The organism is Phycisphaerales bacterium, assembly GCA_020852515.1.
GTDB lineage: Bacteria > Planctomycetota > Phycisphaerae > Phycisphaerales > UBA5793 > UBA5793.
This window is the reverse complement of record JADZAS010000021.1, coordinates 1-57671: the sequence shown is the minus strand read 5'-3', so window position 1 is coordinate 57671 and position 57671 is coordinate 1. Positions and strand designations below refer to the sequence as shown.

Genomic DNA, 57671 nt, shown 5'->3' with positions numbered 1-57671 from the left:
CCGCCGATTCACCCACGACCAACGGCTTTGCCGCCGTGCTCTTCTATCTCGTTGCGTACGGGCTGACCAATCTCGGCGCGTTCTACGTCCTCGCCTGCCTGCAGCGGCGCGGCGAAGAGCTGGAAACCTTTGACGACCTCGAGGGCCTGTGGGATCGCCACGGCGGATACGCCACCATCATGGCGCTGTGCGCGCTCTCGCTCATGGGTTTGCCGCCGCTGATCGGCTTCTTTGCCAAACTGTTCCTGTTCACCTCGGCGATCCGCGCCGGCGAGTACACGCTGGTGGTGATCGCCGGCCTCAACAGCGCCGCCGCCGCGTGGTACTACCTCCGTCTCGCCGGCGTCGGCTGGGTGCACCGGCCCGGCAGCGCCGCAGCCGAGGTCGAACGCACGCCGGCGCCAGGCCGCCGCTTTGCGGCTGGGCTGTCCGCCGTCGCCGCCGTGGCTCTGGTCATTCTCACGGCGCGGCTCATCACCGCGGGCGACGCGGCCGTGCAACTGCGATCACCCGCCGCCGCGGTGGATCACGCTGCTGCGCCGGCCGCCGCCGAATCCGCCTCGCGCCACTGAGCCCCGGCTGCACCTCTCAACTCATAGGATTGGCCATGACGACCGAGCAGCGCCCGGTCATTCTCATCGTCGGACCGACCGCAGGCGGCAAGAGCGGCCTGGCGCTGTCACTCGCCCAGCGCCTGCCCGGCGGCGGCGAGATCATCAGCGCCGATTCGATGCAGGTCTATCGCGGCATGGACATCGGCACCGCCAAGCCAACCCGCGAAGAACAGCAACTCGTCCCCCACCACCTCATCGACGTCGTCGAGCCCGACGAGCCTTTTTCCGTTGACGACTGGCTCAAGGCGGCCGAGCGCTGCATCGCCGAGATTCGCGCCCGCGGCCGCTGGCCGATTGTCGTAGGCGGAACGAATCTTTACGTGAAGGCGTTTCTCGAAGGCCTCTTCGAAGGTCCGCCGCCCGATGACTCGCTGCGCGCCCAACTTGCCGGGTGGTCGCTCGCCGATCTGCACGCCGAGGTCGCGCGCGTCGATCCCGCCAGCGCCCAGCGCATCCACCGCAACGACCGCAAGCGCCTGACGCGGGCCCTGGAGGTGCATCGCGCCACCGGAAAGCCGCTGAGCCAGTGGCAGTCGCAGTGGAGCGGCAGGGCGCGTCGCGGCGACGTCACCCTGATCGGTCTCGACTGGCCCGTTGAAGCGATCAATCCGCGCATCAACGCCCGGGTGAAGGCCATGCTGGAGGCGGGCCTGGTCGATGAAGTGAAGGCCCTGCACGCCGCCAGCCGGCTCGGTTCGCAGGCGCGCGAAGCACTCGGTTACAAGCAGTTGCTGGCCGCTCTCGAGGGCAACGACAGCCTCGAAGCGGCGGTCGAGCAGATCAAGATCGAGACGCGGCGCTTCGCCCGCAAACAGCGGACATGGCTCAAGAGTTTCCGGCTCTACCCTGATTCTTGCTGGATTGCCTGCGCAGGCTTGCAGGCGCAAGACATTGCACACCAAGCCTTTAACTTCATCAGCACCCGGACCGGTGGCAATCCGCCGGCAGCGCACACTCCGGCTTGAGGCTATCACTCTCACCGCGATGGCGGCCCAGTTGCATTAAAGGTATGCCACTTGACCAGCCGACTGCCTTGGGGTACGAAATCCACCCAATCGCAGCCCTGCCTCAACCTGCCGCCGCGCCGGCCGGCAGCGGGGTACCCTCGGATCGACGGACAAAGACCACCAAGATGGCCAAAAAGACCAAGTCGAAATCTTCCTCCCGACGCAAAAACCCCGCCGCCGTGGACACGAAGGGCAAGCACCTGGTGATCGTCGAGTCACCCAGCAAGGCTCGCAACATCAACCAGTACCTCGGCCCCGACTACGTCGTCAAGGCGTCGGTCGGGCACGTGCGCGACCTGCCCAACAAGTCGCCCAAGGGAGTCAAGCAGCCGGTGCCCGGCGTCGATCTCGAGCACCGCTTCAAACCGACCTATGAGATTCTGCCCGGAAAGAAGACGACGATCAGCGAACTCAAGAAGGCCGCGCGCAACGCCGCCGACGTCTGGTTCGCCACCGACCTTGATCGCGAGGGCGAAGCCATCGCCTGGCACCTCGCGCAGGAGCTGGGCATCGAATCCCGCGATGCCAAACGCGTCGTCTTCAACGCTGTCACGCGCAGCGAGGTCAGACGCGCCTTTGAGAACCCGCATCCGATCGATGAAGATCGCGTCAACGCGCAGCAGGCGCGGCGCATCCTCGACCGCATCGTGGGCTACCAGGTCTCACCGCTGCTCTGGAAGAAGGTGGCTCGGGGCCTCAGTGCCGGACGCGTCCAGTCGGTCGCCGTGCGGCTCGTGGTCGAGCGCGAGCGGGAGATCCGCGCTTTCGTTCCCGATGAATACTGGAACCTGAGCGTCCGCCTCACCACCCAGCGCGCCAAGCTCTCGACGATCGCCCAGCAGTGGATGGCCTTCGCGGGCAAACTCGATGAGAAGGGCAATCCGCCCACAATCAAGGCGCAGAACGCCTGGCTGGCCAAACATGACGCATTCCGCGCCGACCTCTTCGAGATCGACGGCGTCAAGCCCGAGATCGGAAGCGCCGACGCCGCGCTGAAAATCGCCAGGCGCGCCGGCTTCACGCTCAGCGACCGCATCGAGAAGCGCGACGAGAAAGCCAAGGGCCCCGCCCAGCATCTCGTCGAGTTCGTCGGCGCGACCGACCCGAGCGACTTTGTCATCACCTCGATCGAGACGAAGCGCACCACCTCGCGCCCCGGCGCGCCGTTCATCACCTCGACGCTCCAGCAGGCGGCCTCGACCCGCCTGGGCTTCGGCGCGCAGCGCACCATGCGCATCGCCCAGCAGCTGTACGAAGGCGTCGATCTGCCGCGCCACGGCACCGTCGGCCTCATCACCTACATGCGAACCGACTCGACCCACCTGTCGAGCGAAGCGATCAACATGGCGCGGCAGTACATCGGCTCGACGTTTGGCGACAAGTACCTCCCCGATGCGCCCAACTCCTACAGCAGTTCGAACAAGGCCGCGCAGGAAGCCCACGAAGCCATCCGCCCCACCGACGTGAGCATCCACCCCGACGCCGTTGCCGGCGCGCTCAGCCCCGACCAGGCCAAACTCTACCGCGTGATCTGGGAGCGCTTCGTCTCCTGCCAGATGACGCCGGCCCAGTGGGATTCGACAGCCGTGCTCTCCAGCCCGGTGCGCGATCAGGGCCTCGTCTTCAAGTCCACCGGACGGGTGCTCGTCTTCGACGGCTTCCTCAAGGTCGCCGGCGTGCCCATCGCTTCCGACGAGCAGACGCTGCCGGCGATGAAGGAGCAGGACCATCTCGGCCCGTTCGATCTCAAGCCTCTGCAGAAGTTCACCAGTCCGCCGCCGCGCTACACCGAAGCATCGCTCGTCAAGACGCTCGAAGAAGAAGGCATTGGCCGGCCCTCCACCTACGCCGCGATCATCCAGACCATTCAGGATCGCAAGTACGTCGAGCAGCGCGAGCGCCGCTTCTTTGCCACCGACCTCGGCGAAGTCGTCACCGACAAACTCGTCGAGGCATTCCCCGACATTCTCAACCTCGGCTTTACGCGCGAGATGGAAGGCGAACTCGATCGCATCGAGTCGCGCGAAGTGGACTGGGTCGCGGTGCTCGACGAGTTTTACGGTCCGTTCAGCGTGCGGCTCGAAGAAGCGCACGAGACGCTCAAGCACGCCAAGGCCGAAATCGAACCCGCGCCCGACGACATCCGCTGCGAAAAGTGCGGCGCCACCACCGTCTACCGCTTCGGCAAGAACGGCCGCTTCCTCAGCTGCTCGCGCTATCCGGATTGCGATTACGCGTCGCCCATCGACACGGAGGGCCGGCCGCGCAAGATCGAGCCGGTCGATGTCGCCTGCCCCAAGTGCGGCGCGCCGATGAACAAGCGCACCGGGCGCTTCGGCGCCTTCCTGGGCTGCACGAGATACCCGGACTGCGACGGCATCCTGAAACTCGACAAGAAGGAGCGCCCCGTCGCGCCCCAGCCGCCGCCCTATGCGACTGATCTGCCGTGCCCCAAGTGCGGCGAGCCGCTGAACCTTCGCAGCGGCAAGCGCGGCCCGTGGCTGAGTTGCTCCGCGTTCCCCAAGTGCCGCGGCCGGGGCGCTTGGACGAAACTCGATGCCAAGGATCAGCAGCGTCTCGAGAAGGCGCTGGCGGCGCATGAGAAGGAACATCCGATTCCCGTGATTACCGACCTCAAGGGCCACCCGCTGACCGACGAGCGCGGCCAGCCGCTCGAGAAGCCGGCAGATCGCGGCGAAAGCGCCTCCGGCAACGTGTCTCACGACGCCGCATAACACCGGAAAAGGTACCTGGCACCTTTTCTTAGTTGGACTGGGCCGCTGGACGCCGGCCGACCGTTGCATTCCGGCAACATGGCGCTTCAGTCTGGCGCGCCGATGGCCGATCCGCCTCATGGACATGTTGCCGCAATGCGACACGCTGTCGGCTTCTGGGTGCATCATCCGCCTCTCGCGGGCGGGCGCCTCCATATCGGCCGGGCGCGACACCGGCGGCCCGGGTCGTGCCGCTCCGCCTGCCGGGGCGCCAACTCCAACTGGCCACCTGGCCGCGCTGTTGCGCGAACTGCACAGGACTTCGGCACCGATCACGGAATCTATTCGCCAGGGGGCGACTCGCCCGCCCCTCCGAAACGCCGCTTGAGGAAACCACAGGCCGCCATGACTGCATCCGATCCACCGCCGCGCATCCTCGTCGTGGACAACGACCCCATCGCGTGCGAAGGCCTGCGGGAAGTCCTGCGCACGCACGACTACGACACCGCAACCGCGCTGAACGCCGAGGAAGCCCTGGCCGCACTCGCCGACGCCGAGCGGCCTCAGGATGATCGCGCCGCCCGGCCATTTGGCCTCGTGATCACCGATCTCAATCTGCCCGGCACCGACGGCACCGAACTGCTCCGCCGCATTCGCAGCCGCCATCCCGACGTCGTCGTCATCGTGCTCACCGCCTACGGCACGATCGAGGCCGCCGTGAACGCCATCAAACTCGGCGCGTTCGACTACCTCACGCACCCACTCGTCGAAGAGGAACTGCTCGCGCTGCTCGACAAAGCGGTCCGGCACGGGGCGCTGCTCGCGCAGAACCATCACCTGCGCCGGCAACTCGATGACCGCTTCGCGCTGGACAACATCGTCGGCCGCGACCCGCGCATGCAGCGCATCTACGACCTCGTCGAGGCGGTCGCGCCGACCAAGACCAGCGTGCTGATGACCGGCGAATCCGGGACGGGCAAGAGCCTCATCGCCCGCGCCATCCACCAGCGCTCGCCGCTGCGCGACAAGCCCTTCATCGAAATCTCCTGCGGCTCGATCCCCGAAACGCTGCTCGAATCTGAACTCTTCGGCCACGTCAAAGGCGCCTTCACCGGCGCCCACGCCGACAAGATCGGCCGCTTCCTCGCCGCCGACGGCGGAACGATTTTCCTCGACGAAATCAACTCCGCTTCGCCGGGCATGCAACTCAAACTGCTCCGCGTCCTCCAGGAAAGGCGCTTCGAGCCCGTCGGCTCGACCAAGACGGTCGAAGTGAACGTGCGCGTCGTGCTCGCAAGCAACGAACCGCTTGAGCAGCTCGTGGCGCAGGGCCAGTTCCGCCAGGACCTGTATTACCGCATCAACGTCGTGAAGATCGAGCTGCCGCCGCTGCGCGACCGGCTCACCGACGTGCCCGTGCTCGCCGGCCACTTTCTCGAAAAGCAAAGCCGCGCTGCGGGGCGCGAGATCCTCGGCTTCACGCCCGACGCCATGGCGGCGCTGCAGCGCTTCTCCTACCCCGGCAACGTGCGCGAACTCGAGAACATCGTCGAGCGGGCCGTCGTGCTCTGCCGCGGGCCGAAAATAGGCGCCGAAGATCTTCCGCCGACCGTCGTCGAAAACCGCCCCGGCCAGATGGCGCTGCTCCACCACCGCCGGGGCGACGCCGATCCGATCCCCTGGGATGGCGAGACGCTGGCCGCAGCGCTCGAGGCGCAGGAGCGCCGCATCATCCTCGCCGCGCTCGACGCCAACAACTGGAACCGCAATCAGACTGCGGCCCAACTGGGCATCAATCGCACCACGCTCTACAAGAAGATCCGCGCCTTCCGCCTCGACGAGTACCCGCAGGCGGGATGAACCGATGCGACGAAAATAGGCCGGACTCATGATGAGTCCGGCCCTTGATCAGTCAGCCAATCTCGTCGGCTCTCAATACGTCCAGTCCACGCGATTGGTCTTGCGGCAACTGTCCAGTTCGAGCGCCTGGTAGCGCACCGTGCGACCCGCCGCACCATTGGGCGTGAAACCCACGAACGTCGCCACGCCGTTGTTGTTGGCGATCGCGCTGCCGGCCACGACCGGCTGGCGGAGGTCCAGCGACACGCCGTAGCAGTACGCCTCGATGTTCGTCGTGCCCGCCTGCAGGCTGTAGGTGAGATAGACGCGCTTGCCGGGCGTGCACGCGCTGATGGTGAACGTGTTGTTCTGGCCTGGCAGACCCGGCACGGGATTGGCCAGCTGCAGTTGGATCGGCGTCAGCAGAAACGCGCGGTTCTGGCCGTTCTTGTACGCCAGTCCGACGATCTGCCCGCTGTCGTTGATGTCCTGGGCGCGGCGCAGGTTCCAGCCGGAGTTGGGCGCGATGAAGTCATTCAGATTCTTGGGGCCCGTGGGCTGGTAGATCGTCGCGATGTCCCCGCCGCTGCGGCCGACGATCTGGTTCTTGTTGTTGATCGCATCGGCATAACTCGTCGTCTCGCCCGGCAACACGCCGAGGTTGTACATCTGGTTGTTCGTGTACACGAACGCCCGGGCCCGGTCCTGCGCGTTCTCCGAGTAGCCGACGATGCGACCGCCGTTGTTGATGTCGTTGGCCACGCTGATCCCGCCGAGCGTGCCGAGGTCCACCATCTGGTTGTTTTCGTAGCGGAACGCCCGCCGGCTGCTGACGCTGTTGTAGTCTGACCAGCCGACGATCACGCCGAAGTCATTGATGCCCTCCGCGGCCGTGTACGTGCCGCCGAAACTGCCGAGATCGACCATCTGGCTGTTCTGGTATCGGAACGGCCGGAAGAGCGCGTTCCCGGCGGTCCACGCGCCGCCGACGATGATGCCCGAGTTGTTCAGCGCGCGGCCGTCGCTTTCCGTCCCGCCGAGCGTGCCGAGGTTGTGCAGCGATCCGTCGTAGAAGAACGCGACGCGATTGCCGTTGGCCAGATCAGCCGCTCCGCATACGTGCCCCGAGTCGTTGATCTTGTCGGCGTATCCCTCCGAGCCGCCGAAGGTGCCCAGGTCGAGCACGACGCCTGCGGTCCACCGACCGGGCCGATAGTTCAGCGTGCTGCCGCATACCTGCCCGTTGTTGTTGATGCCGTATGCGTTGGTCATGTTCAGGTCCGTCACCGTGTACGCCTGGCCCATCGCAGCTGCGCAAAGCGCAGCGCCTCCGAGCATTCCCGCACACGTGCTCATAGCGCGCAATTTCATCCTGATCCCCTTTCAGCCGCCGGGCGGCAATCGATTGTTCAATACAGCGCCACTCTCGCCTCTGACGCGCTCGCCCGGACATCGGTCGATGGCTCGCGCAAGAAGTCGGAGCGTCATCAAAGTGAAGCGAGGCGGTCGAGTCAACAGGAGTTCGCGGTCCGAACCACAACTGAACGAACTAGCGCCCCGCCTGCGCAGGTGAGACAAACACGTGCGGCGCAATGAGTTCAACCGTCCGGTCGCCGACGCCGTTGACGCGCTGCAGATCATCGAGCGACGTGAACGGCCCATTCGCTTCGCGATCGGCCACGATGCGCTCGGCCATCGCCGGGCCGATGCGCGGCAGCGCCTGCAGTTGCGCAGCGCTGGCCGTATTGAGATCCAGCCGCATGTCGGGCGGCGCGATCTGCGGGTGGTCCGCGGCAAGCGTTGACACGTGAATCGGACGAGACGCCGCGAGCCAGGCCATGGCGCACGCCAGGATCAGCAGCACGCCAGCCGCCACCGCCCACTGGACGGGCATCGCGCCGTCGTCCTGCTCTGGTGTCACTGCTCATCCTCGGCGGGGACGCTGACGACCCAGTCGCGCTCGCTGGGCAGCGAGCAGCGCAAGATGCGCCGCCGCAGTTCGCGGTGCAGATCGCCCATCGCCGTCAGCGCCGGCTTGGGGCGGCCCATCGAGGAAATGAGCCCCGCGCCCGGCAGTTCCGCCGACTGGTGGTCGAAGAGTTCGTGGCACACCGCCGACTCGACGAACGGCTTGCTCAGCGCGATCGACATTGCCTTGCGCAGCCACTCCGCCTGCCGCACCGGCGTCCACGGCTCGCGGTAATACCCCGCTGCGTCAGGCTCTTCGCCCGCAGCCTCCGCATTCTTTTTCGCCTCGCCTTCCCCGGCCGCTTGCGCCTTCGCATTCCGCGCCGGCCGGTGGCTCGGCCCGCCCATTCCCGTCACCACCACCGGGAACTCGAGATAGAGCAGCGAGTCGAGGATCGAACTGATCTGCATGAAATCGCGCGTCGCCTGCCCGCGCTCGTGGTGGCCGAACTGCAGGTTGATGCCCACCATGTCGAGTTTGAATCCCGACTGCGCGATCATCTCCGCGTAGACGATCGGCGGCACCGAGCGCGGATGCCCCGAGAAGTACTCGCCGAAGGGCTCGGTCACCTCGACGAGCGTCCGCCCCTGCGGGTGCAGCGTCTTGACCAACCCCGTGGCCATGCGCGTCAGATCCATCAACTGGTCGTACGCCAAGGTGAAACTCTCGTTGATGTGCAGCGACGAGGCGATGTTCCAGATCGAGACCGACGAGCGGTAGCGCTTGACGATCGCCTCGATGTGCTCGTGCAGCAGGTCGTAGAGCGTGTCGTAGTCGTGCTCCCAGATGTAGAGCCACTCGGGCACGCTCAGGGCGCGAAAGTCGATGATCGGCCCGAGCATCACGGGGAACTTGCTCTTGCCCGCCCACTCGATCCACCGGTCGAACTTGCTCCAGTCGTATTCCCCCTCCTCCGGCTCGACCTCGCGCCAGCGGATCGGCGCCGAGATGAAATCAAAGTCGCGCGTGATGATCTCGGTGAGCGGTTCGGCGAACTGGCTCTGGTACGTCCGCACCCCCAGCGCCGGCGCCGGCTCGCCTCGGTTGGCGAATCGCTTGGCCAGCAGGATGTCCGCGTGCATGAAGGTCAGCTTCTCACCCGCGGCGATGGCCTGGATGAGCGCCTGCCGGGCGAGTTCCTGCGCCTTGGGAGGATCGGTCGATTCGAGACTCAGCGCCTGCGTGAACAGGTCGCGGGCCGCGGCCCACTGCCTGATGATCGGGTGATCCTCTTCAAGTTCGAAGAGCATCCAGTCTTCGAGTTTGACGATGAACATCTTGATGCGGTGCCGGGCGAGTTCGAGATAGAGGAGGTACGGCTCTTCGCGATCCGGCAGCAGGCAGGTCGGCAGCATGAGCCGGCCGTGCTCTCCGGCGTCGATGAGCAGCACGAGCGAGGCGGACTCGGGCGAGCGCTTGTCGCACTGGATCATGCCCTCGCGGAAGGTGACGTCGCCCTGCACGCCGATGTCGTTGGCGCCGATGAGGTGAGCCTGCTGCAAGGGAAAGTCGGCGGCGGGTTGTTGTCCGTCGTAAACGGAATACACAAGCATCCGGGAACGCTCCAGCCGTCTGGGATGGTCGCGGTGAGCCGGGCCGGGCCCGCGCGGACCCCAGCATCGGCCGGGCAGCCGATTGTAGCCGCGCAGGGGCGAGGGCTTGTGAGACCGATGCCGCTGCCGTGCGCAGGTCGGGACAAGGCTTTGCGCACGCCCGGCATTTGGGTGACGACCCCGGGTGACGAAATCGCCGCACACGCCTCGATCATCGGCGGCGATGCGCACCACCCCGGTAGAATGGTCATCGCTCATAGCCATCAAGAGGGAGACTCGCCGATGTGGAATGCGATGCATGGCGTGCTGCCGCTGGTTTGGTTGCTCACTGCCGTCACCGCCCCACCGCCGGCAGCGCCGCCGCCAGAGGCAACACTCTCGGTCGAACAGGCCCGCACGATCCTGTCGCGCGACCCGCGCGTCGCGGCGATGCTCGAGAAAGCGCCATACAAGTCAATCGACTACGCCATCGTGCCGGCTGAAGAAGCGGCGCCGAACTCGGATCGGATCGTGGTGAGCACCCGAGCGCACGACTATCACGCTCCGCGATCTGTCAATGTAATCAGCGTCAGATCCGCTTCCGAACTTGACGTCATGTCATTCCGTTTCGAGGCGTGCAGTTTCATCAGCTTCAGCCCGGTCCCTGAGCAGGACGAGGAGGGTAATCCGATCGATGAAGGTCGCAATCGCCTCGATCGCTATTGGTCTTCCACCGACTGGAAGGCGACGAGAGCGACACTGGCGGCTTTGGGAGATGGCGATCCCGACTCAATTGACAGTAAGGCAGCGTATCGTCAGGCTTTCTTATCGCTGCGCAAGATGAAAGATCGCGAACTGCTTGATCTGGCTCTGACCGCCGAATCGCAGTGCTGGACGAAGGCGAAAACAACTGATGAACTCGTCAGCATCGTCTTCGCGATGTACATTCGCGAAGGCTTTGAGGCAAAGGATAAAGAACTGCGCGGCACGATCATTCGCCTGAAGCATCCATCCGGCAGTGAAATCATCATGTTCCCCACCGACGTGGCGCCAGATGGCACCGGCGGATGCAATGTACGTCTGAACTGGCTTGACTTGGACGCACTTGGCATCGGAGTGCGCGACGGCGGGATAGGAATTCGATTCGAATGGGATGATGCGGAGGACAAGGTAGCCGACGAATCGGCTGTGTTCCTCGCGGGAATCCTGTTCGACCGAGAGATCGAGCGCGTCGGGCAGGCCGGTCAGGATCGGTAACCAGCCCGCCGACCGAAGCGCACGCTTGCGCGCACAGGGCCACAGCGCATCGCCCTCCCGTCGCATCGCGCACGGCGGCGCACCGGGGTCGGCGCGCTTTGTGCGCTGGTGCTCTCAAAACCGCATGAAAGCTCGTTCACACGCCCATCCGGCGCGCGGAATTCGACGAAAATCGTTCGAAATCGTCGGGCATTGGGCCGCGATCTGGCACGATAGGTCAAAGGCGCGCCTCCGCGCGCACGGGCGCGGTCACTTTTTCTCCCAGAGCGGCTCGCCGCGAGCGCGCATGGGTGCGCCCCGTGGTGCGATTCCGTGCGCGGCACGGCTTTTGCCACGCACTTTCTTCGCCGGCGCGGCGAGGCTGAACCGTTCGGGGCACGCCGTTTGCCTTGGCGGCGAGGCGCTGGGCCGCGCGGCCGATCGAGGCATACATTTCACCCATGACCAACGCACTCTACAAGACCGATCTCCCCCTGCCCAACCGCCGCCAGGGCAAGGTCCGCGACATCTACGAACTCCCCGCCGACTCCGCCGGCCGGCCGCGCCTGCTCATCGTCGCCACCGACCGCCTGAGCGCCTACGACGTCGTCATGCCCACGGCCTTTCCCGGCAAGGGCCGTCTGCTCACGTCCATCAGCATGAAGTGGTTCCGCTGGATCGAGAAGCAGGCTCCGCTGGGCATCAAGCATCACGTGCTCAGCACCGCCAGCTCTGACCTACCCGTCTCCGAGGCCGACCGCAAGGCGCTTGACGGCAGCATCATGGTCTGCCGTCGCAGCAAGGTCGTGCTGATCGAATGCGTCGCGCGGGGCTACATCACCGGCTCTGGTTGGAAAGAGTACAAGAAGGACGGCACCGTCTGCGGCATCAAATTGCCTGCGGGCCTCAGGCAGTGCGACAAACTGCCCGAGCCGATCTTTACCCCCGCCACCAAGGAAGACGTCGGCCACGATGAGAACATCACCTTCGAGCGCGCCTGCGAACTCGTCGGCGAAGGTCTCATGACCCGCCTGCGGAAGATCACGCTCGATCTCTACAAGCAGGCGCACGACTATGCGAAAGCGCGCGGCATCATCATCGCCGACACCAAGTTCGAGTTCGGCCACGCCATCGACGCCAAGGGCAACGTCACGGATGAACTGCTGCTCATCGACGAAGTGCTCACGCCCGACAGCAGCCGCTTCTGGCCGCTGGACAAGTACGAACCCGGCCGCGACCAGGAGAGTTTCGACAAGCAGTACGTGCGCAACCACCTCGAAACGCTGGTCGCTGCCGGGAAGTGGGACAAGACCCCGCCGGGGCCGGAGATTCCAGCAGACATCGTGCGCAACACCATCGCCAAGTATCAGGAAGCACACGACAAGTTGTTCAGCTGAGATCAGCCGCGAAGAGGCACACAAGGCGCAAGAAAGAATGCTCGGATTCAGGGTCTTTCATTCTGAGTCTTCTGTGCCTCTTTGCGGCGAAGCCTGATGTCACGACTTCCCTTCGATCCTGATCGCGTGCGCGGCGGCGAAGCTGCGGCGTCCAAGCGCGCCGTCGGCGAGGCGCCGCTCAGCGTTTCGCAGGTCACTGAACTCATTAACCAGGCGCTGGTCGACCACCTGCCGCGCAAGGTCAGCGTGGTGGGCGAGATCAGCAATCTCTCGCGCCGCGGGCACTGGTACTTCTCGCTCAAGGATGAGACGGCGGTGCTCAAGTGCGTCGCGTGGGCGAGCAAAGCGGGCAAGTTCGGCTTCGACGCCAAGGACGGCCTGTCGGTCGTCGCCAAAGGCGCCATCCAGCACTACGGCCCGCAGGGGCAGACGCAGCTGTATGTCGATTCGCTCGAGCCCATCGGGGCCGGGGCCCTTGAGCTCCGCTTTCGCGCGCTGTGCGAAGAGTTGCGGGCGCTTGGCTACTTTGATGTACAGCGCAAGAAGCCGGTGCCGATGTTCCCGCGCCGCGTGGCGATCATCACCTCGGCCAAAGGTGCTGCGCTGCAGGACTGTCTCGACACCATGCGCCGCCGCTGCACCGCCGTCGAGATTCTCGTCGTCGATGTCCGAGTGCAGGGCGCTCAGGCGGCGGGCGAGATCGCCCGCGCGATCCGGCATATCTCAAGACGCCATGCCCGGCTGCGCGTCGATGCCCTGCTGCTCACGCGCGGCGGCGGTCCGATCGAAGATCTCTGGGCGTTCAACGAGCGCATCGTCGCCGACGCGCTGCGGGCCTGCCCGATTGCGACGGTGGCGGCCATCGGGCATGAGACCGACACGACGATCGCCGAACTTGTTGCCGATCTGCGCTGCGCCACGCCCACGCAGGCGGCCATGCGCCTGGCGCCGGATCAGCGCGAACTGCTCGCGCAGATCGACCAGAACGAGCGGCGCCTGTCGCTGCATCTGCGCCATCGCTTGCGCTACGCGGCTCAGCAACTGCACGCGCTGCAGACGGCGCTGTGCACCGCCGGGCGCGAAGCGCTGCACGATCGCGCGAGGCGAGCGCAGCGACTGGCACTGCGCCTCGGGCCGCTGCGGCCGGATCGCGTCATCGTCGAGCGCGGCCGCCGGCTCGGCCTGGCGGCGCACCGGCTGCACGCCGCCGCCGCACACACCATCAGCCAACGGCGCCCGCAACCCACTTCGTTGGCGCAGGCGCTGAATCGCGCAGCGGCTGACTGCCTCGGCAGCGCGGGCAACCGCCTCGACCGCGCGCACGCCACACTGCGGAGCATCGACCCGCGCCGCGTGCTGGCGCGGGGGTACTCCATCACCCACAAGCCCGATGGAACCGTCGTGCGCACTGTGGCTGACGCCGGCCCCGGCCAGCGACTGCTCACCAACGTCTCGGACGGCACGATTGAAAGCGAAGTGACGGGTTCGGCGCTGCGCCCGCCCCGGCCGGCGGCCGGCTCTCCCGGACAGCCCCCGGCCGCCCCCGCTCGTCGGCGGTCGCGGCGTGGCGCGGCGCCACCGAACCAGATGGAACTGTTCGATCACCTCCGGTAGAGTCGATGCCATGTCCAAGCGCAAGAATGCCGCTTCCGAGCCGTCCGCAGCCGAGACGCTCAACTACGAGCAGGCGGTGACGGAACTCGAGCAGATCATCGACCAGATGGAATCGGGCGAGACGCCGCTCGAGCAGGCGCTGGCCGATTACGAGCGGGGCGTGGCGCTGCTCAAGCGCTGCCGCTCCATCATCAGCTGGGCCGAGCAGAAGATCGAGCACCTCAAGGCGATCGCCGACGAGACCGCCGCCTCCGCCGCCGAGACGGTCGATCAAGAGTGCCAGGACGAGGACGAGCCGAATCGATGAACGGCATCGACGCGTATCTCCGGCCGTTCTGGATGTACCAACTCGTTTACGTGCCGTTTGTGTTTGCGCTGGGCGCAATCGTCGGCAGCTTCCTCAACGTCGTGATCTTCCGCCTGCCGGCGCGGCAGAACATCATCTCGCCGCCGTCGCACTGCCCGGTGTGCAACGAGCGACTGCGCTGGTATGAGAACCTGCCAGTGGTCGGCTGGATCCGCCTGCGCGGACGCTGCGGCCACTGCGGCGCGCCCATCAGCATCCAGTACCCGCTCATCGAGGCGCTGTGCGGCACGGTCTTCACGCTCATCTTCGTGCTGGGGTACATGGTCCTGCCGACGGCGCCGTTCATCGGCGAACTGCTGCCGGCCTATCTCGGCCGCTTTCCCGGGCTCAGCGCGACCTGGCCCATCCCGCTGCTCTACTGCATTCTCTTTTCGGCGCTGCTGGCGATGACGATGATCGACCTGCGGACCTACACGATCCCCATCGAACTCACCTGGGCGGTCACGTTGCCGGCCCTGCTCGTGCACGCGATCATGCCCATCTGGCCGGGCGGATCGCTGCGGCTGCCGCTCTCTCAGATGCCCGCGGGCGCCGATGGCTTTGACCTGGGCGCGTGGACCATTCCGCTGGTGGGCCCGGCTGGCCTGGCGGCGGCGCTGGGCGGCGCTCTGGGCATCGTCATCTCGACGGCGCTCATCCGCCTCAACCAGTTGCGCTATTCCTTCCTCGACTTCGATCTCTACGTCAAGGAAAACGATGAAATCATCGACTACCCCCACCCGCGGCGCGAGCTGGAGTGGGAACTGGACTTTCTCGGCCCGATCGTGCTCGGCGTGCTGTTGGGGCTGAAGATCGGCTCGCACTGGGCGGGCGTCAGCCTGCCGCTGTGGGCGGGCTCGCTGGGCGGCTCGCTGATGGGTTATCTTGTCGGGGCCGGGCTCATCTGGCTCTTCCGGCTGGCGGGGACGGTGGCGTTCGGCAAGGAAGCCATGGGCCTGGGCGACGCCCACATGCTCGCCTGCGTGGGCGCGGTGCTGGGCTGGGTGGATCCAATCCTCGTGTTCTTCCTGGCCCCGTTCCTGGCCATCCTCGGCATGCTCATCGGCACGGCTCTGAGCCGCTGGCTCAAGGGCTTTGCGCGCTACATTCCCTATGGGCCGTGGATCGCGCTGGCGGCGGTGGTGGTCATCATCGGCGACCGGTGGATCGAGATTGTTCTGGAGGCGATTCTGAAGGTTCCCGTGAATCTCCCTTGATTTCCGTCCCGCCGGCGCGCCAGTGCTGGACTCGCCCGGTGAATTCGCTATTGATGATGCGCCTTTGTTGAACCTCGAGCCTGAATGACGATACTCAGACCGCACAAGAGACAGGAAAGGAACGGGTCGATGCGAAGCACTTTCAGGGTGATGGGAATGGCCGGGCTGCTCGCGCTGGCGATGGCTCTGACGGGCTGCAACAACAGCCTCAAGGAAGAGAACGCGCGGCTGCTGGATGAAAACGCCGGCTTGCGCGATCAGTTGGCGCAAACCGAAGATGCGCTCCAGTCCGCAGAGCGGCAACGCTCCGAGCTGGCCGGGGAAGCCAGCCGCTACCGCCAGCAGGTCCAGGACCTGCAGAACAAGCCCGCGGCCCAGCCGCAGCGCACCGGCTTCGAGGGCATCAGCGGCGTCTCCGGCGAGGCGCGGCCCGGCGAGATGGCAGCCGTCGTGGAGGGCGATCTCCTCTTTGACTCGGGCAAGGTCACGCTCAAGTCGTCGGCCAAGTCGTCGCTCGACCAGGTCGCCCGTGTGCTCAACAGCGAGTACGCCGGCCACACGATCCGCATCGCCGGCCACACCGACACCGACCCGATCAAGAAGAGCCAGTGGAAGACCAACGACCGCCTCGCCTGCGAGCGGGCCATGGCCGTCAAGGACTACCTCGTGAGCAAGGGCGTGGACAGCAAGCGGATGTACGTCGCCGGCTTCGGGCCCAACGAGCCCAAGGGCAACAAGGCCCAGTCCCGCCGGGTCGAGGTCGTCGTCCTGCTGCAGTAAGCCGCCGGCCCGCCACCGCCAGCCCGCCAGCCCGCCAGGAGCCGAGCCGGGCGAAGCCGCGAGCGAAAGCCAGGGCAGCAAAAACAAAGGCGGAGGCCCCCACGACGGCGCCTCCGCCCTTCTCTTGCGCCCGGCACAGGCCGGCGCTCAGAGTCTCGCCTCAATATACCCGATCTGCGGGGATTGTGGGAAGAAATCCCGGAATTGCGCGAGAATTTCGCGTCGGCAGAGCAGATTTCCCGCGTGCCGCCCGCCGGGCGAGCGTCGCCGGTCTTCGTCGTCGCCCTACGCCAGCGGGTCGGGGCGGTAGAGCCGGGTGTCCAGGGCCCACACCTTGTCGGTGAAATCCGAGTCGCCCTCCGTGACCACCCCCACCTCCGGCCGCGCGTTGTCGATGCCCATCTGCGTCTTGGCGTCGAGTTCATCGAGGCGCGAGACGAAAATCGCCTCGGGCGTCGAGGGCACCTTGGCCGCGCCGTACTCGGGGATGCCGTGGTGCGAGAGGATGATGTGGTGGAGAACGAGCAGCGCCGCGGGCGGCAGCTCCGGCCCGCCGCGCGCCTTGACCGCATCGGCCTTGCGCTGGAGCATGAGCGAGCCGAGCACGATGTGCCCGACGAGCTGCCCTTCGGTCGTGTACGTGAAGCCGTACTCGTACGACAGTTCCATGCACTTGGCCAGGTCGTGCAGGAACAGCCCGGCGATGACGAGGTCGCGATTGAGTTTGGGATACAGCGGCAGCATGCGATCCGCCAGCGTGCACAGCTGCAGCGTGTGCTCAAGCAGCCCGCCGAGATAGGCATGATGCATCGACACGGCCGCGGGCGAGGCGCGGAACGAATCCATCAGCTTCTCATCGGTGAGGTACTCGTTGATCAGGGCGCGGATGGCCGGGTGCTTGAGCGATTCGAGCAGCGCGAGCAGATCGTCGGTCATCTTCTCGACGTCTTTGGTCGTGGCCGGGAGAAGATTGGGCAGGTCTTCGGCAGCGACCTCGACGGGCCGGATGTCCATGACGATGAGTTGCCGCTCGCCCTGGTAGGGCTGGGTCTGGCCTTCGAGCCAGACAAAGCCGTTGGTGGGCAGGCACTTGAACTGCTGCTCGGTGATGTTCCACATGCGGGCGGCGATCTGGCCGCTCTTGTCGCGGATCAGGGCCTTGAGATACGGCTTGCCGGCCTTGGTCTGACCCAGCTGGGCGTTGTAGATGCAGTAGACGCCGTCGAGGTACTGCGAGTTCTCAAAGTCAGCGATGAACGTGTGCGTGGACATGCGGTCAGGCGGCCTTCCGATCGGGGATTCGTGGGTTTCATGGTAGGCGTGGGGTCATCCGCGCGAATGCGTCGAACGTTGACCACGAAGGACACGAAGAGCACGAAGAGCACGAAGAGCACGAAGGGGGATGATAAATGCACCGAGCCCCGACCGTCTGTGAGACCCTGAGTCGATCGAAGGGTGAGGGAGGGTCTGCGCCCCACGACTGCTGGAAACGCCCGCATGTGGAAACATGCAACGAGGGCCAACGCCCGGAAGGCGCAATCCGGCCAGCCGTTCCGCCAAGTCACGCGGCCCGGCGCTGCTCCGACGCACGCCCAAGTGTCAGGTCTGGACCTGAACCACCTGCTAGGCTTTCCGGATCCCATGCTTCACGCAATTCTCCGAGGCAAACTGGCGGAGCACATCCCCGAACCTCAGCGGCTCGAAGATGCGCTGACTTCGACTGTATTTGGAACGCTCCTGTTTGCGAACGCGCGAAGTATCCTTGCCCACTGGCTCAGCGAAGCCCGGACCGCGGCGGGCGAGGCGACTGACGCTCTCGATGCGCCCGCCGAACCCGCCGAGGCTTGGTTCTGGCCGCGCCTCAGGTGGTCCGAGCCCGACCTGATTCTGCGCATCGGGAATCACATCGTTGTGATTGAAGCGAAATATCGCAGTGGAAAGCACGATCACGCTGTGGCGGAAACGGACGCGACCGGCGAAGGCCCGCTCGCGCTGGCAGATCAACTCTGCCGGCAGGTGAGGAGCATTGAAGACCTGTGCAACGGCGGCTGGGCTTCCGAGGCAGGGCTGACACGGGCCGTACAGAACGCGCGTCTTCGGTTCCTCTACATTGTGGATGAGCGACGGTTGCGAAGGTGCATGCGGGAGTTCCGCGCCTCGGTCAAGCTTGCCCCGCCGCGCGCCGACCTGCGCATCCTGACATGGCAACGGCTTCACCGTCTGCTGCATTTGATCGAAGACCGCGGCAGCCATTGGGCTTGGCCGCTGCGGGATTACCTTGAATACGCCGGTCTCGATGCATACTGCGGCATTCACTCGATGAATCGAACGACCGCGACCGCATGCAGGCCATTGAAGCGATGGAGGCTCGGCGCGAGCGGGCAGAATGAACGCTGGGATGCTCTTAAAGGCTCGCGCCGTGCGACGGCTGTGAAAGGATGGCAGTTCGAGCCATCCCGACGATCGCTGGGTGTATTCATGAAGACGCCACTCGCCGAGCGGATGCGATCAATGAGCCAACTTACACAGTTCAGATTCAGAAAGAGTAGCGATGACTGATCTCACGCGCGAAGAGTTTGCGGTTGCTGTACACTCGACGATAAGCAGCGTACATCACCTGTACAAAGAAGTGGGCCGACTCTACGTGGCGCTTCGTGATGCGCTGCAGGCGGAGCCCGTGCCCTTTGTCGCCATCGGCGGGTTTCCAGCCAAAGTGTCGCGAGACGGATCGCGGACCATTGCCAGGAGTTTCTTCGGCCAACTCTTTGAGCCGAGCCTGATCGACGACCTCTCGCAGGAAGACGAGGAGATGGAAGATGACGAGGAGGAAGAGATCGACGAAGAGAGCACTCCCAAGAAGGGCGGCAAGACTCCGGTGCAGCTGAGCGGCCGACTGCTTGCCGTAAAATTGAAGTTGCACGACCCGAAGAGAGAGAAGTTCGAGCCCCATCTGCAGTATGCCGTGATTGGCGACTGGACGGTTGGGCCCAAGCACGATCCCATCCGGGCCGATGACTGGTTGGCTCGCTACATGCTTCGCAGGATCATCGCCGCCTTCGATCTTGATCGACCGGATCAGCCCACCGTAACGCGAGCGGTGGTCAAGAAGTCGCGCAGCAGGCAGAAGGCCGTGGATCGCCGCGTGAGTTTCCGCGTGCTCAAGAGCGGAGCGCCGGTTCCGCTGTTCGATCTTTCGTCGCTCGAAAGCATTGACCGTGTGGCGCAACGGATACAGGGGATCTGGTCCGGAGAGTAAGAGCGGAGGTCCCCCGCCATCACCATCCGCTGACGCGAGGATGTGCCGAGCGGCGTCGAAGGTCAGACGGCGAGCTGGCCAAATCACGCGGCCGGGCGCGGCTCCGACACACGCCTAACTGTCAGGTTCCACCTGACCGACGCGCTGACCTACCGGCTTCATGTTAGCCAATGGGAGGCAGCTCGGGTTCCATCGAGTGTGACAACGGGGGACCGAGGGTGGCGTGCTGAATATCGACCATCAGGAGTCGAGACTCACATGTCATGCACCGCTGTAATGCGCACCGATCCTCTTGAAGCAGCGATCGAAGCCGTCCGCAGAAGCGAGAGAGTTCTATTTCGTTTCCGGAAGCGAGTAGGTGCTTTTTCACCTTCTCCGAGAATTCGATCGTAGAAGTTGCCAGCGCATCAACATTCAGAATCGGGGTTTGTCGTCGGCCGTTGGTAGTCTGAGTGACCAGCGGAAGTCGGTTTCCCTCCCTTGCCAGCCCGGCGCTCTTGGCAAAATACTGATGAACGACTCCGTGTCGGAACACCAGAATCAAGAGTTCCGCAACCGCTTCATCCAGTTGCGGCTCAAACAGAGTTTCGCAGCGAGTGAAGATAAACTCAAGGTTCTTCCGAGCTTCGGTCTTAACGGCATCTGAATCAGGGCGGAGCAAGAACCCAAAGAGGTCCAGAACTGCGAAGGTGGCCAGTGCAAGCGCGACGGTACATCCCTGCAGTCCTTGTTCGTCCGGTCGAATCTCATCGCGCAACCGACGGATACACGGGATCGTATACACTTCGATGCTGTCTTTGAAGTAATCGTTCACCCATCGGCGTTGATTGTCGTGATTTGTTATGTGTTACTCCTCGCTCGATGTGCGGTCAGTCGCCAGCGTCGTCGTCCGCGCGTGTGAGAACTCGGCTAGCCCAACATGAGTTCCTGCACTAAAAAAAAGCAATCGCCACGAATGCAATCGCGCCTATGACCGCCAGTGGGAAACCCACGATGGCGTACGTTGCGCTCAGAGGCACCCGCCAATAGACATAGCCAGCGAATCCGGCGCACCCAAAGACAGCCAGAGGCGGTACCCACCACGGTAGCGCAAAAAAACCCGCGACGAACAGCAGCGCAATCAGAATCCAGGCACCGAATCCAGCGAGTTCATACGGTAATTCGAGGATGCCGAATGGCCTCAATCCAATGCTGCCCGAAGTCTTGTAGTAATCGTAGTTCGCAAGCGAGGCAAGGAACAGAGTGACGACGTAAACTTCAGATAGCATGTCGAGTTGGATCCGGCTAAGGCCTTCGGCCGATCTATGACGGCGAGTGACGATGGCGACGGTGACTACCGGCTATGCCGGTATCGAGGGTACCACATGCCCTATCGATTCTCGCGTGGGCGCAGCCGATGCCCCTTCGGGCGCGGTCGGCTTTGAATTCTGCCGCTTCGAATTCTTGTCGCGGTGCACGCGGCGACCGGCGCTTTCGGCCTGGTCGCCTTCGATCGTCTCTCGCTTGATCACTTCCTCGCGAAGCATTTTGGAGATCAGATCGGGTTCGATGTTGAGGCCGCTGATTCGGCGGATGCTGCGTTTGATCTCGCTGATGATCGCCGGCGAGTTGAGAAGAATCGCGGCGAGCATGAATCGGCTCGTCGCATCCTTCCGATCGCGGTACTCCGCCAGGGCACTCTTGCTCAGGCCTTCGCGGGTCAGGAGGTACAGCCGTTCAAGGTCGCTCGCGCTCTTGGCGCTCACGGCGGTGAGGTCGATGCGGGCGACTTCCTGCTTGTCGATCGGCTTGCGGAACAGAACGTGGTAGAGACACCACTCGACGCCGTTGGTCAGCACAACCCACTCGCATCCCTGGTTCGACGCGTAGTCGATGGCCTGCTTCACGTGCGCATCGCGCAGTTCCAGCCCGATGGCTTTGACTTCGAGCAGGAAGCACAGTTTGCCATCGACTTTCACCGCGAGGTCGCAGTAGGTGCCGCGCACGCAATGCTCGCTCGTAAGTTCGGCGTACTTGTCGTAGCCGAAGATGTCGCTGAGTATGTCCTTGACGATCGTGACCGTGTCGGCTTCGGATACGTCTCTTGCCTTCTGCTGCTGGAGGATCGCCTGGTACGGCTTGAGATGCTTTACGATGCGCTCGGTTACTCGCTTCGGGATTGCCACGGGCCGCCTCCAGTGATTGAGCACGCCTGATCCGGGGTTCACTCTATGACCGAGTCCTGTTCGGTCAAGGTCAGGTACGGCGAATGCCCGCGTTGGCCGCGAGGGCGACGAGCGCCCGCATCGGTGATGGGTTGGCGATGGTGGCGCGAGGCTCGCCGCGGAGTCACGGAAGGGCGCGATGCGGGCACCGACCAATGACAGCCTCCCTAGATGTGGCACATCACCACCAGGCGATCAGGGCAAATAGCGCGACAGCGAGGATTGGAAGCAGCCACGCTCCGACCGCGAATTTCCAGCGGCTGGATGAACTCATCCTCCGAATTCTTGCGGATCGGCGACACCAGACGATCACGACGAACGTGAAAGCAACTGCTCCAATGGCGAGCATGCTCGTGTCGCCCCAATCCCAGTAATCGTACATGAGCGACTCGATGATCGTGATGATCAGCGCGAAGCCGCAGAAGCCGGCGCCCGCGGCCAAGCCGACGAGGCCGGTGATGAACGCCGCCATGCGCGGCTCGGCGAGGGCGATCTGGAGTGTCAGTTCCTGGCCGCATTCGGGGCATTTGTCGCCGCGCAGGTTGTGGAGGTTGTAGCCGCACATCGGGCAGGCGTCGTCGCAGGCGGCGAGGTGTTGCTCGAGCAGCGTCGGGGAGGCGGATTCTTCAGCGGGGTCGGGCATGATTCTCGTTGCGATACGGCCGATGGGCTCAGCGGCGGCAGGGAACGGTATCGGCATAGGCCGAGCCTTGCGCGACCGCCACTGCTCCCGCGGAGTCCGCGGCCCGGCCCCATGAGCATAGTTGGTGCGGTATCATGTCGGAGCCTCGACCGACACGCGGCTGACTTGCACCGACGGGAGCGCGGCGATGATCATCCCCTACCAGGTTGATGTCCCGATGAGCCGGTGGCCGGTGGCGAACTTTGCCATCATCGGCGTCACGTCGCTCGTGTTCGTGCTCATGATGATTCAGGGCGAGGATGCGGCGGGGTGGGTCGGGCCGATGATCCTTGACGGCTGGTCGATCGGCGGGCTGCTGGGCCACGTGTTCGTGCACGCCGACTTGCTGCACCTCATCGGCAACATGCTCTTTCTCTGGGTGTTCGGCAACGCCATCTGCGCCAAGATCGGCAACCTGTGGTACCCGGCGGTGTACTTCACGCTCGGGATGCTCGCGGCCGCGACGCACAACATCATCGACGGCGCGCCGGCCGTGGGCGCCAGCGGCGCCATCAACGGCGTGGTCGGGATGTTTCTGATTCTCTACCCGCTCAACGGCATCTCGTGCTTCTGGCTCGGCGGGCTGTGGTGGGGCGCGGTGACCTTCTGCATCTCGTCATACTGGATGATCCTGCTCTGGTTCCTGTTCGACATCTGGGGCGCGACGGGAGAAGACACCGGCGTGGCGAATTGGGCGCACATCGGCGGGTTCGTCGCCGGCGCCGCGATCGCAGTGGGTATGCTGCTGGGCGGATTGATCGAGATGGATGCGAGGGAGAAGTCGCTCGTCGAGATCATCCGAGGGCAGTAGGCGGTGGCGGGCGGCGGTGGCTCTTGAGCAGGCGACGGGGCAGTCGCGGCCTGAGGCGGTTGAAGAACTTTCCGCCGACGTAAGCGAAAGCCTCATGAAGCTAGCGCATGGGCGGACCGATCTCGGCTAATGGAATACAGCATTCCGTTGTCCTCAAGGAGTTGAACCATGACGTTCGACCTGGTGGAGGTGGCGCGGGATCGGCTCGCCAAGGCGCGAACCGACCCGGGCCTGGCCCTTGCAGCGCTGCTCGAGGCGCTGAGCGAGATTTCAGGCCCTGCCGCGCCCGGCACGCCGGTGTCCGAGCGCGAGTTGGCGCGACTGCGCGGCGAAGTGCTGCGGGGGCTTTCGCAACTGCTTTATGTCGAGTACCGGCGCAATCTGGCGCTCTCGAAGGGCGATTCGGCGGAGCCGAACGCCGACGGGGCGCCGGCAGCTCGCTTCGGGGACGTGGCGGATGCGCAGGCGGCGTTCATTGACGTGTTCAATGAAGCGGCCCGCGGCGCTCTTCACGCCTGAGACGGCGGATCGCTCTCCGGGTGGTCGGCTGGCTGATGCGACTGGCCGGCCGCCGGGGGGGCGTCCGGCCCCTTGATGGTGACAGCGAGCCAGCGATGGTCGCCCTCCTGCACGCCCGTGAGCCAGTCGAAGTGGTCCTGGTCGAGCGCATCGACGGTGAGCGAGCGGTAGAGGGTTTCCGCCGTGCCGCGCTGGTGGAGGTGGATCTCGGCGTGGCCGCGCGATTGGAGCAACTCGCGCAGATGGGCCGCCTCGCGCGCATCGAGCAGGATCACCACCGCTCCGCCCGCGAACTCTTCATGGAGCGGGATCGATGGCATCGGGCGACCTCCGGTTGAGCGAGAAAGATGTCATCTTTATGAGTGCGCGGGCGGCCGGCGATAGGCAGAATGCTCACGTCATACTTTAATATTGACCTCGGCGATGAGGTTCGGCGCGCGGTCAGGCGAAGCCGTTGCTCGTGATAAGAGAGGCAAGCTGCGCAGGTGAGCGGGGCGCGCGTGGGCGGCAACTACCGCCGGCGCGGGGCCTTGGCGTAGAGGCGCCAGTCGGTGAGAGCCACGGCGGCTCGGACCTCGTCGTGCAGCACGCCCTCGGCGACGTTCATCTCGCGCTCGCTCACGCGCGGCACGGTCGCGAGCACGGGCAGACGGTTCATGCGGGCGAGCCAGTCGCGATTGGTCTGCATGGCGGGGTCGGGGTCATCAGGGTTGTAGAAGTTCATGACCAGGCCGGCGATGCGGCAGCCGGCGCGGCGGAGGGCCTCGACGGTGAGAGCCGTGTGGTTGAGCGTGCCAAGATCGGCGCGGCAGACGACGAGCACGGGGTAGTCGGCGCTGGCGATGAGATCGAGCACGGTGCGCTGGGGGTCGCCGGGATCGACGGGGACCATCACGCCGCCCACGCCTTCCATGAGTACGACGTCGCACCCGCGATCAATGGCGGCGAGGCTGCGGCGGACGGGCTGAAGATCGAGCGATCGGCCGCTGCGCTCCATGGCGACGGCGGGCGCAAGGGGCAGGCGCTCGAGAATGGGAGTGACCATGGGCAGGCCGCCGATCGCCGGGTCGAACTGTGAGAAGTAGGCCAGCGCCTGGGCGTCATCACTCACGAGGCCCTCGCGCTCGGTGCGGGCGCCGGTGGCAAAGGGTTTGCACACGCCCACGCGCAGGCCGAGGCGGACGAGAACATCGGCGATGGCGCAGGTGATGACGGTTTTGCCGACGTTGGTGTCGGTGGCGGTGATGAACAGGCCGGGCTTGGCGCGCGGCGGAAGGTCGAAGGAGTTGGCGAGGGGCTCGGGCATGGTAACTCAGCCGCGATGAGGCATGAAGACGGAAGTGAGGAGGAGATGGCCGCAAAGAGGCACAGAATACACAGAAACAGAACGGATGAATTCAATGGTTCGGAAATGTGAATTGGTATTCTTCTTTTGTGACTTTTGTGCCTCTTTGCGGCGAATCAGTTTTTCGCTTCGCGTAGTGTGCGCAGGACGTGGGGAAGTTCATCGGCGAGTTCGGCGGCGAGCAGGCCGGCGCTGCCGTGTTGGTGCGCCCAGCGCTGCCCGGCGAGGCTGTGCAGCGCCACGCCCCAGCAGGCGGCGTCGAAGAGGTCGAGCCCGCCCATCTGATTGGGATTTACCCGGCCGAGATGCGGCTTCCAGAACTGCGCGACGATCGACGCGATGGCGCCGGTGAGCACGTCGCCGGCGCCGGCGGTGGCGAGCGCGGCGTTGGGATGCGCGGCGGTCCAGGTGCGCTGGCCGTCGGTGATGATGGTCGCAGCGCCCTTGAGCACGACGACGCAGCCCAGGCGCCGGGCCATGTCGGCGGCGTCGCGGGCGGGATCGGCATCGTCGCCGCCGGCGCGCTCGATGCCCAAGGCTTGCGCGAGGCGGGCGAACTCGCCGGGGTGCGGCGTGATGATGAGCGGAGCGCGGAGGTCGGCGGTGAAGTCGCGCAGGGAGGCGAGGTTGTTAAGGCCGTCGGCGTCGAGGACGACGGGCACTTCATCCTGTGCGAGCAGCCAGATGAGCAGTTGCTGGCGATCGAATCCGACGCCCCAGCCGGGCCCGACGGCGAGGCAGGTTGTCTTCTCCAGTTCGGGCGCGAGCAGCGCCGCGGCGTCGCTCGAGCAGAGGCTGAGATCATCTTCGACGGGCAGCGCGATGCCCGTGGCGCTGGGCGCGATGATAATGGCGGGCGCGAGGACGGTGGCGGGCAGGGCGAGTTTGGCCAGGCCGCAACCGGTGCGCAGCGCGGCGATGGCGGTCAGCGCTGGCGCGCCGATCATGGTGTGCGTGCCGTCGTCGCAGCCGCCGACGATGAGAACCGTGCCAAAGGTGCCCTTGTGGCTCTGGTCGGGGCGCGGCGGCAGCGGCGGGAGTTGGGTGAGATCGATAGACATGCACAGCAAGTGTAGGAGTTTGGCCGGCCAGACTCGGGCGCGTTGCGGCTGATGCGAGCGCGCGGCGATCAGTATCCCAGGCTGACCACGTCGATCTTCAGGCGACCCATGATGGGCAGCAGCGAGGTCATGTCGGCAAGGAACTCGTCTTCGTTGGCGGCGGTGAAGCGCAGCGCGATGTGCGTGGCGTCGAACCGCTGGGGTTGCGTGGCGTCGAAATCGACCCAGGCGCCGTCGATGAGCGCCTGCGACCACATGTGGTAGCCGAAGATGGACTTCTGCCCGGCGAAGTCATCGACGAGGACGAGCCCGGTGGCGAGGCGGGACGGGATGCCGGCGGCGCGGAGCATAGCGGTGGTGAGCACCGCGTGCTCGGTGCAGTCGCCTTCGCGATCGCGCGCGACCTGGGCCGCAGAGGCGAGGCCGACACCCAGGCTCTTGCGGCGGATGTAGCGGCCGACGAAGGTTCGAATCGCCTCGGCGCGGCGCTGCGGGCTGGCGGGCACGTTGCGCACGGCGCGCTGCGCGAGATCGACGACCTGCTCGTCATCGCAGGTGATCAGGTCGGAGGATTTGAGGTAGTCTTCGGCGCGATCTTCGACGGGCGCGCGTGCGGCGGGTTCGATGGTCAGGCGGATGCGGCCTTGCCCGTCGAGGCGCTCAACCTGTTGTGCTCCGCCGGCGGGGATGTCGGGCAGATCGCCCTCGGTCACGCTCAGGTCATACACGGCCTTTTTGAGGCGCGCGCGGCTGGGGATGGGCCTGCTCGGCCGCACGAACGTTTTGAGCATCATCTCCGGGCCGGCGCCGATGCGCATCGCGGTGGCGCGGTCGGAAAGCAGTGTGACGATGGAGGCGCCGCCGAGTTCGACTTCGCTGCGCACGAGCACGCCCTGCGAGTCGTAATACTCGGTCGCGGCGAGGTCGGGGCTGCTCGATGTCACGGCTCTCCATTTCGAGGCGAGTATCTTCTTGCCGCGCACGATGATGGCGGCGTCGCGCTCAAGCAATTCGCGCGTGGTGGTGACGGGCTCGATGTCGCCGAGCACGTCAATAGAGGTGATGGTGAATCGATCCGTGCCGCTGCGCAGGCGCGCCAGTGCGAATTCGCCCGCCTCGCGCGGCGTCTGCCAGTCGCCTTGCGGCAGCGGCAGCGTGGAGGTGCTCGTGCGGCCGGCCTCGGTGATGCGCCGAGTCAGGCCGTCGGGGCCGAAGTCGTAGAGCACTTCGCGCGGCGTGGAGCCGAGATCCTGGAGCAGCCAAAATGACACGGGCTCGCCATCGACGGTCTCGACAAAGCGGCCGGACTTACGCGACTCGACCGGCGTGCCGGCGCGCGACACACTGAGGAGCCACTCGGCCTCGGTGGTGATGCGTCCGTCGGCGGTGGACTCGGAGCAGTGCATCCACCCGGCGTGCTGGCCCTGAAGCAGCACGGTGTACCAGAGATCGGAGTTCTCCGGCTCGCCGGCCGCGAAGCCGGTGCGGGCCAGCAGCGCGAAGAGCAGCACCAGCCCGAATCCGATTGACCGCGCCGAGCGCAGCATGTGTGCCATTGCAAAGTTCATCCCGAAGATCATACCGCTGCCGTGAGATCGGCCGCCCGATTGCATGTCCGGGTGGCTTATGATTGAGGATGCCCGAGTCTGCCAATTCGCCGTCGCCGAATGCATCCCACCTCGGCTCCCCGGTCATCGGGATTGCCGGCGGGATCGGTTCGGGCAAGAGCGAGGTCGCCCGGCTGCTTGCGGCGATGGGCTGTGTCGTGACGCACTCAGATGAGGATGTGCGGCAAGTCCTGCTCGAGCAGGATGTTCGGGATCGGCTGGTGGAATGGTGGGGTCCGCAGGTGCTCGACCAGGCGGGGCGGATCGACCGCCGGGCCGTGGCCCGGATCGTGTTCGAGGATGAAACCCAGCGGCGGCGGCTGGAAGGTTTCGTGCATCCGAAGGTCGATGCCCGGCGAAAGAGGAAGTGGGCCCAGGCGGCGGCAACGGGGCCGGTGACGGCGTTTGTCATTGACGCTCCCTTGCTCTTTGAGGCCGGTCTGGACCGGAATTGCGATGCGGTGATCTTCGTGGACGCTGCCGAACAAACGCGCCTGGCCCGCGTAAAGGAGGGACGAGGGTGGGATGCAGCCGAACTGCACCGTCGAGAAAAAAACCAGTGGCCGCTTGAAACCAAGCGGGAACGGTCCGATTATGTGATTGTCAACGAAGGGGACGTCGCCGATCTTTCACGGCGGGTCCGGTTGACGCTCGACGAGATCCTGACGAAGTCCGCCGGCTGCGAGCCCCGTAAAGGGTCGCGTCCTGCTCCGTAGGATCGGCCGCTCAGGCCAAGGTTTCCCCCCTGCCCCGCACTTTCCGGTTGTCCGCGCTTCTGCAAAAGCCCGACAGCCGTGCCATTCCGCTGATGGTGCACTTTCCTTTGCGGCGTGGCCTCAGCACCATCGTTTCCCGGACAGTAATTCAACGGTCAACTCATGCCGGGCGACGCACTTCAACACCCCTCTTCTGCCGAGCCCTCGGCCGGCGCATCTTCGCAATCCTGGAGTTCAACAGTGGAAAGTAACCCGACCGCCACCAAGCGCAAGAACGGTCAAAAGAAAGCCAATCGTCGCCGGCGCAAGAAAGGCGGAGGCGGTGGCGCACCCAGCGGCGCCGCGAGCGTGCAGCCGCCGGTGAACCCGGCCGCGCTGCCCAAGGACGAAGATCTCGAGGCCGAGGCCGAATCGCTCGCCAGCCTTCCATCGGACGGCGTCGCGACGGGTGAGAACGGCGAAGTGCTGCACATCTCCGAACTGCAGAACATGGAACTCGAGGACCTGCTCAAAGTCGCCGAGAGCGAGGGCGTAGGCGACACGGCCGGGCTCAAGAAGCAGGAACTCATCTTCCGCATCCTCAAGGCCCGGATGGCCAACCAGGGCCTGATGATCGGCGAGGGCGTGCTGGAAATCCTGCCTGATGGCTTCGGCTTCCTGCGCTCGCCCAACTACTCGTACCTGCCCTGCCCCGATGACATCTACGTGAGTCCGAGCCAGATCCGCCGCTTCGGCCTGCGCCAAGGGTGCATCGTCCAGGGCACGGTGCGGCCGCCCAAGGAATCGGAGCGGTACTTCGCGCTGCTGCGCGTGGACCAGGTGAACGGCCGCACGCCCGACGTGCTGCACCACCTGCCGACGTTCGAGGATCTCACGCCGCTGCACCCGGATCAGCGCCTGGTGCTGGAGACGACCAGCAAGGAAGTGAACATGCGGGTGGTCGATCTGGTGACGCCGCTGGGCAAGGGCCAGCGGGCGCTGATCGTCGCCCCGCCGCGCACCGGCAAGACGGTGCTGCTGCAGAAGATGGCCAACGCGATCATCAAGAACTGCCCGGGCACGAAGATCATCGTGCTGCTCATCGACGAGCGTCCGGAGGAAGTGACTGACTTTCGGCGCAGCACGCCGCCTGAGGTCGAGGTCGTGGCTTCGACGTTCGACGAGCAGACGGCGCGGCACGTGCAGGTGGCCGAGATGGTCATCGACAAGGCGAAGCGCTACGTGGAGTTCGGCGAGGATGTGGTCATCCTGCTCGACTCGATCACGCGACTGGCCCGCGCGTACAACAACGAGATGCCGCACTCGGGCAAGATCGGCACGGGCGGCATCGACACCGGCGCGCTGCAGAAGCCCAAGAAGTTCTTCGGCGCCGCACGCAACATCGAGAACGGCGGGTCGCTGACGATCATCGCCACGGCGCTGATCGACACCGGCAGCCGGGCGGATGACATCATCTTCGAAGAATTCAAGGGCACGGGCAACAGCGAACTGCACCTCGACCGCCGGCTGGTGGCCAAGCGCATTTACCCGGCGATCGACATCAGCGCCTCGGGCACGCGCCGCGAAGAACTGCTGCTCGATCCCAAGGAACTCGAACTCGTTTACCGCCTGCGCAAGGTGCTCAGCGACATGAACGTGGTCGAAGCGATGGAGCTGCTCAAGTCGCGGCTCGAGAAGACGAGTTCGAACGCTGAATTCCTGATGACCATGAACCTGAGTTGATCAACGGGTCGAGCGGCGGCGGTCGGACGGCGCGGCTCGACTCTTTCCGTGACGCACAACGCTTCCAACCTCTCGCCGATGCCCCCACAGACCGGCTCCACAACGCCGGCCGGCGAGGGCGCGCCGTCGGCGATCGTGCGCGGCGTGTGCCACACCTGCTTTGCGTTCGACGTCGGTTTCGGCATCAATCTCAACGAAGCGGAAAAGGCGATCGCCGCCAGCAGCCGCCGCATGATCATCCAGAAGAAGAAGCGGGCGCCGCAGTCGGTCCCCGGGCCGACCGTGCCGCTGTCGATCGCGGTGCAGACCGAGCCGATGGCGCTGGGCGCGTTTCAGATTGACGCGATGGTCGATGTGGTGCTCTACGCTTTCGGTGCCGCGTCGGTCCGCTTCTCGATTCCGCTCGCATGCCCTTTTGACGACCTGGCTGAACTGAGCGATCTGCTCTATGACCACCTGCCGCTGGCGCAGCGGGCCCGCGAGCACGTGGAGAAGACGCTGGCTGCGCTGGGCGCTGCCGTCAGCAAGCCGGGCATCGCGCCGCCGATCGAGGACTATGTCATCTTCGAAATCGAATCGGTCCCCGGCGAAGGGGCGGAGGAGTTCATCGGCCGGCGCCGATCGACCGTCGCCCGCATCCTCCGCGCCGAGCGCGAGCCGCTGTCGAACCAGGAGATCGACGATGCGCTCTCGCTGTCGATCGGCTACGGGGCCGGCGACCGGGCGGTGATCGACTGGCACGCGGCGATTCTGCTCGGGCCCGATCCGGGTGACGTGCGGTCGATTCTCGAATACGCCAACGTGCAACTGGTGCAGATGCGATCGCTCGATGATGAACTCGAGCGCGTGCTCGACGCGTCATACGAGCTGCTGGCGCGTTTCAAGGGGCCTCGCCAGACGTTTCTGGGCATCGGCGGCGGGCAGTTGCGGCGGCTGGGTATCTTCCACGCCGACTCGGCCATCCTCTTCGAGGGCGTGACCCACTCGATGAAGCTCGTGGGCGACCAGTACCTCGCCCGCGTCTACCGGGCCGTCTCGCAGCGCTTTCACCTGCCGCAGTGGGGCGCGAACATCAACCGCAAACTGCAGACGGTTGACACGATCTATGCGAAGATCACTGACCGGCAGACGACGGTGCGCATGGAAGTGCTCGAGTGGATCATTATCATCCTGATTCTGATCGAAGTGATCAAGGGGTTCTGGCCGGCCTGAGTCGCGCTGTCGCTTGCCATGAAGACGCAACTGCACTTTGACATCCAGGCGCAGCCGAACGACACGACGTGCGGGCCGACGTGCCTGCAGGCGGTGTACGGCTATTTCAACGACCACCTGCCGCTCGAAGACGTGATCGAACAGGCCGGCCGGCTCGCGGACGGCGGCACGCTGGCGGTGATGCTGGGCATTCACGGCATCCGGCGCGGCTACAAGGCGCGCATCTACACGTGGAACCTCGACCTGTTCGACCCGACGTGGTTCGGACCCGATGCGCCGAATCTCAGCGAGCGCCTCAAGGCGCAACTGGCGTTCAAGACTTCGCCTCGCCTCCACCACGCGACCCATCTGTACCTTGAGTTCCTCGCCACCGGTGGTGAGATTCGCTTTGAGGAAATGAACGCGGCGCTCTTTCGCAAGTTTCTCAAGCGGAAGATTCCGATCCTCACGGGCCTGAGCGCCACCTACCTGTACCAGTGCTCGCGCGAATTGTTTCCCAGTGATCGGGCGGTGGCGGACGACCTGCGCGGCGAGCCGACGGGGCACTTCGTCGTGCTCTGCGGCTACGACGCCGCGACGCGGCAGGTGCTCGTGGCTGATCCGCTGGCGAGCAACCCGCTCTCGCCGGACCTGCGCTACCACGTGGATATTGACCGGCTCATCTGCTCCATTATGCTCGGATCGATTACATACGATGCCAATCTCCTGATCCTCGAACCGAAGGAACGGAGAACAACGGAAGAGGCCATGCATGTCCGCGCTGATCGTGGTCAGTGATCCATCCGACTGGCCCTCGAACCTGCCCGGAGTCGAAGTCGTCTCCGGGCGCAACTACCTCACCGACGCCGCCTACAGCGGCCGCCGGCACACGCGCGTGTTCAATCTCAGCCGGTCGTACCGCTATCAGTCCATCGGGTACTACGTTTCGCTGCTGGCCGCGGCGCGCGGACACCGGCCGCTGCCGAGCGTGACGACCATCCAGGACATGCGCTCGCTCACGATTGTCCGCTCGGTCACCGACGATCTCGACGATCTGGTGCAGCACTGCCTGAGTCCGATTCAGTCGGACCACTTCGTGCTCAGCGTGTACTTCGGCCACAACATGGCCCAGCGATACACGCGCCTGGCGCTGCAGCTGTTCAACCTCTTCCCGGCGCCGATGCTGCGGGCCCACTTCGTGCGCGATGACCGCTGGCGGCTGGTGCACATCAAGCCGATTCCCGCCAGCGACGTGCCCGATCCGCACTGGCCGTTTCTTATCGACGTGGCGACGCGGCACTTTGCCGGGCACACGCGCAGCGTCGCGCGGCGCAAGCCGGCGCTCTACGACCTGGCGATCCTGCACGACCCCAAGGCCGCCGACTCGCCCTCCAATGACAAGGCGCTCAGGAAGTTCACACGCGCTGCCGAGAACGTCGGCTTCGACGCGACGATGATCACCAAGGACGACTACGGCCGCATCGCGGAGTTCGACGCCCTGTTCATCCGCGAGACGACCGCGGTGAACCACCATACGTTCCGATTCTCGCGCCGCGCGGCCGCCGAAGGACTCGTCGTCATCGACGATCCGGAGTCGATCGTGCGCTGCACGAACAAAGTCTTCCTCGCCGAGGCGTTGCAACGGCACCAGATCCCCTCGCCGCGCACGCTCATCGTGCATCGCGGCAACGTCGATCAGATCGTGTCCACGCTCGGCCTGCCGTGCGTGCTCAAGCAACCCGACAGTTCATTCTCGCACGGCGTCGTCAAGGTGCACTCGGAAGAAGACCTCGCGCAGAGCGTCGAGGAACTGCTCGAGAAGTCCGACCTGCTTGTGGCGCAGGAGTTTCTGCCGACCGAATTCGACTGGCGCATCGGCGTGTTCGCCGGGCATCCGCTCTGGGCCTGCCGCTATCACATGGCCCACAAGCACTGGCAGATCGTCAAGCACGACCGCGACGGCGAGCGCTCGTACGGCAAGGTCGAGTCGCTTCCCTTCGAGTCAGTGCCCAAGCCGATCCTCCGGGCCGCGGTGCGGGCGGCGGCGCTCATGGGCAACGGACTGTACGGCGTGGATCTCAAGGAGATCGGCCGCAGGGGCGTGGTCATCGAAGTCAACGACAACCCCAACATCGACGCCGGCTACGAGGACCAGGTGCTCAAGGACGATCTCTACGTCCGCATCATGCAGGGGTTCCTCGCACGGGTCCGGGCCCGCACGGAAGGGAAGGCACGACCATGACCGCGTCTGACCGGACGCTGCACCTCTTCGAGGGCTTCGGCGTCGAACTCGAATACATGATCGTGAACCGGCAGTCGCTCGACGTGATGCCCATCTGCGACGAGGTCATCCGCTCCGCCGTCGGGTCGTACACCTCCGACTACGAAGCGGGCGTGATCACGTGGTCGAACGAACTGGCGCTGCACGTGATCGAACTGAAGACGACCGAGCCCGCCCGGGCCCTGGGGCCGCTTGTCGAGCCGTTCAATGAACAGGTGCGCGCGATCAACACCATCCTTGAGCCGATGGGCGGGCGCCTCATGCCCGGCGCGATGCATCCGTGGATGGATCCGCACAAGGAAATGCGCCTCTGGCCGCACGAATACAGCCCGACCTACGAGGCGTTTGACCGGATCTTCTCCTGCCAGGGGCACGGCTGGGCGAACCTGCAGAGCGCGCACCTGAACCTGCCGTTCGGCAATGACGAAGAATTCGGCCGGCTGCACGCGGCGATCCGCCTCGCGCTGCCCATCCTGCCCGGACTGGCCGCGAGCAGCCCGGTGCTCGATGCGCGCGCCACGGGCCTGCTCGACAACCGGCTCGAGGTGTATCGCTCCAACGCGCGGCGGATTCCGTCGATTAGTGGCGCGGTCATTCCAGAAGCCGTCTACTCCCGCGCCGCCTACGAAACCGACATCCTCCAGCGCCTCTACGCCGACATCGCGCCGCACGACCCTGCGGGCATTCTGCAGCACGAATGGCTCAATGCGCGCGGCGCCATCGCGCGCTTCGACCGCGACGCCATCGAGATCCGCGTGCTGGACGTGCAGGAAACGGTCGTGGCCGATCTGGCGGTCATCCGCATGGTCATCGAACTCGTCCGCGCCCTGTGCGAGCAGCGCTGGTCGGACACCCTCAGCCAGCAGCGCTGGCCGATCGAGCCGCTCGCGGAGATCTTCCTCGCGGCGGTCCGCCACGCCGAAACAGCAAGCATCGACAATCGGGCCTATCTCGAGACGCTCGGGCTTGCGGTGAACTCATGCACGATCGGGGGACTCTGGCGGCATCTCGCCGAGTCGCTCGTGCTGGCTAATGCTGACATTGCCGATGAAATCAAGGCGGCGCTGGGCGTCATACTCGACGAAGGCACGCTGGCCACTCGAATGATGCGCGTGTTGGGGCCGGAGCCGTCGCGGCCACGGCTGCGCGAGGTTTGCGAGCAGCTGTGCGATTGTCTGCAGCGCGGAGTGATGTTCCGTGGCCCAGGGGTCTGAGCGCATCGCGGTCATCGTCACGTGCGAGCACGGCGGCAATCGCGTGCCGCGTCGCTACGCGCCGCTCTTTGCCGGCTGCGCTGAATTGCTCGCCTCTCACCGCGGCTGGGATCCCGGGTCGCTCGACATGGGCCGCGCCTTCGCGGCCGCGCTGGACGCGCCGCTCATCGCCTCCACCACGACGCGACTGCTTGTGGAACTCAACCGCTCGCCGCACCACCGCGCGCTGTTTTCGAAGATCACGCGTCCGCTGCCTCGCGCCAAGCGAGAGAGGATTCTGCGTGATCATTATCACCCACACCGGCAGCAGGTGGAGCAGACGATCGAAGGCGCTCTGGCGCACGCTCCGCTGGTCGTTCACCTGGCTATGCACACCTTCACACCGGTGCTCGATGGCGACGTCAGGCGCACCGACGTCGGCCTGCTCTTCGACCCATCACGCCGGGCCGAGCGGTTGCTCTGCACACGCTGGCAGGCGGCGCTGCGGCAGGCGAGGCCAGACCTGACGGTACACCGCAACCAGCCGTATCGCGGCGTGTCTGACGGCATTCAGACGACGTTCCGCCGACGCTGGCCGGCTGCGCGCTATGCCGCGATGGAACTCGAAGTGAATCAGCGCTTCGCCGCGGACCCGCGCGCGGCGTGGAGGCGCCTCACCGCCGATCTGATCACGACGTGTCGAACGGCGCTGCGCGCGATGTGAGTTCACATCGCGCATGGCCGCATCGTGACAGTCCGATCTTCGGCGACGATGACGAGGTGGTTGACGGGAACTTCGGTCCAGCCCGGATCGTCGCTGAGCGGCTCGGAGCTGATGATCACCGTCGGGCCCCCGCCGTCGCTGGGCTCGATCATGCGGCACACTCCGCCTTCGCAGACGTAGCGCCGGCCGGTGTGCACGTAGAGCGTGTCCGCCCGCCCGCGCACGTCGGTGCTGCAACGCGACGCCACCGCGTGCCGCCCGTCGGACACGGCGATGTTCAGGTAGCACGCCTGCTCCACGCCCGCCTCGCTCGTCAGGCGCACGAGTCGCTGAAGCGTCCGCTCCAAGGCCTCGGCGAGCGTCTCCGTCGTCGAGGCCGTCGAGCCCAGTCCGGCGTGTTCATCGAGGAACATCGCAAAGAGATGCTCCGAATCGGTCGTGCCGAACATGCTGTGGAACGCGTGGTCCGAGAGGTCGGCGATGATGCGCCGGCGAAGCCGCTCGAACCCGCCCACGTCGCCGTTGTGCATGAAGGCGAACGGGCCGCTCGTGAACGGGTGGCAATTGGTTTCCGTCACCGGCAAGTCGGCCGTGGCCGCGCGGACGTGGGCCAGGGCGCAGTGCGTCCGCGTGACGCGGCAGAGTTCGCGCAGGTTGCGATTGCTCCAGGCCGGCGAGATCGATCGGAACGTCGCCGGGTGCGGGCTGATCGACGGCGCGTACCACGCCACGCCGAACCCGTCGCCGTTGAGCGGCTCTTCGCGCTCGCGGCTCTCGAAACTCTGGTGGATGAGCGAGTGGGTCGGCTCGGTGATGAGCGAACACAGCGTGATGGGCGGCCCGACGTAGAGGGTGAAGCGGCACATGCGAATGGCTCCAGGTCGGCGAGGGTGGTTCGCGCTGGGTCGGCAAAGACGGATCAGCCGCAGCGGTGTTCGCGTCGATCGGGCGGCTCGCAGCGGCTCAGCCGGCGCGCGGAGGGCGGCGCTGTGGAGAGCATCGGTCGGACCGGGGCCGGACCCGCATTCGATGGCTGGGTGGAGTGGAGAATGTTGACGGTTCCCCGGCGGGAGCCTAAGGTCCATTTCCGCAAAAGGATTGCGGGGTAGAGCAGTCTGGTAGCTCGTCGGGCTCATAACCCGGAGGTCGTAGGTTCAAATCCTACCCCCGCTATTGCCGGGCCGGTTGCAAACGCAGCCGGCCCTGTGGTTTTCTGGAGACGCCGCCGAGAGACCTCGGCGGCGTTTGCGTTTGCAGGCCACTGTTCTGCAAGGACTTGGCGAAGGCGTCGATGCAAGGCCCTGTCTCTGCCTGCGCCGAGGTCATAACCGATGGGCGCGACCGGGACCACCAAAGCGGCCGATTCGGGCCAAAAGTCTCTCCGAGTCTCTGTTTCGCGGGGTACTGGGTTATGAGGGTGTTGTCTCCCCTATAGGGAGCGCAACACCCACTGTTGCGCCCGGTGAGGGGGCGCGACCGTGTTCGCGCGCTTCATGGCCGCCTGAGTGAGCGATCCAGCCGCGCGGCCTTAGTGGCGAGGTACTGGAGATCATCCTGCGACAGATTCAGCGTTTGGCAGGTCCTTGCAACATCAAGCGCTCGTTCGGAGTGCCCGTACTTCTCCAAAATGAGCACAAGGCGCCTCGGCACACCCATACGCACGAATCCCTCTGCCTGAAACTCATGGCGCATGGCTTCGATCAAAATGGGCGCCTCCATCAACCACTGCCAACAAGCCCACTCTGACCAAGTGAGGCCATCGGCTCGCGTCTCCCGAAACTTGTACGCTACATCGGACAAGAGCTAAAGAAGGAAGTGTCGTTCAACAGGGTGGCAGTCGTAGTCGCGTACTGCCAGCATCACTTTGAGGTCGCCGGACTGTGCAGCATTGGCGACGACCGAGAAGGGAACGGATCGACCGCCCCGTACAGCACTTCGACCACGAACCGGACCCGCCGTCACAGGATCGAAGGGCAGTGGAGTTGAGACAACGAACCCCCATGCAACTGGAACACTTCGAGCCTCATTGGCATCGTCGCCCGCGAGTCTCAGCGTGAAGGTGTGTCCAGTTTGCGGATCCACGCACTCGGCTTGAAAGAACGTCATTCTGGCCATTGCGATCCGAGACTCTTGTCGGGCTCTACACCTGTTGATTCGTCCGGCACCTCCGGTCCGCCGACCGACTCGACTTCAACCACAATCGAACCGTCTTCCGGACTTAACTCAAGCACTCCCGCGGCTTCTCTTGCCGGAAGTTCTTCGACACCTCGAAGCTTCCGATTCATGACGCGCGTGCGGCTCTCTGCCGCCTCCACAGTGTTGCTCGCCTCCTGCAGCTTCTTCTTTACCTTTTGTATCACTCCGCCAAACTTCGAAAACTCGGTCTTGACTGCTCCGAGAACATTCCAGACCTCGCTGGACCGGTGCTGAATGGCCAGCGTACGGAATCCCATCTGTAGCGAGTTGAGAGTAGCGGCCAGCGTGGTCGGGCCAGAGATTGTGACACGCCAGTCGCGCTGACACTGCTCGACGACACCGACTCGCCTCACGACTTCAGCAAACAACCCTTCTGTTGCGAGAAACATGATCGCAAAGTCCGTCGTATTTGGCGGATTGATGTACTTTTCGCAGATGTCCTTTGCGCACGCTCTCACCGACGCCTCCAGCTGTCGAGATGCGGTGGCCACAGCGTCGGGATCAGCCGACTCCTGCGCCTCGATCAGGCGCTCATAATGCTCCTTCGGAAACTTGGCGTCGATTGGCAGATAGACGACAGATGCGTCACTCCCGTCTCGTCCAGGAAGGCGAATTGCGAATTCGACCCGTTCTCCGCTTCCAGCCTTCGTGGCAACGTTCGCCTCGAATTGAGTTGGCGAAAGAATGGCTTCGAGAATCGCGGCAAGCTGGAACTCGCCCCACGTACCTCTTGTCTTGACATTGGTCATTACTCGCTTGAGATCGCCGACGCCACTTGCCAGCGTCTGCATTTCACCCAATCCCTTGTGCACCTGTTCAAGGCGGTCGCTGACCTGCTTGAAGGACTCTCCCAGTCGCCTTTCAAGAGTCCCTTGAAGCTTCTCGTCGACCACCTTTCGCATCTCGTCCAGCTTCTGCGAATTCTCCTCACGCAACTTGTCGAGCCTCTGTTCCAGAGTCGTCTTCAGCGTCTCGCCGCGTTTGTCGCTGGCCTCGATGAGATCCGCAAGTCGTCGCGAGAATGCGTCAAGCCGATCATCCTGAACTTTGAATGCATCGCCGATCCGCTTGACCAAGCTGTCCGTCACCGTCTTTAGAGTGGTCGTCAGCTCTTCGCGCATCGCCTTCGTGTTGGCTGTGGCATCTTCGCGCGCCTTCTCCAGGAGCTTTCCTGTTTCCTCCTGCGATGACTTCAATCGCGCATCAACGGAAGTCCTCATCTCATCGAGCTGCCGGATTCCTTTTTCACTATTCTCGGTTAGTCTCTTGCCAAATTCCTCAAGGCGCTCCTTCTGTGCATCGGACAGCTTTGACAGCGTGTCCGATATCGCCGAACGAAACAGCTCCATCGACTTGCTCAGCTCCTCGCGCTGTCGATGTGCCGACTCCTCGGCCTCCTTGCGCGCGGCGGTAAGTCCCTCCGTAGTCGACCGATCGACTCGTGCGACCTCGGCGCCAACGTCGCGCACGGCCGTCGCGAGCGCTTCGTCTGGTGAAGTACGATACCAGATGAGCACGCAGATGACTAACAGAACCAGCGCGAGAACAGTGATTACGACGAGCAGAGCCTCAACCACGCGCATCCTTCCGACCATGCATAGATTCAAGATCCCGTGGGCGTTCTTCCCACCCACGGCAAGTGTACCCCATGAAACTGAGCCTCGCGGTCGGTGCGCAGCCCCCATCCTCCCGGCATAGGTAACCCATGACGGCGCTCTTCGCGCGCCGCATCATGCCCTGCCGGAGCCTGCCTTGCCCGCCATCACTGATCCCACCACCATGTCCGCCGCCGACCGCCGCGCCGAGGTCGCCCGCATTCTGGCATGCGGCCTCGTCCGGTACGTCGGGGCCGCCCGGGCGCGAGCATCTTCGCCCCCCGGGGAATCCGCAGATTCCGGCAACATCGCACTTGAACTCGGCGAGCAATCGCGCCTCACTGTCGTGAACCGGCCCCGCGGTTAGGGCCGAGTCTCCATGTCCGAAAGGAGCCACCACGTGCCGACGACGATTGAACGCGAGATCGATGCCCTGCAACGGATGACCACGAGTGAACTCGTCGAGCGGTACGAGGAACTCTGCAAACAGCCCTGCCGCACCCGACATCGGGCGTACCTCATCCGCAAGATCGCTTGGCGAATTCAGGCCAACGCCGAAGGCGACCTCTCCGAGCGTGCCCGCCGCCGAGCGGCCGAACTGGCCGACGACGCGGAGGTGCGTGTCATGGCGCCCCGCACACAGACTATTCCGCCCCAGCCGGACACCCCTCCCACCGCGACGCGTGCGGTCTCGACTGCCGATCCGCGCGACCCGCGCCTGCCGCCGCCCGGCTCGGCGATCGTCCGCAAGTACAAGGGCCGAACCATCCGCGTCGTCGTGCTCGACGACGGGCAGGGGTTCGAGTGGGACGGCCAGCGCTACCGCACGCTCACGGCGATCGCCAAGAAGGTCACCGGCAGCCACCTGAACGGCTTTCGCTTCTTCCAGTTGGAGGCACGCCAGTGAGCCGGCGACGCACGACGGCGGCCGCGAACGGCAACGGCAATGCCGAGACGCGGCGAATTCGCTGCGCCATCTACACCCGCAAGTCCAGCGAAGAGGGCCTCGACCAGGAGTTCAACTCGCTCGACGCCCAGCGCGAGGGGGCTGAAGCATTTATCGCGAGCCAGAAGGCCGAGGGCTGGACCTGTCTGCCCGAGCGATACGACGACGGCGGCTTCTCCGGCGGCAGCATGGAACGGCCGGCGCTGGCCCGACTCCTCCGCGACATCCAGTCCGGCGGCATCGACTGCGTCGTCGTCTACAAGGTCGATCGGCTCAGCCGCTCGCTGCTGGACTTCTCGCGCATCATGGAGACCTTCGAGAAGCACGGCGTCTCGTTCGTCTCCGTCACGCAGCAGTTCAACACCACCCATTCCATGGGTCGGCTCACCCTCAACATCCTCCTGTCCTTCGCCCAGTTCGAGCGCGAGATCATTGGCGAGCGCATCCGCGACAAGGTGGCCGCCCAGAAACGCAAGGGCAAATGGGCGGGTGGCGTTCCGGTCCTGGGCTACGACGTTGATCGCAGCGGCCCGAGTCCGCGACTGGTCATCAACGCCCGGGAGGCGGCGCGGGTGCGCGAGATCTTCGCCCTCTACCTCCAGAAGGGCTCGCTCCAGCCGGTGGCGAGCGAACTCACCCGGCGAGGCTGGGTCAACAAGCGTCGGCTCACCAAGAAGGGGCAGCAACTCGGCGGGCGGCCTTTCGACAAGGCCACGCTCCATGTCCTTCTGACCAACCCGATACTCACCGGCAAGGTCGTTTACAAGGGCGAGGCCTATGAAGGCGAGCACGAGGCGATCATCGGGCAGGAGATGTTCGACCAGGTCCAGTCGCTGCTCAGGACGAACGCCCGCACCGGTGGGGCCGAAGTCCGCAACAAGTACGGGGCACTGCTGCGCGGCCTGCTCAAGTGCAAGGGATGCGGCTACGCCATGACGCACACGTTCAGCAGCGGCCGCAAGGGGCGGTTCTACCGCTATTACCGCTGCGTGCGGGCGATCAAGAGCGGCGCGCACGTGTGCGAGTCGGGCACCCTACCAGCGGCGGAGATCGAGCGCGTCGTCGTCGATGAAGTGCGAGCATTGGCAACTGACAAGGCGCTCGTCGCCGAGGTTCTGGCTGGGGCGCAGGCGTCCGTTGCGGGCGAACGATCAACGCTCACGAACGAGCGAGACAACATCAAGGCCGAACTCCGCCGCCAGCATCAGGAACTGCGGCGGCTCGTCAAGGATGGCCGAACGGACCGCGAGACCACGGCTCGAACCGCCGACCTCAATGATCGCATCCGCAGCGGAGACCAGCGGCTGCGGGAACTGGATGCCCGCATTACCGAACTCGAACGCGAGACCATCACGCGCGCCGAGGCCGAGGCTGCCTTCGCCGACTTCGACGGGCTCTGGAACGACCTGAGCCCACGCGAGCAGGCACGAGTGCTCAACCTGCTGATCTCCACCGTCGAGTACGACGCAAAGGCTGGAAGCGTGTCAGTCACCTTCCGCCCCACCAGCATCGGAGCGCTCGCTCGCCGCCGCAAGGAGCAAGCCGCATGACCACGGTCACTCGCGAGATTCACTTCGCCGTCAAGGGCAACCGCAAGCGCGCCATCGCCGGCCCGGCGCCGTCGAAGTCGGCGCCGAAGGGCCGCATCCCGCGCATCTCCAAACTGATGGCTCTAGCGATCCGCTTCGACCAGTTGATCCAGGACGGCGTCGTCGCCAATCAGTCCGAACTCGCCCGCCTCGCCCACGTCACCCAGCCGCGGATGACGCAGATTATGAACCTGCTCAACCTGGCGCCGGACATTCAGGAGGAGATATTGCACCTGCCGGAGGTGACGGAGGGGCGCGACCCGATCACAGAGCGTGAGGTCCGGCCGGTTCTGCAAGTGCCAACTTGGGCTGCTCAGCGCAGTGCGTGGCGAGGAACTGCACAAGGATTCCGGTCGAGTTGATGGCGCGAGGGATGCGCTCGGCCGGGTTCTCCCCCCACGTGCGTGGGGAAATCCTCACAGGCACTAGGGACTGGTTCGGCCTGGCGGTTCACCCCCACGTGCGTGGGGAAATCTCACCCCCACACGCTCCACTACACCGCCGATGTCGGTTCACCCCCACGTGCGTGGGGAAATCAACCCGAGCCTCGACGCCGACAGCGTGGCGATCGGTTCACCCCCACGTGCGTGGGGAAATCTCTGAATGAATCTTACCACGGGAAGGCATACACCGGTTCACCCCCACGTGCGTGGGGAAATCTTGAGGATGCTGTCGCCGAAGATTGCGAGGTACGGTTCACCCCCACGTGCGTGGGGAAATCATCGACGAGTTCATCCGGCCGGTGCGTGAGGATGGTTCACCCCCACGTGCGTGGGGACATCCTCTACGGTGATTGAGACGGTGGCTTGCTCATACGGTTCACCCCCACGTGCGTGGGGACATCACCGTCCCGACTGCGCCGTACAGCGAGGCCCACGGTTCACCCCCACGCGCGTGGGGACATCACCACCTTGCCGTTGATGACCTGGACCCAGAACGGTTCACCCCCACGTGCATGGGGACATCACCACCTTGCCGTTGATGACCTGGACCCAGAACGGTTCACCCCCACGTGCGTGGGGACATCATTCGCGTCCGTTGGGGCAGCCTGCGGTTCAACGGTTCACCCCCACGTGCGTGGGGACATCGATCTCGTCCACCTTGCGCGAGCCGAGCCGTTCGGTTCACCCCCACGTGCGTGGGGACATCCCGTGCAGATCGTTGACGCACTCCTGGCGAGACGGTTCACCCCCACGTGCGTGGGGACATCGTGCGCGGCTGACGAATCACCGTCGTCTCGTCCGGTTCACCCCCACGTGCGTGGGGACATCTTCTGTAAACTGATGGCCACGCGTCCATGCGCCGGTTCACCCCCACGTGCGTGGGGACATCGGCCCCGGACAGCCAGGCCGAGGCGGACGCGCTCGGTTCACCCCCACGTGCGTGGGGACATCCGCGCGGCGGAAACGCGGGTCGTCGAGGATGGCGGTTCACCCCCACGTGCGTGGGGACATCGGGGCCGTGCCGAACTCGACGAGATGCGCGTACGGTTCACCCCCACGTGCGTGGGGACATCAACACCGCCCGCCGGGCCCCGAGCGCTTCGATCGGTTCACCCCCACGTGCGTGGGGACATCCCGTGGTCGCTCGAGCGGCCGCTCGATGATGCCGGTTCACCCCCACGTGCGTGGGGACATCTGGGGCTACGGGGCCCTCGAGGTCGTCAACCTCGGTTCACCCCCACGTGCGTGGGGACATCTCATCGCTGCGTCACTCGGCATCGGGGGCCTCCGGTTCACCCCCACGTGCGTGGGGACATCACGGACACGCTGCCGTCCTCTTTGTAGGCGGCCGGTTCACCCCCACGTGCGTGGGGACATCTTCGCCGTGATGGCCCTCTGCCCGCAGCACACCGGTTCACCCCCACGTGCGTGGGGACATCTCAGTCACCGTCCACGCGACGCCCCAGGCGGACGGTTCACCCCCACGTGCGTGGGGACATCGAGAACGACACGCCGCGCCGCATGATCGCCGACGGTTCACCCCCACGTGCGTGGGGACATCGGCCGGCGTGGCCGGATGTGTTCATGCTCATTCTGGTTCACCCCCACGTGCGTGGGGACATCATCGCCGAAGCGCACGCGCGGTACTTCGATCACGGTTCACCCCCACGTGCGTGGGGACATCGCAGCGGCTCATGATCAAGTTCATGGAGCGCCGCGGTTCACCCCCACGTGCGTGGGGACATCTCGAAGCGCCGACGGAGAAGTTGCCGTTGTACGGTTCACCCCCACGTGCGTGGGGACATCCGCACCACATCGCCGATCGCCTGCGTCGCGATCGGTTCACCCCCACGTGCGTGGGGACATCTCGCTCTCGCGCGCAAACAGCCTGATCGTCCCCGGTTCACCCCCACGTGCGTGGGGACATCGCGATCGCCTTCAATGCCGCCTGCTTGCCGACCGGTTCACCCCCACGTGCGTGGGGACATCACTGAATACTAGCGTGCTTTCGCGGCTTTTGGGAGGATCAGGCCATCGAAGTCTCGCGTGGTCTTGGGCGTCTCGCCGCGAGTCGCGATCCTGTAGCCTTGCTCGCTCGGATCTGTGTGGATCAGGACTGCCGAACCACCTCTGGTGTCGATCTCATCGCAGATGTGCTTCCAGATCACCTCGCGGATGCGGGCGGAGGGATGGCCGACGTACACATTGGACTGCGGCTGGATTAGCCACCGGGTCAATCGGCCTCGAACGCCGGGGCGGATCTTGTGAAGGATCAGGACCATCATGCGGCATCGTCTCCATGGTGAAGCCCGAGTATCTGCCCGATGGGAGTTTCTGATGTGAACGACTCAGGCTCCCACAGCCCTGCCGGAAGCGCGGGGTCGTCGGCGAATTCATCCTGTTCCTCTGCCTTCACGTCGAGGCAGTGACGGATGTCCGGCAGGATCTGCTGGAGGAGTTTCGCTCGGTGGAATCTGCGCCTTGCTTCGGTGCGAATCTCACGCTCCATGTTCTGAGTATGACGGCCGGCCATCTCGAAGGCGAGCGGTATCGTCAGTTCCACCTTGTAGAGATCAGCGATGTCGTAGACGAACGAGAGTTGCTTGCCGGTGTGGATGAAGCCGATCGCGGGCGAGTACCCTGCGGAGATGATCGCCGCATGCACCAGGCCATACAGGCACGCGTTGGCGGCCGAGAGGGCGCGATTCACGGGATCGCCTGCGTACCAGTCCTTGCGAGCGTAGTTGCGCCCATCCCACGGCACGCCTGTCGCTTTCGACGCGTCCGCGTATGCCTGGCGCACGCGGAAGCCCTCCTTGCCGCGGAGCTGCTGAAGCGTGATCTCGGGATCGATCGCATCGTCTGCGAAGCGGCGCAGGTACATCCGCACGACGACCTGAAGGCGGGTCCGTTCATCGAGTGCCAGCGCCGCCTGGCGAAGCAGATTCCGGCTGTGCCGGCTACCGCCCATCCCGCATGCATAGAAGCGAATGCCAAACTCACCAGCCCAGATGACGAGGCAGTTGTTGTCGGCAAGCGCCTTGATCGCCTCGTGGGTGATCTTGGTTCCGGGCCCGAGCATGAGCGTTGCAATTGAACTGATGGGCACATCGGTGACGCCGTCAAACTCGTGGATCGCGATGGCGTTGCTGGTGTGCCGAATGATCGCGCGATCGACATACAGGAAGGACATGCGATCGTCGAATCGACCGATCTCGTGGAGGCTCGTCTTCATGCCGAGTGCTCCTTGCCAGGCGAAACCGGTGCCGACGAACCGCCAAGGTATTCACTTGTCAAAGATCGGCCCCTTTTGGAGGGGAGTTTCGTGGGTCTGATGATCTATCGGACTGGAGCGATCGACAGCAGGCCGAAGCCGAAGGCTTTGGCGGGGCCGATTCCGGAGGCGAGAGCGCTCGAGAGAGCGCCCGGATCCACGATTCGCAACGTCCCCTCGTACAATACCGAACGCAACCTCAATCCCGAGCCGCGCATCACCGACTTGCTCATGTAGACGTAGCCCGGGACCATCGCTTCGAGCGCCTCCAAACCGAAGCCGGCGCGAGATGCGCGGCGCACCAGCCACTCCCGCAGGCGCTCCTCCGTGGGAGGCACCGGCACGCGTGGTCCGTCGCGGCCCGGCTCCACCGGCGCGATGCGGCGGACCGCGTTTGCGCGGAGGCGGAAGCGCCATCGCTCTCCCGCCGCGAACGACGGGTCCCACGCCCGCACCGCGGGGTCGGCGGCGAGCAGGTGTCCCGCGTTGCGGAACGCGTAGCCCCAATCCGGCTCATCAGCCGACTGCACGAGGATCACCGCGCGGCCGCGCTGGAGAGGATCGACTCGGAACAGGAATCCCGCCTGCCGCGTTCTCGGCACGCGGACGTGCCCGGGGCCGAAATCGTCGGGCTTGAACGGAAGTAGGAAATCCGCGTCAGCGCCGAACCTCACCGCAGTCGGGAACCCCATGCACAGCCGCTGATGCACCCGGTACACGTTCCTGAGCCAGAGCCGACCCGGGCGCGGGCGGTCCACGTTGGCGCCGGTGTCAACCAAGAGACAGGAGATGAACATGCTCACTCGACCTCCTCCGGCGCCTGCGAGGCAAGGTGGCGGCGGCGCATCTCCAGCGAACGGAATCGCACAATCTCCGAACGCGTGCGGAGGATCTCGTCGCGCCAGCGCTTATCACAGGGGTCGATGCGGTCGAGGCCCATTCCATGTCCGTACTCGATCATGGTCACCGCGTCGTGGCAGAGGCGGCAGAGGGCGCGCAGGTCGTCGTGCGCTTCGTCGCCTCCGGCGCGGCGGTATGTGACGTGCTGAACGGTCGTGGCGGACGACTTGCAGAAGACGCACAGGCCGTGGTCAGATTCGAGCCGTGCGGCGCGGCGCGCCCGGTACTCGGCGTTGGTGTAGTCGGCGCGAGGACGCGCCGGTCCCGGGGGGCGGTCGTGCATCGGCTTCCCGGCCGTCACGGCGACCGTGCCCCGCATCACAAGTCGCGGCTCGTGGACGGGCGGCTCGAAGGAAACGGGCGAGTCGTACCAGACTTCGGCATCCTCGGGCGCGATGTCCTCCTCTCCGTCGCCGCACCACTCGATGAGCGTCCCAACCTCCCTGGGCACGGGATCGCCCTCGCAGCGTGACGACCACGACACCGAAGCCAGCGCATCGGCGAGCGAGGCATGCGTCGAAGGGTTGCGCCAGCCATCGCCCTCGCGCGGAGTCGCTAGCACTGGAAGCCCTGGCGGGCATGACTTTCGGCCCAGGAACACGGGCCAGACCGGCGCGGCCAGCGCACCGGCGACGCGCTGGATCAGTTCCGCCTCGCCCCGGAGCGCGACGAGGAAACTCGCGTCGGCGAGGTACTCGCGGCGCGTGATGAGCGTGCCCTGGGCGCCGGTCTTGATGCCGCCTCCGGCCGTCGTCATGCCGACGTCGGCCCCGACGGTGTGATAATCCCACCAGCGCGTGCCGGGGCGGTCGATCCGCACGCCCATGGCCAGCGTGTTGAGTTCCGGAAGCCGCTCCCGCGCTTTGGCGCGCAATAGGCCCATGGCGCAGCAGACCAGCCCCAACACGCCGGACTTTGTCGGCGCCTCCATGCTCCGCCGGATGACGAACTTGGACGTGTCGCCCCATGACTGGAGCGGGCCTTCGAGGCGCAGGAAGAGCGTGTTCGTTCCTGCCGCGGTCACGACGCGGCTCCTGCCGTTGCCCGCGAGACCACGCCCATGACGCCCTGCACGAGGTCATCGAGCCTGCCCACAAACTGCTGACCGCCCACGACCGGCTGCTCCTTGTGCGCTTCGCGCTGCTCGTTGCGATCGACCCACATCAGGGCGTGCCGCCGGCCTGGCGAGAACCAGAACCGATCGGCTTCGATGCCGTAGCCCTCCACCATCTCGTGGACATGCTGTCCGAGGCGCGCGATGCTTCCCTCGATCAGGCCCTGCTGCGCGCTCGCGACGACGGGCCTCGCGAAGGCATTCGCATAACTGACGCGCGTGCGTGAATCGGCCTTCACCTCGACGAGGATGCCGTCGGGGTGGTTGAAAGCCGCGTAGGCGTGCTGCTTGCCCGACGGCACGGCCGAGGCTGCGGCTTCGAGGAAGCACCTGACCGTCAGCGTGGCGAGGTCAGCGTCTCCGCCGAGGTTCGTGAGCAGCTGGTCCCAGTCGATGCAGAAATGCTTGTAGAAGCAGGCGGAGTTGAACACGGATTCGTTGACGTGCGCAGCGCCGGCGTCAGAACCCGGGATGTCGTCGGCCGCCGTGAAGTAATCGACCTCGTTCACGACCTCGTGTGTGGAGATGGCATGCGCCGAGGAGAGCGCGGCCTCGACGGCAAACCTGCCCTTCAGATCAGCGAACGGACCCTTGGCATCAAACTCCGTCATGCGGCCGCAGAGGGCGATGTCCGGCGTTTTGACAAACTTGGCAATGATCCCGGCGAACTGCTCGCCCAGATCACCGTTTCCGGCCCTCACGGCAAGGCCCATCTCGTTGATGGCGGATTGAGGCAGGAAGAAGAGAATGTCAAATCTGTACCCGTCGCCCTTGTCCAAGGGGACGCCGCCATCATCGAAGACCTTGCGGATGGCCTTGAGGTGCTTATCGGCGGGCTGATTGCCATTCCCTGCCGCGGCTTGGGCGATCTGCTCGATCAATCGGCGCGTCCGCACGCCGCCATCGCGCTCCAGCGCCGCGGCGAACTGATCGCTCCGCCGAATGCTGCGCTTGAGGCACTGGCTGGAGATGCGCGCCCGCGTGACGCCGCCGAAGAGGCAGGTCTTGGGCGCGCCGAGGTCGTCGCGGTTGAGGTTCGCGGGGCTGTGGTTCTGGATCATGTGGATTTCGATCAGCATGTCATCCTCCTTGGGGTCGATCAGCCAACGTTCCGGACCCGGTCTAGGTACGCCTCGGCCCATTCATCCCGCACGTCGCGCCGCCGTGCGTGCGCCTCGCCGCGGTCCCAGATGGAAAGGTCGTCGAGCAACCTCGCCCAATCGATGCCCTTGACGCCATTCGCGTATGGCACGCGCCCGTCGCACGCCTTGGCGACCACATCCAAGGCCCAACGAAGATGAGGCTCGATCGCGGGCAGAGGCGAGCAGAGCAGGGCATCGAAGCGCGTCCGGAATCGCTCGTGCGCCTTGCAGTCTGGCGGGTCGTACGGCTCGCAGACGCCGAGGATCGCAGGGAGCGCCCGCCCTTGCCTCTCGCCTGTCGGCACGAAGTGCGGCACGGCTGAGCCGAACGCGCCGTGGAGTTTGGCGACCAACCAGCTCGTCTCGCGGCGGGGAGCGGCCTTGTTTGTCGCGCGCAGCGGCCACCACAGGCCCGTGAACAGGTCAAAGCCGTCAAGCCGCGCGTCGAGCGGCATCCCGGCCAGCGAGCGCAGGCGCGACCGCTCACCCGCCTTGAGCCCTTCGAGACGCTGGATGAAGGCGGTCGCCTGACTCACGACGCAGCCCCCTTCTTCCTTCGCGAGCGATTCGGCTTGGCCGCGTTGGGTGCGGACTTTTTCTGCCCCGCCGGGCGCGCGGCGGCAGTACGCAGCACTCGGTCAAGAGCGGCCAGTGCCCGACTGACGGCTTCACGCCGCCGAAGCGGCGAACCGCGAGCAGTCGAGGACACTACTCGCTCGACAAGAGGACCATACACATTGTGCAACAACAGTAATCCTTCGTCCGCGCCGGGGTCGGGCGCCTGCAGCACTGCAAAGACCCGCGCTTCGGCATCTGGAGTCAGCATGGTCACAGCGGCGTGCATCTGCGGATGTTGGCGGTCGGCGTTCGGTGTTGCCTTCCGGAGCACTCCCCTCAGTTTCTCGTTGACTTTCTGACTGAATTCAACGCGCGACTGTGCCCGCAGGCGTGGGAAAACGACACGGGCAGCGTCCTGAAAGACGAACTTGTTGACGACGGGACCGACCGCTACGACTCGGCCCTTCAGGCCAGCGCTCAATCGGACGGCATCGCGCCAGAATCGCGAAGCGTGAACCGCAGCGCTCGCCCCTAAGCCCGGCAGCGATGCCGGTTCGCCGTCAATCAGAAGGTGAGGATCGAGTTCCCAGAACTTCTTCAACCGGCCCTCCGTCTTCGGCGTAGGCCAGCCCCCGTCGTTGCACAGACTCTCGACCAGCACTCCGGGTTGGCCACAGTTGGCGCATGCTCCTCGCCCGTCCGCGACATTCAGCCACAGCCTGCGAGGTCGCCACGCCAAGCAGGCTATAGCGCCCTGGGGATCTGGGGGTTGGTCCGTTAGCCACGGCGCCTCACCGGAATGAGTCGCGTCATGCGGTAGGTTAACGATCATGGTCGTAAGAAGGTCCTTTCCCTCTACGACCGCATATGCGGCAGAACTTGGGTTGACCGAGGCCGGGTAGAAGCGATTCGCGGGCGCCCATACGGACAGTCGCAGAATCCCGAGCGCACAACACGCTGGACAGAAGCCGTAGGAACCGTCATGCACGACATGACGCATGTGGTTGACAGAGTCCGCGCCCGGAAACTCCCCGAGTAGATCTGCGATCGGCCGAGGTTCCTTGCCCTTCAGCGATGAATCCTGGTAAAACCGAACTCCGTCGCCGAGCAGATTGAATGCCGGCTCCGGCTGCTGCCCCACGAGTTTTTTCAGCCAGCCCTCGGGGATTCTCGTCGCCCCGTCCAGCCCGCGCCGCTCCGCCTCATCGAGCCCCGGCCGGCACCACAGCAGCACCGCAAGCAGGAACCGCAGCAGCGACACGTTGTCCATCGGGTTGCTCGCCGCAATCTGGCGAATCGATCCCGCCTCCATCAGTGCCATGCGAATACCCACCCGCTCGAACTGGCCGTTGGTCCGAAGGACGGGAATCCAACGCGCCTCGATCAGGTTGAAGGTTGCGGAGGGATCGGTCGGGCTCATCGAAGGCCGCTCCTACGCTCTTAGGCAATTCGTTCAGTCACGCCGATTCATCGCGACCAGGCGCAACCTTCATGACTGCTCAGCCGCGAGGCTTCTCTGGCGGACGTTGGACAGCCAATTGACCCGCCGGTTATGTCCAGGATATACTAAACGCATCGCCCCGCCCAGGTCAAGCACCTCACCCGGATGACCTCTTCCCCATCCCACTTCGGCACCATGCTACGCGAGAAGCGGCTCGAGAAGGGATACTCCCTGCGCCGGTTCGCGGAGATGATCGGCGTCAGCCCAACCTACCTCTCGCTCGTGGAGACGGGGAATGCCGACTATCCACCAGCGGCGGATCGGGTGAAGAAGATGGCTGAACTGCTCGGTGCCGACCCCGAACAGTGGATCGCGCTCGCCGGGCGAGTGTCCGAAGAGTCAAAGGAGATCATTCTCGATCGACCCGACCTGATGCCGGCCCTGCTCCGGGCCGCGAGGGGTTTGTCGGCCGAGAAACTCAAGCGCCTCATCGAGGACGCGAAGCGCCAGAGCCAGGAGGACGATGCACCGTGAGTCGAGTCTCCACGAACCAGTTCAGAGTCCCGTACCTGCACGAACGTCAGATCGAGAGCGAGGCCGAACTTCTGCTCCGCGAATGGAGCGAGAAGGGGCACAAGGTATCTGTCCCGATCCCGCTCGAAGATCTCGTGGAGTGCCACCTCCGACTGCCGTTTCAGGTCGAAGATCTGCGCAAGCGATTCGGCGGCCACGACGTGCTCGGCGCCATCTGGTTCGGCGATGGAGCGATTCGCGTGGATTCGTCGCTCGATCCCGTCCTGCATCCTGAAATGCTCGGTCGCTACAACTTCACGATCGCGCACGAAGTGGGCCACTGGCGGTTGCATCGCGAGCACCTCCGCCGCGATCCGGCCCAGGCGATGTTTTTCAACGCGAACGGCGAACCGGCGTTTGTTTGCCGCGACGGCGACACGGCGCCGGAGGAGTGGCAGGCCAACCACTTCGCCGGCTGCCTGCTCATGCCGCGTGACCTGCTGCGAATCGCGTGGCGTCAATGGAGAGGAAACGACGACCCGGTTTCGCTGGCGGACCTGGGTCTGAACGCTTCCACCTCGTCAGAACTCGAGCAACAGATCGCATTCGAACGGTTCTGCCGCCCGCTCGCCGACGATTTCGCCGCATCGGCGCAGGCGATGCGAATCCGACTCGAAGCACTGGAACTGCTTGTTAAGGAGTACCAACCCGGGCTCTTCGGATGAGGGCACGCGCCCTTTTCTATTTGCCCGTTTCGTTTACTGTCCACGGGACAGAAAGGACCTCTCGTCATGGCCAAGTCATTCGACCCCCGCAAGGTGCTCAAGCACATCGCCAACCCCCTGCTCCGCGAGTTCTTCACCCGACGAGGCGAACTCATCAACGTGCCGTGGGGTGAACTCACGGAGCACAAGATCGAGCCTGTTTTCCAGGCGTGGCTCGCGCTGCCGCACGCCAACCAGCAGGAGATCAAACTCATCATGCGCGACATCAATGAACTCGCCGACCACCGCGGCCTGGCGGTTCTCGCCGAGGAGATTCTCTGGCGGCCCGAGCGCGTCGAGGAGTACCGCGCGCAGGTGAGCCGGCACGACAAGGCCATGTGGGTCTTCCTCAACATGCCCGAGGCGTTCGAACGGGCGGCGGTCTTCGCCCGGGCCGATGCTCTCTCCACCGGCCGGTACTGGATCAAGCGCAACGGGCTGCCGCAGATCGAACTCAAGGTTGACGACGCGGTGCGAGAGGCGCTGGCCGCGGCGCTCACCGCATTCTACGGTCCGCTCCAACTTCGCGGCCGACAGTGCAAAGTCGAGCACTACGTGCGAGCGGGCAACGCCGACTACTTCTTCGCGTACCTCGACGACTACCCGGACCGGCACCTGGTGTTCGACGAGGACAGTGACGAGCCCACGGTCCGGTCCGACCGGTTCGCGTTCGAAGTCGTGATGGTCTACAACCGCGATGAAGGTTCGATGGAACTGTTCGCGCAGGGCGGCCAGCGCGTGTGGGGACCGCTCCAGGTCGCGTTCTGCCGCGCCGTTCTCAATGAGGAGGTCGATCCGGCCGAGCCCATCCGCCCGACGTACCACCTCGATCACCTGCTCAATCCGAACTTCGCGCTTCCGACGGACCCCGCTGATCTCGTCGAAGAGGCTCGGATCACACGACTGCGCTTCTCGCCTCGCGGCAGCGGCGGCTGGATCGAAGTCAAGGCGGACGCCAAGGCGGCGCCGAACGACATCTACCGGAAGATCGAACGTCACATCAGGAACATCCCCGCCGAAGGGACGCGGGTGACGCAGGCGACGTTCTCGCTCAAGTTCCTTCACGACGGCAAGGGACGGCAGAAGACGATGACCTTCAACGTCACCGCCCCCAATTCGTCTGATATCACGCACAAGCCTGAAGAGCAGCGCGTCGTCGGCGTGCGCTGCCTGCGCCTGTGGGAGGTGTCCCGTGACGCTGAATGAAATCCTCCAACTCCTGATCGTCGCGGCTGACGATGTCGGCCGCGTGTTCGATTACGCCGAAATCCGCACCTGGCCTCCGGGTACTCTGGATCAGTTCCGGCGGCTCCGACTGCTCCGGCCGTCCTCGGGCGGGCTCATGGCGCCGTGCCCCAATTGCCTCGACGCGCACACGGAAACCGTGACCGTGTTCGAGGAGTCAGATGGCAGGCGGCGCTACTTCATCCCGTGCCCCGAATCGCTGCGCGTCGAGGTGACGGCCGAGATGTGCTGCGGTTGGCAGGTCGATGTCGAGGCGCTGGCCAGTCTCATCGCGGTGTCAATCGGCCTGCACGGCGCCAAGGCAATGGTGCCGGGCCGACTCTGGCGGCTGGGGCGGACGAAGTGGAAGGACGGCACTCGCCAAGTGCTCTTCGCCACCCGTCTCATCGATGATGATGCATCGTCGGTCGTGTGCCACGTCGGCACGCACGGCCGCGACATCGTGCTGGTGCCCCACCTCATTCCCGAACGCTGCCTGTGGCCGGGCCTCGTTCCGGCTGTGATTCCGCTCACGAGGGTGGCGACCCTGTCGAGCAATGGAATCGAGTTGGATCTCGTCGCGATGGTTGAAACGGTGGCTGAGGCGAATCGGCTCGCTCACACCATCGGTGGTCTCACTTTGACTGATCGCGAACTGAACTCCGTGGTTCGGCGCCATGTGAAGGCAGAGAAATCCGCTTCGCTCACCGACGAAGCGATCGTTGCCGCCTACCAAGCACATGGAACGGTGCGACAAACTGCTGAAGCCCTGAAAGCCGAGGGCTTCAAGATCCATCCTGCGACAGTTGCACGCAAGGTCAAACAGGCTCAAGAGGCGGGTGAACTCCGCGAGACTCTAGACACGCCTTCAGTCGGCAGAACTGTCGCGTCGCAACCTCGCGACAGGGGAAAGAAAATGTCGCAGTACGGCAAATAGCGGCATTAACGTCACTTAGAGCACGCGGCGGCATCGCCGCCGCGATGCTCAACCCTCCAAAGCCGCGACAGCACGGGCTGCGTCCGAGGCCGGTTGGCTCATAACCAGCCAGTCATCGGACGCACCTGCGTTTTCTCGCGGCATGTTGTCGCGGCGCGGTTCCTCGTGCGTGACGGCGACTGAACTGGGAGCACTGCGATCGGCCTCGGAGCAATCCGATGGCCACCCGCCATGACGTCGTCAATCACCCATCCACCGCTGAACTCATCAAATCCAAGGCCCGCCAGCTGTGCCGCCGCTCCGACTTCTCGAAGTCGGACCTCGACGAATGCGAGCAGGAAATGCACATCTACGTGTGGCGCAAGTCCCACCTCTACGACCCGGATCGGGGCAGCATCGAAGCGTTCGTCAACACCGCGCTGAAGAGCTGGATCGGCATGGAACTGCGCCACCGGCACCGCCAGAAGCGGTGGAACGGCCGACCCACCGTTTCGATCGAGCGCACGAAGATCGAGTGCGGCGGCGATGAAATCTCGCTGAGCGCCATTTTGAGCGAGTGCGATGGCCGACGCCACACCTTCTGTCACGGCCTCACTCCTCTCGAACTGCTCCTCCAACAGGAATGGGTCCGCGAAGGCCTCAGTCGCCTCACGGCTGAAGAGCGGGAAATCCTCCTGCATGTCGCTCAGCACGGCGTGGCCAGCGCCGCCCGCGAATGGAGCGAGCGGCTCGGTTTCCCGTTCTCCCGCCGCCAGGTCGGCAACGAGCTGCTCCGCATCCGCGGCAAATTCGAAGATCCGCGACTTTCCGGGCAATGAGCGCGCAACGCGCTAGCACACGGCATAGGTAACCCATACCCCCCCACGCGCGCAGTCAGCCTGCCGTTTGGCGGACCACAACAGGAGGCAACGCCCATGTCCGACACCGTGTTTCGATTCTCATTCCGAGCCGGCGTCGATCTGACCGAGGTCGAGGCCACGCTCCACTTGTCCATTCTCGCCGGCGAAGGCCTGTTCGGTGAAGCCCGCGTGCGGATGGAAGTCGCGTACCACGTCGACGCTCCCCACCGCGTCATTCTGATCGACGGGCGGACCGCCGCCGGCGACGCCATCGTGCGCGTGTTCACCGCGTTCATCACCCGCGAATTCGGCGAGGACGCGTTCGAGGTCCGCCGCACTTCGCAGCCCATCAACTCGCGCGTCGCGACCACCCCCACTGCCGGCGCCGCCACCTGAACCCCATCCAAAGGAGTCTTTATCGCATGACATCAATCCAGAGCATCCAGAAGGGTCGGGCCGTCCTGCCACGACGCACGGGCCTGTTCGGGGTCCACGGCGTGGGCAAGAGCACCTTCGCGGCTATGGCTGAGAAACCGATCTTCATTCAGACTGAAGAGGGTGTCAACGACCTCGGCGTCGATCGATTTCCACTCGCGAAAGAGTACAGAGCAGTGCTCAACTCGCTCGCCGTCCTCTACTCCGAGCCGCATGAGTACCTGACCATCGTCATCGACTCGCTCGACTGGCTCGAGCGGCTCATCTTCGCCGAGGTCTGCGCCCAGCGCGGCGTCGAGTCGATCGAAGACATCGGCTACGCGAAGGGCTACGTCTTCGCCCTGACTCAATGGCGCGAAGTGCTCGCCGGGCTCGACGCGCTGCGAGCGCACCGCGGCATGTCGGTGATTCTCATCGCACACGCGGCCATCGAGAAGTTCAACAATCCCGAAACCGATTCCTACGACCGCTATGTGCCGCGCCTCCAGAAGCAGGCGTCGGCGCTGATCCAGGAGTGGTGCGACGAGGTCTTCTTCGCGACCTACCGCGTGCTCACGAAGACGACGAGTGAAGGCTTCGACCGCAAGCGCACGCAGGGCATCGGCACGGGCGAGCGCATCATCCGCACGACCGAGCGGCCGGCGCACGTCGCCAAGAACCGCCTCAATCTCCCCGACGAGATCCCGCTCGATTACCGCATTTACGCCGCGTTTGTGCGCGGCGAGAACCCGCTCATCTCTGCCGAATCACCCACTTCTTCTGAACCGAAAGGAAACTGACCCATCATGGCCAATCTCAACGGATTCGACGCGAACGAAGTTGATCCAAACCCCGGTTTTGATCCCATTCCCGCCGGGAAGTACCTGGCGATCATCACAGCCTCGGAGATGAAGCCTACCCGCAATGGGAAGGGCGAATACCTCCAGTTTGAACTGGACATTCTCGACGGTCCCCACAAGGGGCGCAAGGTCTGGGACCGCCTCGTCATCAAGCATTCCAACCAGCAGACCGTCGAGATCGCCAAGGGCACGCTCTCGGCCGTCTGCCACGCGGTCGGCGTCATGGCGCCCAAGGACTCGGCGGAACTGCACAACCTCCCGCTGATGGTCACCGTCGGTTTGAAGAAGCGCGATGACACGGGCGAACTGACAAACGTGGTCAAGTCCTACTCGAAGCGCGACTCCGGTCCGGGCGCCGCTGGCGCCCCAGTCGTGAACGGACCCGGCAGCACACCTCCGTGGGCGAGGAAATGACGCCCGCAACCGCCACCAGTTCGAACGGCTCTGCCGTGTTGCGCGAGGTGTCCACCACTTCGCGCGACGCGGCGGCGTCGCTGGCGCTCGATGATCGTGATGCATGCCTTCCTGGCGTGCATGCCGAGGAACTCCAGGCGCCGTGCCCGCAGTTCTGGACTGTATGGAAACGGCTCCAGAAGTCCGCGGGTTCACGCGTACCGGTGGTCCTCTTCCGTCGCCGCCGATCCAAATGCATGATCTGTCTTGCTGCCGAAGATCTGCCGGCCCTGTCCGCCTCGGTCCGCGCCGCGCAGGAGGCGCTGGCGTGATGGAGTTGCGGCCGTATCAGCGCGAGGCCGTCGAGGCGGTGTATCACCACCTGCGCATCCGCGATGACAACCCTTGCATCGTGATCCCGACCGCTGGCGGCAAGACGCCCGTGATGGCGACGATCTGTCGCGACGCCGTGAGCCTGTGGAACGGACGAGTGCTGATCTTGGCGCATGTCAAGGAACTCCTTGAGCAGGCGCTCGACAAACTCCGCAGCATCGCACCCGATCTGCCCGTCGGCTTGTACTCCGCCTCTCTGAAGCGCCGCGAACTGGATTGCGCCGTCACCATCGCCGGGATTCAGAGCATCTATCAACGGGCCTGCAATCTCGGCCCCGTCAATCTCATCATCGTGGACGAAGCCCACATGATCCCGGCCGAAGGCGACGGGATGTATCGCACCTTCATCGCCGACGCCAAAGCCGTCAATCCCGAGGTGCGGGTCGTCGGCTTGACGGCCACGCCGTTCCGCCTCAAGACGGGCATGATCTGCGGGCCGGACAACATCCTCAACCACATCTGCTACGAAGTCGGCGTGCGCGAACTGATCGTGCAGGGCTACCTCTGCCCGCTGCGCACCAAGGCCGGCGTCGCGCGGGCCGACATGAGCGGATTGCAC

The 57671-nt window shown here is 64.9% G+C and carries 55 protein-coding genes, 1 tRNA gene and 1 CRISPR repeat array (1 of these 57 running past the window's edge); of the genes, 35 read left to right on the top strand and 21 right to left on the bottom strand.

The window, feature by feature from the left end:
- The 4 genes from IT430_14430 to IT430_14415 all read left to right on the top strand — a co-directional run.
- A protein-coding gene (locus IT430_14430) for an NADH-quinone oxidoreductase subunit N (GenBank protein MCC6909136.1) crosses the window boundary here: on the top strand, positions 1 to 572 show its end. It extends 1009 nt beyond the left edge of the window; 572 of the gene's 1581 nt are visible here — the last part of the coding sequence; its start codon lies beyond the left edge, outside the window; its stop codon occupies positions 570 to 572.
- Positions 573 to 607: 35 nt separating this feature from the next.
- Positions 608 to 1579 (top strand): tRNA (adenosine(37)-N6)-dimethylallyltransferase MiaA, encoded by a 972-nt coding sequence (gene miaA, locus IT430_14425; GenBank protein ID MCC6909135.1) that lies wholly within the window; start codon positions 608 to 610, stop codon positions 1577 to 1579.
- A gap of 44 nt (positions 1580 to 1623) precedes the next feature.
- Positions 1624 to 4356 (top strand): type I DNA topoisomerase, encoded by a 2733-nt coding sequence (topA, locus tag IT430_14420; GenBank protein ID MCC6909134.1) that lies wholly within the window; start codon positions 1624 to 1626, stop codon positions 4354 to 4356.
- Positions 4357 to 4740: 384 nt separating this feature from the next.
- Positions 4741 to 6195, top strand: a complete 1455-nt coding sequence (locus IT430_14415) for a sigma-54-dependent Fis family transcriptional regulator (GenBank protein ID MCC6909133.1) — start codon at positions 4741 to 4743, stop codon at positions 6193 to 6195.
- A 72-nt stretch (positions 6196 to 6267) separates the two neighbouring features.
- Here the strand turns inward: IT430_14415 and IT430_14410 are convergent, their stop codons facing one another.
- The 3 genes from IT430_14410 to IT430_14400 form a co-directional block, all read right to left on the bottom strand.
- Positions 6268 to 7545, bottom strand: a complete 1278-nt coding sequence (locus IT430_14410; GenBank protein ID MCC6909132.1) for a DUF3466 family protein — start codon at positions 7543 to 7545, stop codon at positions 6268 to 6270.
- Between the two features lie 178 nt (positions 7546 to 7723).
- Entirely contained in the window at positions 7724 to 8095 is a 372-nt protein-coding gene (locus IT430_14405; protein MCC6909131.1) for a helix-hairpin-helix domain-containing protein, read from the bottom strand.
- Positions 8092 to 9696, bottom strand: coding sequence for an endo-1,4-beta-xylanase (locus tag IT430_14400; protein ID MCC6909130.1), 1605 nt, complete (start codon positions 9694 to 9696; stop codon positions 8092 to 8094). The genes IT430_14405 and IT430_14400 overlap by 4 nt, the downstream gene beginning before the upstream one ends.
- 150 nt (positions 9697 to 9846) lie before the next feature.
- Between IT430_14400 and IT430_14395 the strand changes: the two genes are divergently transcribed.
- From IT430_14395 to IT430_14370, 6 genes are all read left to right on the top strand, one after another.
- Entirely contained in the window at positions 9847 to 10932 is a 1086-nt protein-coding gene (locus IT430_14395; GenBank protein MCC6909129.1) for a hypothetical protein, read from the top strand.
- Positions 10933 to 11372: 440 nt separating this feature from the next.
- The gene (locus IT430_14390; GenBank protein MCC6909128.1) at positions 11373 to 12308 is read left to right on the top strand and encodes a phosphoribosylaminoimidazolesuccinocarboxamide synthase; all 936 of its coding nucleotides are present in this window, start codon (positions 11373 to 11375) and stop codon (positions 12306 to 12308) included.
- 96 nt (positions 12309 to 12404) lie between these two features.
- Positions 12405 to 13922 (top strand): exodeoxyribonuclease VII large subunit, encoded by a 1518-nt coding sequence (gene xseA, locus IT430_14385; GenBank protein MCC6909127.1) that lies wholly within the window; start codon positions 12405 to 12407, stop codon positions 13920 to 13922.
- A 10-nt stretch (positions 13923 to 13932) separates the two neighbouring features.
- Positions 13933 to 14229, top strand: a complete 297-nt coding sequence (locus IT430_14380; protein ID MCC6909126.1) for an exodeoxyribonuclease VII small subunit — start codon at positions 13933 to 13935, stop codon at positions 14227 to 14229.
- On the top strand, positions 14226 to 15485 hold the full coding sequence (locus IT430_14375) for a prepilin peptidase (protein MCC6909125.1): 1260 nt from the start codon (positions 14226 to 14228) through the stop codon (positions 15483 to 15485). Before IT430_14380 ends, IT430_14375 begins: the two co-directional genes overlap by 4 nt.
- Before the next feature lie 129 nt (positions 15486 to 15614).
- Complete coding sequence (locus IT430_14370; protein ID MCC6909124.1) at positions 15615 to 16265, top strand: OmpA family protein; 651 nt, start codon at positions 15615 to 15617, stop codon at positions 16263 to 16265.
- 285 nt (positions 16266 to 16550) lie between these two features.
- Here IT430_14370 and IT430_14365 read toward each other — a convergent pair whose 3' ends face one another.
- On the bottom strand, positions 16551 to 17537 hold the full coding sequence (locus IT430_14365) for an HD domain-containing protein (protein MCC6909123.1): 987 nt from the start codon (positions 17535 to 17537) through the stop codon (positions 16551 to 16553).
- 639 nt (positions 17538 to 18176) lie between these two features.
- Between IT430_14365 and IT430_14360 the strand changes: the two genes are divergently transcribed.
- A complete protein-coding gene (locus IT430_14360; protein ID MCC6909122.1) occupies positions 18177 to 18824 on the top strand; it encodes a hypothetical protein in 648 nt (215 codons plus the stop codon).
- Positions 18817 to 19521 carry a hypothetical protein gene (locus tag IT430_14355; GenBank protein MCC6909121.1) on the top strand — a complete coding sequence of 235 codons (705 nt, stop codon included), beginning with the start codon at positions 18817 to 18819 and terminating at the stop codon, positions 19519 to 19521. Before IT430_14360 ends, IT430_14355 begins: the two co-directional genes overlap by 8 nt.
- 163 nt (positions 19522 to 19684) lie before the next feature.
- Here the strand turns inward: IT430_14355 and IT430_14350 are convergent, their stop codons facing one another.
- The 4 genes from IT430_14350 to IT430_14335 form a co-directional block, all read right to left on the bottom strand.
- The gene (locus IT430_14350) at positions 19685 to 20335 is read right to left on the bottom strand and encodes a hypothetical protein (GenBank protein ID MCC6909120.1); all 651 of its coding nucleotides are present in this window, start codon (positions 20333 to 20335) and stop codon (positions 19685 to 19687) included.
- Between the two features lie 118 nt (positions 20336 to 20453).
- Positions 20454 to 20789 carry a hypothetical protein gene (locus tag IT430_14345; GenBank protein ID MCC6909119.1) on the bottom strand — a complete coding sequence of 112 codons (336 nt, stop codon included), beginning with the start codon at positions 20787 to 20789 and terminating at the stop codon, positions 20454 to 20456.
- 72 nt (positions 20790 to 20861) lie between these two features.
- Positions 20862 to 21686: a type I restriction enzyme HsdR N-terminal domain-containing protein gene (locus tag IT430_14340; protein ID MCC6909118.1), complete on the bottom strand. Its 825-nt coding sequence runs from the start codon at positions 21684 to 21686 to the stop codon at positions 20862 to 20864.
- Positions 21687 to 21906: 220 nt separating this feature from the next.
- Complete coding sequence (locus tag IT430_14335; GenBank protein ID MCC6909117.1) at positions 21907 to 22368, bottom strand: hypothetical protein; 462 nt, start codon at positions 22366 to 22368, stop codon at positions 21907 to 21909.
- A gap of 124 nt (positions 22369 to 22492) precedes the next feature.
- Here IT430_14335 and IT430_14330 point away from each other — a divergent pair, with 124 nt between their 5' ends.
- On the top strand, positions 22493 to 23218 hold the full coding sequence (locus IT430_14330) for a rhomboid family intramembrane serine protease (protein MCC6909116.1): 726 nt from the start codon (positions 22493 to 22495) through the stop codon (positions 23216 to 23218).
- A gap of 168 nt (positions 23219 to 23386) precedes the next feature.
- Complete coding sequence (locus IT430_14325) at positions 23387 to 23737, top strand: hypothetical protein (protein MCC6909115.1); 351 nt, start codon at positions 23387 to 23389, stop codon at positions 23735 to 23737.
- Here IT430_14325 and IT430_14320 read toward each other — a convergent pair.
- From IT430_14320 to IT430_14305, 4 genes are all read right to left on the bottom strand, one after another.
- Positions 23728 to 24057 (bottom strand): hypothetical protein, encoded by a 330-nt coding sequence (locus tag IT430_14320; protein ID MCC6909114.1) that lies wholly within the window; start codon positions 24055 to 24057, stop codon positions 23728 to 23730. The two genes, IT430_14325 and IT430_14320, sit on opposite strands and share 10 nt — an antisense overlap.
- A gap of 191 nt (positions 24058 to 24248) precedes the next feature.
- Entirely contained in the window at positions 24249 to 25043 is a 795-nt protein-coding gene (bioD, locus tag IT430_14315) for a dethiobiotin synthase (GenBank protein ID MCC6909113.1), read from the bottom strand.
- Between the two features lie 155 nt (positions 25044 to 25198).
- The gene (locus IT430_14310) at positions 25199 to 26143 is read right to left on the bottom strand and encodes an NAD(P)H-hydrate dehydratase (GenBank protein ID MCC6909112.1); all 945 of its coding nucleotides are present in this window, start codon (positions 26141 to 26143) and stop codon (positions 25199 to 25201) included.
- Between the two features lie 68 nt (positions 26144 to 26211).
- Positions 26212 to 27711, bottom strand: a complete 1500-nt coding sequence (locus IT430_14305; protein ID MCC6909111.1) for a transglutaminase domain-containing protein — start codon at positions 27709 to 27711, stop codon at positions 26212 to 26214.
- A gap of 68 nt (positions 27712 to 27779) precedes the next feature.
- Between IT430_14305 and IT430_14300 the strand changes: the two genes are divergently transcribed.
- From IT430_14300 to IT430_14270, 7 genes are all read left to right on the top strand, one after another.
- Complete coding sequence (locus IT430_14300) at positions 27780 to 28466, top strand: dephospho-CoA kinase (GenBank protein MCC6909110.1); 687 nt, start codon at positions 27780 to 27782, stop codon at positions 28464 to 28466.
- Positions 28467 to 28931: 465 nt separating this feature from the next.
- Entirely contained in the window at positions 28932 to 30188 is a 1257-nt protein-coding gene (rho, locus tag IT430_14295; protein ID MCC6909109.1) for a transcription termination factor Rho, read from the top strand.
- A gap of 48 nt (positions 30189 to 30236) precedes the next feature.
- Complete coding sequence (locus tag IT430_14290) at positions 30237 to 31400, top strand: hypothetical protein (protein MCC6909108.1); 1164 nt, start codon at positions 30237 to 30239, stop codon at positions 31398 to 31400.
- Positions 31401 to 31418: 18 nt separating this feature from the next.
- On the top strand, positions 31419 to 32177 hold the full coding sequence (locus IT430_14285) for a hypothetical protein (GenBank protein MCC6909107.1): 759 nt from the start codon (positions 31419 to 31421) through the stop codon (positions 32175 to 32177).
- Positions 32152 to 33621 (top strand): RimK family protein, encoded by a 1470-nt coding sequence (locus IT430_14280; protein MCC6909106.1) that lies wholly within the window; start codon positions 32152 to 32154, stop codon positions 33619 to 33621. Before IT430_14285 ends, IT430_14280 begins: the two co-directional genes overlap by 26 nt.
- Positions 33618 to 34874 carry a hypothetical protein gene (locus tag IT430_14275; GenBank protein MCC6909105.1) on the top strand — a complete coding sequence of 419 codons (1257 nt, stop codon included), beginning with the start codon at positions 33618 to 33620 and terminating at the stop codon, positions 34872 to 34874. The genes IT430_14280 and IT430_14275 overlap by 4 nt, the downstream gene beginning before the upstream one ends.
- Positions 34858 to 35577: an N-formylglutamate amidohydrolase gene (locus IT430_14270; GenBank protein MCC6909104.1), complete on the top strand. Its 720-nt coding sequence runs from the start codon at positions 34858 to 34860 to the stop codon at positions 35575 to 35577. Before IT430_14275 ends, IT430_14270 begins: the two co-directional genes overlap by 17 nt.
- A gap of 2 nt (positions 35578 to 35579) precedes the next feature.
- On the opposite strand, the gene IT430_14265 is transcribed toward IT430_14270, so the two are convergent.
- Complete coding sequence (locus IT430_14265) at positions 35580 to 36443, bottom strand: class II glutamine amidotransferase (GenBank protein MCC6909103.1); 864 nt, start codon at positions 36441 to 36443, stop codon at positions 35580 to 35582.
- Positions 36444 to 36676: 233 nt separating this feature from the next.
- Between IT430_14265 and IT430_14260 the strand changes: the two genes are divergently transcribed.
- Positions 36677 to 36750: transfer RNA gene (locus IT430_14260), tRNA-Met, on the top strand.
- 929 nt (positions 36751 to 37679) lie between these two features.
- On the opposite strand, the gene rmuC is transcribed toward IT430_14260, so the two are convergent.
- Positions 37680 to 39350, bottom strand: a complete 1671-nt coding sequence (gene rmuC / locus IT430_14255; GenBank protein ID MCC6909102.1) for a DNA recombination protein RmuC — start codon at positions 39348 to 39350, stop codon at positions 37680 to 37682.
- Between the two features lie 418 nt (positions 39351 to 39768).
- Here rmuC and IT430_14250 point away from each other — a divergent pair, with 418 nt between their 5' ends.
- Genes IT430_14250 through IT430_14240 form a run of 3 tightly spaced genes read left to right on the top strand, consistent with a single transcriptional unit; the run spans position 39769 to position 42265 of the window.
- Positions 39769 to 40275, top strand: coding sequence for a DUF2924 domain-containing protein (locus IT430_14250; GenBank protein MCC6909101.1), 507 nt, complete (start codon positions 39769 to 39771; stop codon positions 40273 to 40275).
- Entirely contained in the window at positions 40272 to 41864 is a 1593-nt protein-coding gene (locus IT430_14245; protein MCC6909100.1) for a recombinase family protein, read from the top strand. Before IT430_14250 ends, IT430_14245 begins: the two co-directional genes overlap by 4 nt.
- Complete coding sequence (locus tag IT430_14240) at positions 41861 to 42265, top strand: hypothetical protein (protein ID MCC6909099.1); 405 nt, start codon at positions 41861 to 41863, stop codon at positions 42263 to 42265. Before IT430_14245 ends, IT430_14240 begins: the two co-directional genes overlap by 4 nt.
- Positions 42266 to 42289: 24 nt before the next feature.
- Positions 42290 to 44335: a CRISPR direct-repeat array (repeat unit 28 nt; unit sequence GGTTCACCCCCACGTGCGTGGGGACATC).
- A gap of 8 nt (positions 44336 to 44343) precedes the next feature.
- Here the strand turns inward: IT430_14240 and cas2e are convergent.
- From cas2e to IT430_14205, 7 genes are all read right to left on the bottom strand, one after another.
- Complete coding sequence (cas2e, locus tag IT430_14235; GenBank protein ID MCC6909098.1) at positions 44344 to 44631, bottom strand: type I-E CRISPR-associated endoribonuclease Cas2; 288 nt, start codon at positions 44629 to 44631, stop codon at positions 44344 to 44346.
- Positions 44628 to 45581, bottom strand: coding sequence for a type I-E CRISPR-associated endonuclease Cas1 (cas1e, locus tag IT430_14230; GenBank protein MCC6909097.1), 954 nt, complete (start codon positions 45579 to 45581; stop codon positions 44628 to 44630). Before cas1e ends, cas2e begins: the two co-directional genes overlap by 4 nt.
- Before the next feature lie 104 nt (positions 45582 to 45685).
- Positions 45686 to 46423 carry a type I-E CRISPR-associated protein Cas6/Cse3/CasE gene (cas6e, locus tag IT430_14225; protein ID MCC6909096.1) on the bottom strand — a complete coding sequence of 246 codons (738 nt, stop codon included), beginning with the start codon at positions 46421 to 46423 and terminating at the stop codon, positions 45686 to 45688.
- Entirely contained in the window at positions 46420 to 47544 is a 1125-nt protein-coding gene (gene cas5e, locus IT430_14220) for a type I-E CRISPR-associated protein Cas5/CasD (GenBank protein MCC6909095.1), read from the bottom strand. Before cas5e ends, cas6e begins: the two co-directional genes overlap by 4 nt.
- On the bottom strand, positions 47541 to 48713 hold the full coding sequence (gene cas7e / locus IT430_14215) for a type I-E CRISPR-associated protein Cas7/Cse4/CasC (GenBank protein MCC6909094.1): 1173 nt from the start codon (positions 48711 to 48713) through the stop codon (positions 47541 to 47543). The genes cas5e and cas7e overlap by 4 nt, the downstream gene beginning before the upstream one ends.
- 20 nt (positions 48714 to 48733) lie before the next feature.
- Positions 48734 to 49312 (bottom strand): type I-E CRISPR-associated protein Cse2/CasB, encoded by a 579-nt coding sequence (locus tag IT430_14210; GenBank protein MCC6909093.1) that lies wholly within the window; start codon positions 49310 to 49312, stop codon positions 48734 to 48736.
- A complete protein-coding gene (locus IT430_14205) occupies positions 49309 to 50754 on the bottom strand; it encodes a type I-E CRISPR-associated protein Cse1/CasA (protein ID MCC6909092.1) in 1446 nt (481 codons plus the stop codon). Before IT430_14205 ends, IT430_14210 begins: the two co-directional genes overlap by 4 nt.
- 186 nt (positions 50755 to 50940) lie before the next feature.
- Here IT430_14205 and IT430_14200 point away from each other — a divergent pair, with 186 nt between their 5' ends.
- From IT430_14200 to IT430_14155, 10 genes are all read left to right on the top strand, one after another.
- Entirely contained in the window at positions 50941 to 51309 is a 369-nt protein-coding gene (locus IT430_14200; protein MCC6909091.1) for a helix-turn-helix transcriptional regulator, read from the top strand.
- Positions 51306 to 52013 carry an ImmA/IrrE family metallo-endopeptidase gene (locus tag IT430_14195; GenBank protein MCC6909090.1) on the top strand — a complete coding sequence of 236 codons (708 nt, stop codon included), beginning with the start codon at positions 51306 to 51308 and terminating at the stop codon, positions 52011 to 52013. Before IT430_14200 ends, IT430_14195 begins: the two co-directional genes overlap by 4 nt.
- A gap of 66 nt (positions 52014 to 52079) precedes the next feature.
- On the top strand, positions 52080 to 53258 hold the full coding sequence (locus IT430_14190; protein ID MCC6909089.1) for a hypothetical protein: 1179 nt from the start codon (positions 52080 to 52082) through the stop codon (positions 53256 to 53258).
- Complete coding sequence (locus IT430_14185; GenBank protein ID MCC6909088.1) at positions 53245 to 54213, top strand: hypothetical protein; 969 nt, start codon at positions 53245 to 53247, stop codon at positions 54211 to 54213. The genes IT430_14190 and IT430_14185 overlap by 14 nt, the downstream gene beginning before the upstream one ends.
- 218 nt (positions 54214 to 54431) lie before the next feature.
- Complete coding sequence (locus IT430_14180) at positions 54432 to 55031, top strand: hypothetical protein (protein ID MCC6909087.1); 600 nt, start codon at positions 54432 to 54434, stop codon at positions 55029 to 55031.
- Between the two features lie 96 nt (positions 55032 to 55127).
- Positions 55128 to 55448, top strand: a complete 321-nt coding sequence (locus tag IT430_14175) for a hypothetical protein (protein MCC6909086.1) — start codon at positions 55128 to 55130, stop codon at positions 55446 to 55448.
- A 26-nt stretch (positions 55449 to 55474) separates the two neighbouring features.
- A complete protein-coding gene (locus tag IT430_14170; protein ID MCC6909085.1) occupies positions 55475 to 56266 on the top strand; it encodes an ATP-binding protein in 792 nt (263 codons plus the stop codon).
- Positions 56267 to 56272: 6 nt separating this feature from the next.
- Positions 56273 to 56740, top strand: coding sequence for a DUF669 domain-containing protein (locus IT430_14165; protein MCC6909084.1), 468 nt, complete (start codon positions 56273 to 56275; stop codon positions 56738 to 56740).
- Positions 56737 to 57051: a hypothetical protein gene (locus IT430_14160; protein ID MCC6909083.1), complete on the top strand. Its 315-nt coding sequence runs from the start codon at positions 56737 to 56739 to the stop codon at positions 57049 to 57051. Before IT430_14165 ends, IT430_14160 begins: the two co-directional genes overlap by 4 nt.
- A partial coding sequence (locus IT430_14155) for a DEAD/DEAH box helicase family protein (GenBank protein MCC6909082.1) occupies positions 57048 to 57671 on the top strand: 624 nt, incomplete at its 3' end. The genes IT430_14160 and IT430_14155, both read left to right, overlap by 4 nt.

Excerpts from the sequence above, each read along its gene's own strand:
- IT430_14180 (MCC6909087.1), top strand. The coding sequence starts at position 54,432 with ATGGCCACCCGCCATGACGTCGTCAATCACCCATCCACCGCTGAACTC.
- cas7e (MCC6909094.1), bottom strand. The coding sequence starts at position 48,713 with ATGCTGATCGAAATCCACATGATCCAGAACCACAGCCCCGCGAACCTC.
- IT430_14365 (MCC6909123.1), bottom strand. The coding sequence starts at position 17,537 with ATGTCCACGCACACGTTCATCGCTGACTTTGAGAACTCGCAGTACCTC.
- cas1e (MCC6909097.1), bottom strand. The coding sequence starts at position 45,581 with ATGAAGACGAGCCTCCACGAGATCGGTCGATTCGACGATCGCATGTCC.
- IT430_14400 (MCC6909130.1), bottom strand. The coding sequence starts at position 9,696 with ATGCTTGTGTATTCCGTTTACGACGGACAACAACCCGCCGCCGACTTT.
- IT430_14335 (MCC6909117.1), bottom strand. The coding sequence starts at position 22,368 with ATGCCCGACCCCGCTGAAGAATCCGCCTCCCCGACGCTGCTCGAGCAA.
- IT430_14190 (MCC6909089.1), top strand. The coding sequence starts at position 52,080 with ATGGCCAAGTCATTCGACCCCCGCAAGGTGCTCAAGCACATCGCCAAC.
- miaA (MCC6909135.1), top strand. The coding sequence starts at position 608 with ATGACGACCGAGCAGCGCCCGGTCATTCTCATCGTCGGACCGACCGCA.
- IT430_14325 (MCC6909115.1), top strand. The coding sequence starts at position 23,387 with ATGACGTTCGACCTGGTGGAGGTGGCGCGGGATCGGCTCGCCAAGGCG.
- IT430_14390 (MCC6909128.1), top strand. The coding sequence starts at position 11,373 with ATGACCAACGCACTCTACAAGACCGATCTCCCCCTGCCCAACCGCCGC.
- topA (MCC6909134.1), top strand. The coding sequence starts at position 1,624 with ATGCCACTTGACCAGCCGACTGCCTTGGGGTACGAAATCCACCCAATC.
- xseA (MCC6909127.1), top strand. The coding sequence starts at position 12,405 with ATGTCACGACTTCCCTTCGATCCTGATCGCGTGCGCGGCGGCGAAGCT.
- IT430_14410 (MCC6909132.1), bottom strand. The coding sequence starts at position 7,545 with ATGAAATTGCGCGCTATGAGCACGTGTGCGGGAATGCTCGGAGGCGCT.
- IT430_14175 (MCC6909086.1), top strand. The coding sequence starts at position 55,128 with ATGTCCGACACCGTGTTTCGATTCTCATTCCGAGCCGGCGTCGATCTG.
- IT430_14285 (MCC6909107.1), top strand. The coding sequence starts at position 31,419 with ATGAAGACGCAACTGCACTTTGACATCCAGGCGCAGCCGAACGACACG.
- IT430_14355 (MCC6909121.1), top strand. The coding sequence starts at position 18,817 with ATGACTGATCTCACGCGCGAAGAGTTTGCGGTTGCTGTACACTCGACG.
- IT430_14370 (MCC6909124.1), top strand. The coding sequence starts at position 15,615 with ATGCGAAGCACTTTCAGGGTGATGGGAATGGCCGGGCTGCTCGCGCTG.
- bioD (MCC6909113.1), bottom strand. The coding sequence starts at position 25,043 with ATGCCCGAGCCCCTCGCCAACTCCTTCGACCTTCCGCCGCGCGCCAAG.
- IT430_14280 (MCC6909106.1), top strand. The coding sequence starts at position 32,152 with ATGTCCGCGCTGATCGTGGTCAGTGATCCATCCGACTGGCCCTCGAAC.
- IT430_14415 (MCC6909133.1), top strand. The coding sequence starts at position 4,741 with ATGACTGCATCCGATCCACCGCCGCGCATCCTCGTCGTGGACAACGAC.
- IT430_14310 (MCC6909112.1), bottom strand. The coding sequence starts at position 26,143 with ATGTCTATCGATCTCACCCAACTCCCGCCGCTGCCGCCGCGCCCCGAC.
- IT430_14320 (MCC6909114.1), bottom strand. The coding sequence starts at position 24,057 with ATGCCATCGATCCCGCTCCATGAAGAGTTCGCGGGCGGAGCGGTGGTG.
- IT430_14240 (MCC6909099.1), top strand. The coding sequence starts at position 41,861 with ATGACCACGGTCACTCGCGAGATTCACTTCGCCGTCAAGGGCAACCGC.
- IT430_14300 (MCC6909110.1), top strand. The coding sequence starts at position 27,780 with ATGCCCGAGTCTGCCAATTCGCCGTCGCCGAATGCATCCCACCTCGGC.
- cas2e (MCC6909098.1), bottom strand. The coding sequence starts at position 44,631 with ATGATGGTCCTGATCCTTCACAAGATCCGCCCCGGCGTTCGAGGCCGA.
- IT430_14380 (MCC6909126.1), top strand. The coding sequence starts at position 13,933 with ATGTCCAAGCGCAAGAATGCCGCTTCCGAGCCGTCCGCAGCCGAGACG.
- IT430_14160 (MCC6909083.1), top strand. The coding sequence starts at position 56,737 with ATGACGCCCGCAACCGCCACCAGTTCGAACGGCTCTGCCGTGTTGCGC.
- IT430_14375 (MCC6909125.1), top strand. The coding sequence starts at position 14,226 with ATGAACGGCATCGACGCGTATCTCCGGCCGTTCTGGATGTACCAACTC.
- IT430_14200 (MCC6909091.1), top strand. The coding sequence starts at position 50,941 with ATGACCTCTTCCCCATCCCACTTCGGCACCATGCTACGCGAGAAGCGG.
- IT430_14205 (MCC6909092.1), bottom strand. The coding sequence starts at position 50,754 with ATGAGCCCGACCGATCCCTCCGCAACCTTCAACCTGATCGAGGCGCGT.
- IT430_14165 (MCC6909084.1), top strand. The coding sequence starts at position 56,273 with ATGGCCAATCTCAACGGATTCGACGCGAACGAAGTTGATCCAAACCCC.
- IT430_14345 (MCC6909119.1), bottom strand. The coding sequence starts at position 20,789 with ATGCTATCTGAAGTTTACGTCGTCACTCTGTTCCTTGCCTCGCTTGCG.
- IT430_14170 (MCC6909085.1), top strand. The coding sequence starts at position 55,475 with ATGACATCAATCCAGAGCATCCAGAAGGGTCGGGCCGTCCTGCCACGA.
- IT430_14305 (MCC6909111.1), bottom strand. The coding sequence starts at position 27,711 with ATGAACTTTGCAATGGCACACATGCTGCGCTCGGCGCGGTCAATCGGA.
- IT430_14275 (MCC6909105.1), top strand. The coding sequence starts at position 33,618 with ATGACCGCGTCTGACCGGACGCTGCACCTCTTCGAGGGCTTCGGCGTC.
- IT430_14265 (MCC6909103.1), bottom strand. The coding sequence starts at position 36,443 with ATGTGCCGCTTCACCCTCTACGTCGGGCCGCCCATCACGCTGTGTTCG.